The sequence below is a fragment of the Xanthomonas sp. LF07-6 genome (genome assembly GCF_034105445.1).
In the GTDB taxonomy this organism is placed as follows: domain Bacteria; phylum Pseudomonadota; class Gammaproteobacteria; order Xanthomonadales; family Xanthomonadaceae; genus Xanthomonas_A; species Xanthomonas_A sontii.
In genome coordinates this window covers 967,150-1,021,650 of sequence record NZ_JAXGGI010000001.1, presented here as the reverse complement: position 1 = coordinate 1,021,650, position 54,501 = coordinate 967,150, and the positions used below count along the sequence as shown (strand labels likewise).

Sequence of the window (54,501 nt, the reverse complement as noted above, 5' to 3'; positions counted from 1 at the left end):
ATGATGGTCGGCAGCACCTGGAAGGCGAAGATGAAGCCGTAGGTCTTGGTGTCGAGTAGGCTGCCGAAGATGAAGCTGGAGCCTTCGTTGACGAAGCTCAGCACCTTGACGAACACCTGGCCGAGCCAGTCGAACACCTCACGGCCGCCCGGGACCAGCAGCACCAGCGAGGCGAACCCGATCTGCAGGACCAGGCCGGTCGCGACCAGCTTCCAGTCCACTGCCCGGCGGTTGTTGGAGAACAGCCAGGTGATCCCGATCAACACCGCCAAACCGAACAGGCCGAAGCCGATCCTTCCCAATCCCTCGACCATCTGCGTCCCCGGTCCCCGACCAAAGACGGGAAGCCTAGTGCAGGGGGTGACGGCCGGCAAGGCGAGCGGTGTTCAGTCGGGGATTCGGGAGTGGGGATTGGGGATTCGTAAGAGCAGGCGCCCCGCTGCCGCAGGTGCGGCGATGCCGACGGTGCCTCGCGGCAGCGCCGCTACACTGTGCGGCCGCCCGCCGGCCGTGCCGCGGGTTCGCTCAGCAGGAGGAGTTGCCATGCAATACCGTCGCCTCGGTGCCACCGGGCTGCAACTGTCGGCGCTGTCGTTCGGCGCCTGGATCAACTTCGGCGGGCAGACCGGCCGCGACGAAGCGCGCAACCTGATCGCCGCCGCCTGGGACCACGGCATCAACTTCTTCGACAACGCCGAGGTCTATGCGCACGGCCGCGCCGAGCAGGTGATGGGCGACGTGATCGCCGACCTGCGGCTGCCGCGCGACGGCTTCTGCGTGTCCAGCAAGGTCTACTTCGGCGCCGTCGAGTCGCCGCGCCCCACCCAGCGCGGGCTGTCGCGCAAGCACGTCACCGACGCCTGCCATGCCGCGCTCAAGCGCTTGCGGGTGGACTATCTGGATCTGTACTACTGCCACCGCCCCGATCCGGACACGCCGGTGGAGGAAACCGTGCGCGCGATGGACGCGCTGATCCGCCAGGGCAAGGTGCTGTACTGGGGCACCTCCGAGTGGCCGGCCGAGCGCATCCGCGAGGCGGCGCAGGTGGCGCGCGCGCTGGGCCTGCACGGGCCGTCGATGGAACAGCCGCAATACAACCTGCTGCACCGCGCGCGCGTGGAGCAGGAATACGCGCCGCTGTACGCCGAGCTCGGCCTGGGTACCACCATTTGGTCGCCGCTGGCCTCGGGTCTGCTGACCGGCAAGTACAACGACGGCATCGATCCGGCCTCGCGGCTGGGCCAGGAGCGTAATGCTTGGCTGCAGCAGGAGGTGATCGGGCCGCCGGCGCAGCGCCGCATCGAGCGCGCGCGCGCCTTCACCGCGCTGGCCGCGGCCGAGGGCGTGGCGCCGGCGTCGCTGGCGATCGCCTGGTGCCTGCGCAACCCGCACGTGTCCACGGTGATCCTCGGCGCCAGTCGGGTGTCGCAGCTGCTGGAGAACCTGGCCGCGCTGGAGCTGGCGGCGCGCGACGACGCGGCGTGGTGGGAACGGGTCGACGCCGCGGTGCGCTGACGACGGCATACGCTTGCGCCGCTGCAGTGCAGCGGTGGCGCGGCGGCGAAGGCGTCGATGTGTGGCGATCTTTAGAATCTTTCGTGGTCGGAGTTTCGATCGGGATTGCGAATCGAATCGGGCGAGAATGGGTCTTGATTAATTATTGAGAATCATTATCATCTCGATGCACCCCGTGGATGGAGTTCGATCATGACCGCTCAACCCGTGCTGTTGCGTCACCCCGAGACCCTGAGCCTGCGCGAGCGCACCGTGCCGCGCGCCGTGCCGGCCGAAGAAACCATCAGCAGCCAGGCGCTGCTCAAGGGCCGCCGCGAAGTGCTGATCCAGCACGGCGACCGCGTCTATCGTCTGCGCCACACCAGCAACGACAAGCTGATCCTGACCAAGTGATGCCCTCCGGCCACCGCGCGCGGCCGGTCTCCCCGCCCGATCTGCCGCCACCTGGCCCACGCCCTTGCGCGTCGGCCGCGGCCGCCTCGCAGTCGCGATCCTTCTCTCCCCCTCGGCCAGGCGCGGACCCCGCGCCGTGCCGGTCGAGGGTCTTCCGCGACCACCGATGCTCCCCATGTTCCGTACCGCCCCGCTCACCGGCGCGCTGTGGCTGGCCCTGGCCGCCGGCGCGCATGCCGCTCCTGTATCCGCCTCTGCCTCTGCCTCCGACGCTGACGACGCCGCCAGTGCGGCGGCGGCCATCCGCGATTTCGATCGCCTGCAGGTCACCGCCACGCGCACCCAGCGCGCCATCGTCGACGTACCCGGCAGCGTCGACGTGATCGACCGCGAACAGATGGACCGCGCACTGGTCCACGACCTGAAGGATCTGCTGCGCTATACGCCCGGCGTGTCCGCCACCGGCAACAGCGGCCGCTTCAGCGGCATCTCCGGCATCCGCATCCGCGGCCTGGACGGCAACCGCGTGCTGATCCAGACCGACGGCATCCCGGTCTCGGACACCTTCAGCTTCGGCAGCTACCTCAACGCCAACCGCAACTTCGTCGACATGGACACGCTCAAGCGCGTGGAGATCGTGCGCGGTCCGGCCAGCGCGCTGTACGGTTCGGATGCGCTGGGCGGGGTGGTCGCCTACGTCACCAAGGATCCGGCCGACTACCTGGCGCCGGGCAAGGACAGTTACGTCGGCCTGAAGTTCGGCTACGAGAGCGAGTGGAAGGGGTTGTTCGCCGGCGCGCTGGTCGCCTTCGGCGGCGACCGCTGGAGCGGCATGGCCGCGGTCAGCCATCGCCAGGGCCAGGAAAGCGAGACCCAGGGCGACAACCGCAGCATCGGCGCCGCCCGCACCGCGCCCAATCCGCTCAGCAGCGACGGCCGCAGCCTGCTCAGCAAGCTGGTCTACGCGCCCAGCGCCAATCAGCGCTTCAAGCTGACCGTCGAAGGCAACGAGGACTACTCGCGCATCGATGCGCTGAGCAACGTCACCGCCAGCATCCTCTCGCAGCGCGGCCGCGACCATCAGACCCGCGCCCGCGTGTCGCTGGCACACGAGGTGGACCAGCTCGACACGCTGCTCGCCGACGACCTGCAGTGGCAGCTGTACCGCCAGGATAGCCAGAGCCTGCAGCGCACCGACGAACGCCGCAGCAACGGCACGCTGCGGCACATGGAGCACGACTTCGACCAGCGCCTGTACGGACTGCAGGCGAATCTGCACAAGCGGGTCGATCAGGGGCGCATCGTGCACGACATCAGCTACGGCATCGACCTGTCGCACACCGACACCCACGAAAAACGCGACGGCCGCACGCTGAACCTGCGCACCGGCACGATCAGCAAGACCGTGGGCATGGAAACCTTCCCGGTCCGCGACTTCCCGATCACCGAGACGCGCAAGGCCGGCGCCTACCTGCAGGACGAGATCGCGCTGGCCGAGGGCCGCTTCAGCCTGACGCCTGCGCTGCGTGCCGACTATTACCGGCTGTCGCCGCAGGTCGATGCGATCTTCGCTACCGACAATCCCGGCGTGGCGGCGAAGAAGATCAGCGATCGCAACGTCTCGCCCAAGCTCGGCGCGATCTGGCGCCTGGACGACGCCTGGTCGTTGTACGCCAACTACGCGCACGGCTTCCGCGCGCCGCCCTACAACGACGTCAATATCGGCTTCACCAACCTGCTCATCGGCTACACCGCGATCGCCAATCCCGACCTGAAGCCGGAGACCAGTCGCGGCGCGGAGTTGGGCGTGCGCTACGCCGGTCCGGCGGTCTACGCCGGCCTGAGCGCCTACCGCAACGCCTATCGCGACTTCATCGAGTCCTACCGCTTCGTCGGCTTCAACGCCGACGGCTTGATGCTGTATCAATCGCGCAACGTCGACCGGGTGACCATCCGTGGCGTGGAGGCCAAGGCCGGTGTCGACGTCGGCGCACTCGATGCGCGCTGGGCTGGCTGGTCGCTGCAGGCCAGCGCGGCCTATGCGCGTGGCGACAACCGCACCGACGGCACGCCGCTCAATTCGGTGGATCCGCTGCGCGGCGTGCTCGGCCTGGGCTACGACCGCAACACCTGGGGCGCGCAACTGGTCGCCACCGCGGTGGCGAAGAAGCGCCGGCCGGAACTGCCGAGCTACTACACGCCGGCCGGCTACGCGACGCTGGACCTGCTCGCACACTGGCACTTCACCGAAGGCGCGCGGCTCGACGTCGGCGTGTTCAACCTGGCCGACCGCCGCTACATCGACTGGAACATGCTGCCCGGCGCGACCCTGGCCCGCAGCAGCGTGCTCGACCGCTACACCGGCGCCGGGCGCAACGTCTCGGTCAGCCTGGCGCTGGACTGGTAGCGGCGGATGCGCACGGCCGCGCCAGCGCGTACCGGCCCGGAGCGGATCGCCGCGCCGCTGCCGCGCCCGGCGCAGCTGGCCGCACTGGGCACGGTGTTGTGCCTGTACCGCGCCCACACCGGCGCCGAACTGATCGGCTGGCGCCACGCCTGCAGCGTGGCCGCGCACCTGGACGTGGACAGCGATGGCGTGCTGGAGAGCCTGCGCTTCTACGACCGCCAACACCAATGCTGCTGGCGCCTGTACCTGCTGCCCGACAGCGATTTCGTCGCATGGGACATGCTGCTGTCGGCGCTGCCCGCGGCGCAGGACGCCGCCGATGGCGGCGTCGCCGAGCGACTGTGGCGGCGCGTCGCCGGCCGCCTGCGCGGCGATGGCTGGCATGCGCGGGCGCTGCGCCTGCACGCGGCCGATGGCGTGCTGGCGGCCAGCGTCGCCGGCGTGTCGCCGCTCGGTGCCAGCATCGCCCGCCGCATCGCGCGCCTGGAGGCGGCCGAGGGCGACGTGCTGGTCGACGACTGCTGTTGCGCCCGCGCCGGACGCCCTGCGCCGCGCCCCGATCCCGACCGGCCGTGGCCGCTGCTGCGGTTGTGAGCGTTCGCTGGTGTTTCCTCGTTTCCCGTCACTACCCACACACCTCTCGATGATGAAAGCCACGCCTCTGTTCTTCGCCCTGCTGCTTGCCGGCAACCTTCCCGTTCATGCCGAAACCGCCGACCCGGCGCGCGACCGTGCCAGCATCCTGGCGATGCAGGGCGAGTACACGGTGGCGTTCGCCTTCGACGAGACCGTGCTGCTGCAGCCTGGCTACACGCGCGCCGCGCCAATGCGCAGCGGTGGCGACGAGGTGGTGATCGTGGTCGAGGACAGCCCGCGCAAGGTGGTGCTGCAGCACCTGCTGGTGGAGCCCAAGAGCGGTCACGTGACCAAGCACTGGCGCCAGGACTGGATCTACGAGGCGCCGCAACGCTTCGAGTTCAGCGCCGACCAGACCTGGCAGGTGCGCCCGCTCGACGCCGCGACCACCCGCGGCGCCTGGACCCAGTGCGTGTACGAGGTCAGCGACGCGCCGCGCTACTGCGGCACCGGGCGCTGGGACTACGCCGATGGCCATCCGACCTGGACCAGCGACCTGAGCTGGCGTCCGTTGCCGCGCCGCGAGTACACCAAGCGCAGCGACTACAACGCGCTGGCGGTGATCAACCGGCACACGCTGACCCCGGCCGGCTGGACCCACGAGCAGTTCAACACCAAGGTGCTGCGCAAGCCCGATGGCAGCCAGCAGGCCATCGCCCGCGAATTCGGCTTCAACGACTACGTCAAGACCACGACCGTGGATTTCGCACCGGCCTACGCCTACTGGAAGGCCACCCAGGGCTACTGGGCCAGGGTGCGCGCGCGCTGGGACGGCCTGCTCGGCAAGCCGCCGGGCGTGCAGCTGAAGACCAAAGTCGACGGCATGGCGATCATCGTGCCGCTGTTCGGCCAGGCCGAGGCGGTGCAGCAGGGCAAGCCGGTCAGCGATGCGCAACTCGATGCGGTGTTCGCGCAATGGACCGCGCCGGCACCGGCCGCGCGCTGAGGCCAGCGCCGGCAACACAGCCAGGGTGGGGAAGGCGGCCGGGATGGCGCGTTCCCCTTTTTCTTGCGTGTGTCGCGTCGCCGAAGATGGTGCTTGGTGCTGGCAGGCGCGTAGATCGCGGCTCACGCTCTGAGCCGCAGGTGCGCCAACGGAGGCAAGGCGACGCAAGGCCGGCGCCAGCACGGCGCCGCGCGGGATTCTCAGCGTCCCGCGTCGTGCGCGCGTGTGGTCGTCGCCGGTGCGGGCGGCGGCGTTGGCGATGACGCGTCACCCGTGGAGGCGGACATCACCTGCTCGATCCACGGCAGATAGCGCGACACGCGCACGGCGTGCACGATCTGGCCGTAAAGACCCTGCACGAAGGGACGATCCGCGGTCCAGGTCGCCCAGAACGGATGGTCCGGCGGATAGTTGCCCCACGACGCCAGTCCGATCAGTTGCCGCGCGTCGCCGGTGCCAATCAGCAAGGGGCCGCCGCTGTCGCCGCTGCCGGTGATGCCTTCCAACGGCAGGGCGGCCGGGGGCGCGTCGAAGCGATACGAGAGGTAGCGTGGGTCGGCGCCGACGATCGTGTTGAACGCATGGCGCAGCACGCCGCGATGGGCGCCGTGGGGATCCTGGCCGGCGTTGCCGTCGCCGGTGGCGCCCTTACCGATCAGTTCGGCGGTCATCCCCACCTCGCCGCCGCCGCGGTACAGCGCGGCCGGCGCCACGCCCGTTACCGGCGTGGCCAGCTCGATCAGCGCAATATCGTCGGAGGCGGCCAGAAACGCGTAGAACTTGGCGAAGTCGCGCGAGGCCAGCGCCTCCTGCACCAGCGCATCGGGCGGCTTGCGGTAGCCGGGATGGAGGACGACGCGCCTGATCCTGTACGCCACGCCGCCGATGGACACCTCCTGGTCCATACCGGGCATTTGCATCGGCGTCGCGTGCGCGGCGGTGACGACCCACTGCGGCGCGATCAGCACGCCGTGTCCTTCGCCGGGCAGGTCGGCCAGTGCAGGGAATGCCGCCGCCGGGATCCGATAGCGCGCTTCCTCCAGGTCCGCCCTGACCACCACGGCGCCGGCCGTGTTGGCGATGGCCAGCAGGCAACAGGCGACAATCCATTTCATGTGGTTCTCCTTTCGATGCAGCGTGATCTTACCCATGGCGCGGCACGCATCGCTCCCGTCGTCGCGGCAGACCGCCGCCGAGGGCCGGTGGCGACCGCATCGCGTCCGCGCAGCCCGCGGCGCTCTTCCAAATCCCCAGTCCCGGCTCCACTCAGTTCTCGCGCAGCGCCAGCGCCGGCGGCGTGCGCAGGATGCGGCGGGTGCCGGACCAGCCGGCGAGCAGGCTCAGCGCCACGCCACCGAGGCCGCCGAGCAGCAGCGCCGGCCACGGCGGCGACAGCGCGAGGTCGAAGGCCTGCTTGGCCACCACCACGCCGATGATCGCCGCCGCGCCCACCGCGAGCAGCGCGGCGAGCAGGCCGAGCGCGCCGAACTCCACCAGCACCGCGCCGCGCAATTGCCCACGCCGCGCGCCCAGGGTGCGCAGCACTGCGCTGTCGTAACGACGCTCGCCGGCAGTGGCCTGCAGGGCGGCCAACAGCACCAGCGCGCCGGCCAGCAGGCTGAAGCCCATCACCAGTTGCACCGCCTGGGCGACGCGGTCGATGACCTCGCGCACGCGCTGCAGGATCGCGTCGATGTCCAGCAGCGACACGTTCGGATAGGCGCGGCTGAGTCCGCTCAGTTGCGCGGCCGAGGCGCGCGGCAGGTGGAAGGCGGAGATCAGGTTGTACGGGGCATCCTGCACCGCACCGGCGTTGAGCAGCAGGAAGAAGTTGACCCGGAACGAATCCCAGTCGGCCTTGCGCACATTGGTGACGGTGAAACTGCGCTGCTGGTCGCCGAGCAGCAGGGTGATGCGGTCGCCGAGCTTGAGCCCGTAGCGCTGCGCCCAGCCTTCCTCCACCGAGGCCTCGGCGGCGGTGCTGTCGGCGGCCCAGAAGCGTCCGGACAGCAGCCGGTTGGCGGCGGGGAACTCGTGCCGCCAGGAGAAGTTGATCGGCCGGTCGCTGCCGTCGCCATCGTCCTCCGGACCCTGCTCGCGGCGTTGCGGCGGCTTGCCGTTGATCGCCACCAGCTTGCCGGTGCTGAACGGCTCGACCGCCGCATCGGCGACGCCGAGCCTGCGCAAGGTGCCGAGCACCTGCTCGGCCTGGTCGGGCTGGATGTTCATCAGGAAGTAGTTCGGCGTGTCCGCCGGCAGCCGGTCGCGCCACTGCCCGAGCAGGCCGGGGCCGATCACCGCCAGCAACAGCAAGGCGCACAGCGACAGCGACAGGCCTACCAGTTGCACCACGCTCAGTGCGCGGCGCCGGGTCAGCGCCGCCAGGCCCAGCTTCCATGGCCCGCGCAGCTGTCCCTGCAGTCGCCGCAGTACCGCCAGCAGCACGCCGCCGACCGCCGCGGCCAGCGCCGCCAGCAGGGTCAGGCCGCCCAGCACCCAGGCCGCCAGCACGCCGTCGCCGGTGGCGTAGACCGCCAGCACCACGGTGGCGACCAGGGCCGCGGCGTAGACCAGCAGTGAGGTTGGCGGCAGCGCGGCGAAGCTGCGGTTGAGCACGCGCATCGGCGGCACGTCGCGCAGGCGCAGCAGCGGCGGCAGGCCGAAGCCGAGCAGCAGCAGCAGGCCGATGCCGGCGCCGGCCAGCGCCGGGGTCGCCTGCGGCAAGGGCAGGCGGTCGGGAATCAGGCTGCCCAGCGCTTCGACCAAGCCGACCTGCGCCAGCATGCCCAGGCCCACGCCGAGCGCGCAGGCGGGGATCGCCAGCAGCAGCAACTGCACCGCCAGCGCACCGAGGATGTCGCGCTGGCGCGCGCCCAGGCAGCGCAAGACCGCGACCTGATCGATGCGACGCAGGGCGAAGCGGTTGGCGGCCAGCGCGGTGGCGACGCCGGCCAGCAGCACCGCCAGCAACGCGGCCAGGGCCAGGAAGCGCCCGGCGCGGTCGAAGGCGCCACGTACGCCGCGCTGGGTGTCCTCGATGCCGACCAGGCGGTAGGCCTTGGCGCGTGGCGCCAGCCATTCGCGCAGGGCGGCGATCTCGCCAGGCGCACCGGCGAACATCAGTCGATAGGAAGCGCGGCTGCCAGGGCCGAGCAGGCCGGCGGCATCGACGTCGGCGCGGTTCACCAGCAGCGGCGGCGACAACTGCATCAGTTCGCCGGAGGCATCCGGTTCGGCGCGCAGCACCCGGGTCACGCGCAGCGTGCCGGCGCCGAACTCCAGCGCATCGCCGAGCTTCAGCCCCAGCGCTTCGAGCAGGCGCGGATCGGCATAGGCTTCTCCGCGCGGCGGCGGACCGGCGCGTTCACTGCCGGCGCCGACGGTGTCGCGCGCGACCAGCAACTCGCCGCGCAGCGGATAGCCCGTGCCCACCGCCTTGATGTTGGCCATCTGGCTGGCGTCGCCATGGAACAGCACGCTGGGGAAACTGACCATGCGCGTGCTGCGCAGGCCGCGCCGCTGCGCCTCCTCGGCGAAGGCGGCAGGAATGTCCTGGCGCCCGCTGACGCCGAGGTCGCCGCCGATCACCTCGGCGGCGCTGCCGGTCAGCGCCAGGGTCACCCGGTCGACCAGGGTGCCGACCGCGGTCATCACCGCCACGCCCAGCACCAGCGCGGCGAACACGGTCAGCAGATCGCCGGCGAACAGCTCGCGGCGCAGTGCGCGCGCGGCGTGGCGCAGCACGTTCATGCGGCATCCGCCGCGTCGGCGGCGCGCAGGCGGCCGCCGTCGAGCCGGTAGCGGTGTTCGCAGCGTTGCGCCAGGCGCATGTCGTGGGTGACCAGCACCAGGGTGGTGTCGCTGCCTTCGTTGAGCGCGAACAGCAGGTCGCTGATCTGTTGTCCGGTGGCCTGGTCGAGGCTGCCGGTGGGCTCGTCGGCGAACAGGATCCGCGGCCGCGCCACGAACGCGCGCGCCAGCGCCACGCGCTGCTGCTCGCCGCCGGACAGTTGCCGCGGGTAGTGCCGCGCCCGCGCGCTCAGCCCGACCGCCTCCAGCACCTCGCGCACCCGCGCCGGATCCTCGCGTCCGGCCAGTTCCAGCGGCAGGGCGATGTTCTCGGCCGCGGTCAGCGACGGCAGCAGGTGAAAGCTCTGGAAGACGAAGCCGACCTCGCGCGCGCGCAGCGCGGCGCGCGCTTCCTCGTCCAGTGCATTGAGCGACTGCCCGGCCAGCACGATCTCCCCGCGCGTGGGCAGGTCGAGGCCGGCCAGCAAGCCGAGCAGGGTGGTCTTGCCGGAGCCGGAGGCGCCGACGATGGCCACGCTGTCGCCTTCACCGATGGTCAATCCAACCTTGTCGAGAATGTGGACCGTACCCTCCGGTCCGCTGACGGATTTGCCGACATCGCGTACGTCGATGGCGATGCTGGCGCGAAGCGTGGGGGCCTGACTGTCGATGAGGGAATCTCCAATGCGTGGCGACGAGACGAGAAGCAAGCGGGCCTGGATGCGCCGCGCCTGGCTGCTGCTGGCATGGTGGGTGCTGCTGCCCGCCATCGCCTGTGCCAAAGGTGCGACGGGGCCGGTGCTGGTGCTCGGCGACAGCCTCAGCGCGGCGCACAACATCCCGGTGCAGTCCGGCTGGGTGGCCTTGCTGGACAAGCGCCTGCAACAACAGATGCGGGCGCCACCGGCGGTGGTCAATGCCAGCATCAGCGGCGAGACCTCGTCCGGCGCGCTGACCCGCCTGCCGGCGCTGCTGCAGAAGCATCGGCCGTCGGTGGTGGTCATCGAACTGGGCGGCAACGACGCATTGCGCGGGCTGAGCCCGGCCGAACTGCGTGGCAACCTGGAGAAGATGATCGTGCTGAGCCGTGACGCCGGTGCGAAGGTGCTGTTGCTGGGCATCGATGTGCCGCCGAACTACGGACCGGGCTACCGGCAGCGCCTGCGCGCGGTCTATGCGGACCTGGCCAGGCAGTACCGGACGGGCCTGCTGCCGTTCCTGCTGGAGGGCGTGGCGATGAACCCGTCGCTGATGCAGGGCGATGGCCTGCACCCCACCGCGGCGGCCCAGCCCAAGGTGCTGGATAATGTCTGGCCTCAGCTCAAGCCATTGATTACGCAGTAATTTTTTTGTCGCTCAGGCAGATGAAGCGGTCTTCACGCCGCCACCACCGCACATCCGGCATGTTTCACAAAGCTGAAGACTGAGGAAGCGTTATGCGTCAGACCAAGGAAACATCCGGGCTCGTGCTGGTCGTGGAGGACAACCGCAATATTTCCGAGATGATCGGCGAGTACCTGGAAGGCCGCGGGTTCGAAGTGGATTACGCCTGCGACGGCCTGGACGGCTACCGCCTGGCGGCGGAGAACAGCTACGACGTGGTGGTGCTGGACCTGATGCTGCCGCGTCTGGACGGCATCGAAGTGTGCCGCCGCCTGCGCAACGACGCGCGCAAGTCGACCCCGGTGCTGATGCTGACCGCGCGCGACACGCTCGACGACAAGCTCACCGGCCTGGGTTTCGGTGCCGACGACTACCTGACCAAGCCGTTCGCGATCCAGGAACTGGAGGCGCGCCTGCGTGCGTTGATCCGCCGCGAGCGCCGCCAGGTCGGCTCGGAAGTGCTGAAGGTGGCTGATCTGGTGCTGGATCCGGTGAGCATGCGTGCCACCCGCGCCGGCACCGAGCTGCAGCTCTCGCCGATCGGCCTGCGCCTGCTGACCATCCTGATGCGCGAATCGCCGCGCGTGGTCACCCGCCAGGAAATCGAGCGCGAGATCTGGGGCAACGGCCTGCCGGACTCGGACACCCTGCGCAGCCATCTGTACAACCTGCGCAAGATCATCGACAAGCCGTTCGACCGCCCGCTGCTGCACACCGTGCAGAGCGCCGGTTACCGCATCGCCGACATCGCCCAGCCGATGAGCTGAGGCGGCGCCCGATCGTGGATGCAACGCGGCCCCGCTGAACGGGGCCGCTTGCACGAAAGGCTCACGATCGGCCTTCCTATAATCGCGGCAACGATCACGGATGCCGTATGCCGCACGGGTTGCCGCGCAAACTTCGCCTCGCCCTGATCGCCCGCATCGTGTTTGCGGGCTGCGTCGTCACGCTTGCCAGTTATCTGGTGGTCGCGATCGTGCAGCACTCGCTGGTCGGCTCGATCCTGAAGCAGGAGGCGCGCTACTACTGGCGCCTGCGCGCGCAGTTGCCGCAGCAACCACCGCCCAACAGCCACAGCCTGCGCGGTTATCTGTTGCCGGCCGGGCAATCCGATGCGGCGGTGCCTGCCGACCTGCGCGGGTTGGCGCCAGGCCTGCACGAGGATCGCCCCGGCGGCGAGATGGTGCTGGTCGACCAGACCGAGAGCGGGCGCCTGTACCTGGTGTTTTTGCGCGCACCGGCGCAGCGGCTGGCGTTCTGGTTCGGCGTGGTGCCGACGTTGCTCACCCTGATCGCGGTGCTGGTGGTGGCCTGGCTGACCTGGCGGGTGTCGCGGCGCTTGCTGTCGCCGATGAACTGGCTGGCGCGGCGGGTCTCGCGTTGGGATCCGCGGCATCCAGCCGCCGCCGAACTGGCCCCGGAAAACCTGCCGACCGACGTACAGGGCGAGGCGCGGCAACTGGCCGCCGCCCTGCATGCGCTGGCCCTGCGCGTCACCGACCACGTCGCCCGCGAACGCAACTTCACCCGCGATGCCAGCCACGAGCTGCGCACCCCGCTGACGGTGATCCGCGTCGCCACCGACATCGCCATGACCGAGCAGGAACTGCCGCCGCGCCTGCACCGCAGCCTGCAGCGCATCCAGCGCGCCGGCCGCGACATGGAGGCGGTGATCGACGCCTTCCTCATCCTGGCGCGGGAAGCGGACGTGGTGCCGCAGAGCGAACTCTTCGAGATCGCCGACGTGGTCGAGTACGAGGCCGAGAACGCGCGCGAACTGCTGATCGGCAAGCCGGTGACCCTGAGCGTGCGCGTGCTGGCCTCGGCGACATTGCATGCGCCGCCGCGCGTGCTGCACGTGGTGGTCAGCAACCTGCTGCGCAACGCCTGCAGCTACACCGACGCCGGGCGCATCGAGGTCGAGGTCGAGGCCGACCGCATCCGCATCCGCGACACCGGCATCGGCATGTCCGAGGACGCTTTGCGGCACGCCTTCGAGCCGTTCTTCCGTGCCGAGCCGGAGCGCCCGCAAGGCACCGGGCTGGGCCTGTCGATCGTGCGCCGGCTGTGCGACCGTTTCGGTTGGCAGGTGGCCCTGGAAAGCGCCGAGGGCGGCGGCATTCTTGCGACCGTGCGGTTCCCGCCGGTCACGTGAGCGCCCGCGCACGGCGGCGCGGGCGCGTCACGGTTCAATCCTTCAGGTACGGACGCACGGTGTCGCGCCACAGCGCGTAGCCGGCCGCGTTCATGTGCAACTTGTCCGGTCCGAACAGCTCGGCGCGCGGCTGCCCGTCGGCGCCCAGCATCGGCGTGTACACGTCGACGAACTGCACCTGCTTCAGGCCGGCTGCGGCCTTGCGGATCAGCGCGTTGGCCTCGGCCATCTTCGGCATCAGCGCCGCGCGCGAGGGGCTGGGCTTGATCGACAGATAGACGATGCGGGTCTTGGGCAGGTCGCGGTGCACGCGGGTCGCGAAGGCCACGAAGTCATCGCGCACCTGCTGCGGGCTGCGGCCGCTGTTGAGGTCGTTGTCGCCGGCGTAGAACACGATCAGGCGTGGCTTGTACGGCACCACGATGCGGTCGGCATACCAGGTGCTGTCGCGGATCTCCGAGCCGCCGAAGCCGCGGTTGAGCGTCTGCACGCCCGGAAAATCCGTGGCCAGCGAGGTCCAGAAGCGGATCGAGGAACTGCCGACGAACAGCACGCCACCGGGTTTGACCGGATGCGCGGCATCGTCCTTGGCGAAACGCGCCATGTCCTCTTCCCAGGCGGCATTGGAGACCTGGTCGGGCACGCTGGGCGGCGGGGGTGGGGTGAGCGCCAGTGCCGGCGACAGGCCCAGCAGGGACAGACTGAACAGACTCAGGGCGAGCAGCGGTGCGCGCAGCGGCGAACGGGGCATGACGCCTCCTCGAAGCAAGGGGATCGGCGATGGTGCCGCAGGCACGACATGCAGGCAAATCCGCGGCGATGCCGGCGGTGCTGCGGGGCTTGTGGCAAAATTGCCGCCTATCCCGCTGCGCCTTGCCCATGACCGATTCCTTCCGGCCGTCGTCGTCGCGTCCCCGTTCCCTGGGGCGGGGCTGAGCCGTGGCCGACCAGTTCGGGCATCTGCCGCGCGGGCCGCGCCGCATGCTGATGGCGGCGCGTTGGTCCTGGCAGGGCTTGCGCGCGGCTTGGCTGCACGAATCCTCCTTCCGCCTGGAGGTGTGTCTGTTCCTGATCCTGGCACCGCTGGCGCTGTGGCTGGGGCAGGGGCCCGTGCAGCAGGTGCTGATGATCGGCTCGCTGCTGCTGGTGCTGGCGGTGGAACTGCTCAATTCGGCGATCGAAGCGGTGATCGAGCGCTACGGCCCCGAGCATCACGAACTGGCCGGGCGCGCCAAGGACATGGGCTCGGCCGCGGTCTTCGTGATGCTGGCCAACGTGGTGCTGTGCTGGGGCCTGATCCTGCTGCCGCGCCTGCTGTGATCGCCGCCCGTTTCTTCTTCCGTTAAAGGATCCGACGCCATGGCCCTCGAGTTTCTTGCCGACCCCAACACCTGGCTGACGCTGTTGACGCTGAGTGCGTTGGAGATCGTGCTGGGCATCGACAACCTGGTGTTCATCTCCATCGCGGTGGGTAAACTGCCGGAAGCGCAGCGCCCGGCCGCGCGCAAGTTCGGCATCGCGGTGGCGTGCCTGACCCGCATCGCGCTGCTGGTGTCGCTGGCGTTTCTGGCGCGCATGCAGGGCGAGCTGTTCAGCGTCGCCGGCATGGGCATCTCGATCCGCGACCTGGTGTTGATCGTCGGCGGCCTGTTCCTGCTGGTGAAGGGCACGATGGAGATCCGCGAGCTGATCACCGGCGGCGAAGACGAAGACCCCACCACCAGCAAGGCCTCGGGCGTGTTCTGGATGGTGATCGCGCAGATCGCGGTGATCGACATCGTGTTCTCGCTGGATTCGGTGATCACCGCGGTGGGCATGGCCCAGCACATCCCGGTGATGATCGCCGCGGTGCTGCTGGCGGTGGCGGTGATGCTGCTGGCGGCCAATCCGCTGGGCCGCTTCATCGACGCCAACCCGACGGTGAAGATGCTGGCGCTGGCCTTCATCCTGATGATCGGCGTGGTGCTGATCCTGGACGGCCTGGACGTGCACGTGCCCAAGCCGTACATCTACGCGGCGATGGGCTTCTCGGTGCTGGTGGAGTGGCTGAACCTGCTGATGCGCCGGCGCGCCGCCGCGCATCAGGTGCCCGGCGCGGGGAAGTGGTGAGCCACCGCTGAGGTCGGCTGCGTTTTCACCGGCGGCGTGGCAAGCTGCGCGCAGTCATTCGCCGGAGTCCTCGCATGCGCCTGTTGTCCCGCTCCCTGTTTCTGGCCGCGCTGGCGGTGTTGCTGTCCGGCTGCGGCTACAACGCGATCCAGCAGAAGGACCAGGCGGTCAAGGCCGGCTGGTCGGAAGTGCTGAACCAGTACAAGCGCCGCGCCGACCTGGTGCCGAACCTGGTCAACACGGTCAAGGGCTATGCCGACCAGGAGCGGCAGGTGCTGACCGACGTGACCAACGCCCGTGCCCGCGTCGGCCAGGTGCAGGTCAACGCCGACGATGCCGCCTCGCTGCAGCAGTTCCAGCAGGCGCAGGGCCAGTTGTCCAGCGCGCTGTCGCGGTTGCTGGTGGTCAGCGAGAACTACCCGAACCTGAAATCCGACCAGGCCTTCCGCGACCTGCAGGCGCAGCTGGAAGGCACCGAGAACCGCATCACCGTGGCGCGCGGCCGCTACATCCAGGCGGTGCAGGACTACAACACCTACATCCTGTCCTTCCCGCAGGTGCTCACCGCCAAGATGTTCGGCTACAAGGAGAAGCCCAACTTCTCGGTGGAGAACGAAGCGCAGATTTCCGAGGCGCCGGCGGTGAACTTCGGTGGCCAGCCCGCGTCCGCTCCACAGCAGCCGCAGCAGCCGGCACCGGCGCACTAAGCGCCGCCGCGGGCCGGCGTGACCGTGCGTTTCACCTCCGAGGCTGAGCGCGCCGCCGCAGCGACGGCGTCGAGCGGTGGCACCCGCGCTGCGGCCGGCCGTCGACACGTCTGCGTCTGGCTATTGCTGCTGCTGGCGTTGCTGCCCTGGCTGGCCTGGGCGCAGGCCGAGGCGCCGATCCCGCCGCTGGACGCGCCGGTGGTCGACACCACCGGCACGCTGACGCCGAACCAGCGCCTGGAGCTGGACCGGCAGGCGGTGCAGTTGCAGCAGCGCAAGGGTAGCCAGCTGCAGGTGCTGGTGGTGCCCAGCACCGCGCCCGAGAGCATCGAGCAATACACCCAGCGCGTGTTCGACCAGTGGAAGCTCGGCCGCAAGGGCGTGGACGACGGCGTCCTGCTGGTGGTGGCCAAGGACGACCGGCGCGTGCGCATCCAGCCCGGCTATGGCCTGGAAGGCGCGATTCCCGACGCCACCGCCAACCGCATCATCCAGGAGTACCTGGTGCCGCGCTTCCGCGCAGGCGACTACAGTGGCGGGATTTCCGAAGCGACCGCGATGCTGGTCAAGCTGATCGACGGCGAAGCGTTGCCGGCGCCGGTCAGCGCGCACGCCTCGGCCTCGCGCGGCGGCGGCCTGGGATTCGGTTTCTTCGCCGGCCTGTTCGCGGCGCTGGTCGCGCAGGTGCTGTTCGCGCGGCTGTCGCGCCCGGTGCGCGGCGTGCTGAGCGGCGTGGTCGGCGGCGGCGTCGGCCTGCTGCTGAGTCTGTCGCTGTTCGTCGGTGCGCTGACCGGCGCGATCGGCCTGCTGCTGGGCCTGTTTGTGGGAATCGCACCGGGCCGTTCGGCCGGCGGCGGCGGTTGGGGCGGCTGGGGTGGCGGCGGCTTCGGCGGTGGCTGGGGCGGCGGTGGCGGTAGTTGGGGTGGCGGCGGAGGCGGCTTCGGCGGCGGCGGCTGGGGCGGTGGTGGCGGCAGTTCCGGAGGCGGCGGCGCCTCGGGGAGCTGGTGATGCGCTTGGTCCGGCACCTGTTCGCGCCGTCGGCACAGCGCCTGTTCCCGGCGGCCAGCCTGGAGCGCATCGGCGCGGCGATCGCCGAGGGCGAGCGCCTGCACAACGGGCAGGTGATGTTCGCGGTGGAATCGGGGCTGGCACCGGCGCAGGTGCTGCGCGGCATGGCGCCGCGGCTGCGCGCCGAGCACGCGTTCGCACAGTTGCGCACCTGGGATACCGAGGCCAACAACGGCGTGCTGATCTATCTGCTGCTGGCCGATCACCACATCGAGATCGTCGCCGACCGTGGACTGCACGAGCGGGTGGACGCCGCACAATGGCGCCAGGTCTGCGCGCTGATCGAGCGCGAGATGCGTGCGGGCCAACCCGAACAGGCGGTGATCGCTGGTGTTGGCGCGGTGTCCGCGTTGCTGGCCGCGCACTTCCCGGCACAGCCGGGCCAGCCGGGCGAGAACGAACTGCCGAACCTGCCGCAGGTGCTGGATTGAGTGTGCTGCTGTGGTGGTTTGCGCTGCCAGCAGAGGCGGCGGTGTTGTGGAAGGGACTTCGGTCCCTAGGCGAGAGTGCCGGGCTGGGGCCTGATGGCTCTGCTCGTCGCGGCTGAAGCCGCTCCCACATCAGGGCGATGCCGCGCCTGCATGGGTGCGACGGGTGGTGTTGTGGGAGGGACTTCAGTCCCGACGCGATAGCGCCGGAGTGAACCCGATGGCTCTGCTCGTTGCCGCTGATGGCCTGGAGGCCACATGGGCCGCTCCCACAAGCAACCAGGGGCACGTGGCGTCTGGGCTGAGCATATTGCCTTGGAGTCGGTCGGCGGCAGGTTCGTGCGCCTGCCAGCAGATGAAGCGCCACCCCGCTGCGCCGTCCGCAGGCGCGGCAAGCAGCGGAGTCAATGGCAGACGCGTGCGCCTGCCAGCAGATGAAGCGCTACCTCGCTGCGCCGTCCGTAGGCGCGGCAAGGAGCGGAGTCAGTGGCAGACGCGTGCGCCTGCCAGCAGATGAAGCGCTACCCCGCTGCGCCGTCCGTAGGCGCGGCAAGCAGCGGAGTCGGTGGCAGAATAGGCACTCTTTGCCCCCGGCCGACGTTTGCGCATGACCTATCTCCACCAGATCGATCCCATCGCCTTCTCGTTCGGGCCGGTGAAGGTGCATTGGTACGGGCTGATGTATCTGGCCGGCTTCATCTCGGCCTGGTGGCTTGGCCGCCGCCGCATCCGCGCCGGGCGCCTGCCCGGGGTGAACGAGGACGGCTTCTCCGATCTGCTGTTCTACGCGATGCTCGGCGTGGTGCTGGGCGGGCGCATCGGCTACATGCTGTTCTACGCACTGTCCGATTTCCTGGCCGACCCGCTGCTGATCTTCAAGGTGTGGGACGGCGGCATGAGCTTCCACGGCGGCCTGCTGGGCGTGCTGGCGGCCTGCCTGTGGTGGACGCGCAAGGCGCGCCTGCATTTCTTCGACACCGTCGATTTCATCGCGCCGCTGGTGCCGCTGGGCCTGGGCTTCGGCCGCATCGGCAATTTCGTCGGCGGCGAGTTGTGGGGCAAGTTGACCCATGCCGGCTGGGGCGTGATCTTCCCGCACGCGCCGATACAGGACGGCGTGGCCAATGCGCCGGCACTGGAGAGCCTGAAGAGTGCCGCGCAACTGCAGCAGCAATACGCCGCGGGCCTGCTCGATCGCTATGCCCGCCATCCGTCGCAGCTGTACGAAGCGGCGCTGGAAGGGCTGGTGATGTTCGTGGTGCTGTGGACGTTCTCGATGAAGCCGCGCGCGCGCTATGCGGTGTCCGGCTTGTTTGCGCTGCTGTACGGTGTGTTCCGCTTCGCCGTGGAATTCGTGCGGGTGCCGGATGCGCAACTCGGCTACCTGGCGTTCCATTGGCTGACCCGCGGCCAGCAGTTGAGCATCCCGCTGATCCTGCTCGGCCTGTTCCTGCTGTGGCGCTCGCGCAGCGCGCCGGTGCTGCAGCCGGTGCCGCCGCCGGAGGTGAGCAAGTGAAGCAGTACCTGGACCTGCTGCAGCACGTGCTGGAGCGCGGCGCGGAGAAATCCGACCGCACAGGCACCGGCACGCGCAGCGTGTTCGGCTGGCAGATGCGCTTCGATCTCAACGACGGCTTCCCGCTGGTCACCACCAAGAAGCTGCACCTGCGCTCGATCGTGCACGAGTTGCTGTGGTTCCTGAAGGGCGAGACCAACATCGCCTATCTCAAGGACAACAAGGTCAGCATCTGGGACGAGTGGGCCGACGCGCAGGGCGAACTCGGCCCGGTGTACGGCAAGCAGTGGCGGCGCTGGACCGGTGCCGACGGCCGCGATATCGACCAGATGCAGTGGCTGGTGGACGAGATCAAGCGCAACCCGGATTCGCGCCGGCTGGTGATCAGCGCCTGGAACGTGGCCGAGCTGCCGCAGATGGCGCTGATGCCCTGCCACAGCCTGTTCCAGTTCTACGTGGTCGACGGCAAGCTCAGCTGCCAGCTGTACCAGCGCAGCGGCGACATTTTCCTGGGCGTGCCGTTCAACATCGCCAGCTATGCGCTGCTGACCCACATGGTGGCGCAGGCCACCGGCCTGGGCGTGGGCGATTTCGTGCATACGTTGGGCGATGCGCATCTGTATTCCAACCACTTCGAACAGGCGCGCGAACAACTGGCACGCACGCCGCGGCCGTTGCCGCAGCTGCGGCTGAATCCGGCGGTGACCGATCTGTTCGCCTTCACCTACGATGACATCGCCATCGAGGGCTACGACCCGCATCCGGCGATCAAGGCGCCGGTGGCGGTGTGAGTGGCGGGGAGTGGGGAATGGAGAATGGGGAATCGCAAAAGGCGGCAGTGGCGGCGGGGACGGATTTGGAGCGGTCTACGCGCCCCTCGCTGCAGTTGAGCTTGCTCGCGGCGCTGGATCGGGCCAATGCGATCGGTCGCGACAACGACTTGCCGTGGCGCCTGCCGGACGATCTGAAGCGGTTCAAGGCGCTGACCCTGGGCAAGCCGGTGTTGATGGGGCGCAAGACCGCGCAGTCGCTGGGGCGCGCGCTGCCCGGGCGCTTGAACCTGGTGATGACCCGTTCCGGGCAGGTGCCGTTCGCGGACATGCAGGCGGTGGCGTCGCTGCAGGCGGCGATCGACGCGGCGCGCGAGGCCGGCGCTGCGGAGCTGGCGGTGATCGGCGGTGGCGACATCTTCGCCCTGACCCTGCCGTTGGCCGACGTGTTGTACCTCACCCATGTCGATACCGTGGTCGACGGCGCCGATGCGCATTTTCCCGCGTTCGATCCGGCGCAATGGGAGGTAGTGGCGCGGCAAGCGCATCCGGCGGATGCGCGGCATGCGCTGGCCTTCGAATTCGTGGATTACCGGCGCCGGGCGGGCGCGGTGTAAGCAGCGGCTGGCGGATGCCGGCGCACATGCCGGGATTGTCGTAGGAGCGGCTAGCCGCGACGCGCATTCCGGGGAACGCCTGTCGCGGCTGAAGCCGCTCCTGCGAAACCGCAACGTCTCGCGTTAGACCTATTCCTGCTCGGGCGCAGCAGAGGCAGCCGGCGCCGGTTGTCCGCGGTGCGGCGCGCTGCGCCGCCGCGGGGTGCCGCTGCGCGCCGCCGGCGGCGGTCCCTGCGCCGGACGGCCCGGGACCTGTACGATCTGCAGGTCCTCGCTGTCCAGGCGCAACGCGGTGAGCTTGCCGCCCCAGACCGCGCCGGTGTCGATCGCGTGCACGCCCTGGGTGATGGTCAGGCCCAGCGTCGACCAGTGCCCGCAGACGATCTTCAGGTCGCGCTCGACCCGACCCGGCACCTCGAACCACGGGTACAGGCCCTGCGCCTGGGTGCCGGGCGTGCCCTTTTCCTCGATCGCGATGCGCCCGCGCGGGGTGCAGTAACGGGCGCGGGTGAACAGGTTGATGATCGCGCGCGAGCGGTCGTAGCCGGTCAGGCCAGGCGACCAGGCGGGGCGGTCGCCGTACATGTTGCGGAACAGCTTGCGGTAGCCGTTGCCGTGCAGTTGCTGCTCGACCTCGCGTGCATGCTTCTCGGCCAGCGCGGTGGTCCACTTCGGTGCCAGGCCGGCGTGGATCATCATCCAGCCGAGCTGGCGGTCGGCGTGCAGCAGTTTCTGCATGCGCAGCCAGGTCAGCAGTTCGTCGCGGTCCTCGGCCAGCACGATGCGCTGCAGGTCGGGATTGACCTTGCGCTGTTCGTCCGGGCTGCGCTCGCCGATCGCCAGCAGCGACAGATCGTGGTTGCCCAGCACCACCACGCTGTGCTCGCGCAGCGAGTGCACCAGGCGCAGGGTCTCCAGCGATTGCCCGCCGCGGTTGACCAGGTCGCCGCAGAACCACAGCCGGTCCACCGCCGGATCGAAGCGGATCTTCTCCAGCAACTGCTGGGTGATGTCGTAGCAACCCTGCAGGTCGCCGATCGCCCAGACCGCCATCAGTGCAGGGTCCGCGGGACGGACAGCACGAACGGCGCGATCGCGGCGATGAAATGGGTGCCGTCGTCGGCTTCCATGTCGTAGTGGCCGCGCATCGTGCCGTGCTCGGTTTCCAGTACCAGCCCGGAGGTGTAGCGGAAATCCTCGCCCGGGCGCAGCCGCGGCTGTTCGCCGACCACGCCATCGCCGTCGACGCGTTCGATGCGGCCGTTGCCGTCGGTGATCTCCCAGTGGCGGGCGATCAGGCGCGCGGCGACGCGGCCGCGGTTGTGGATGCGGATCGTGTAGGCGAACGTGTAGCGTCCGTCCTCCGGCGCCGATTGGTCGTCGAGGAATCGGGGCGACACTTCGACCTCGATCCGATAGGGGGCGTCATCGTTCATCCCCACAGTTTAGAGCGTGTTTTGCCGTTTGAGGCGAGATGCGTCAGCGGTTGTCACTGTCAGGCGGCTGACGCGTGGCAGTGGCCCTGGCTGCCGCCTGCGCGAGCCGCCCGTGCGGGCCTGTTGTTGCCGCGGGCAGTGCGCAGGAGGGCTGTCGTTCGCGGTGGCAGTCTGTGTTGTGCGGCTTGCCAAGTTGCGGTTTCGAGGCGGTGCCGTCATCAGCATGTCTACGGCGCAGGTCGGCGACGCCTGCGCCGACATGCAAGGAGCGGAGCAACGCGTGCGCAGAGGTTCGCACCACGCATGCATGCGCGCGCCGCGCGGGACGTCCGCTCAGGCGTGCGCGATGTTGGCCAGGCGCACGAAGTCGGCGACCTCGAGCTGCTCGGCGCGCGCGTCCGGACGCACGCCCGCGGCCTCGAACTGCGCGGCATCGCAGACGCCGTTCAAGGCGTTGCGCAGGGTCTTGCGGCGCTGCCCGAACGCGGCGCGGACCACGTCGGCGAAGCGCTTGGGATCGGCGATGCCCACCGTCTGCGGCGGCCGCGGCACCAGCCGCACCACGGCCGAATCCACCTTCGGCGGCGGCCGGAACGCGCCCGGCGGCACCACGAACAGCGAGGTCACCTCGCAGTAGGCCTGCAGCATCACGCTGAGTCGGCCGTAGACCTTGCTGCCCGGGGCGGCGGCCATGCGGTCGACCACTTCCTTCTGCAGCATGAAGTGCATGTCGGCGATCGCTGCGGCGTGGTCCAGCGCATGGAACAGGATCGGCGAGGAGATGTTGTAGGGCAGGTTGCCGACCAGGCGGATGCGCGCGCCCTCGGCCAGGGCGGCGAAATCCACCGACAGCACGTCGCGGTTGAGGATGGTCAGTTCGCCGACGTCGGCCGCTGCCGCGGTCAACGGCGCGATCAGGTCGCGGTCGAATTCGATCACGGTCAGCTGGCCATGCCGGCGCAGCAGCGGGAAGGTGATCGCGCCCTGGCCCGGGCCGATCTCGACCAGCCGGTCGCCCGGCTTGGGATCGACCGCGCGGACGATGCTGTCGATGTAGTGGCGATCGCTGAGGAAGTGCTGGCCAAGGGATTTCTTGGCCGGGGCGCCGAAGCCGGAAGAGGAAGTCATGGCCGGCATTTTATCGGCATGCACGGGGCGGCGCGCGCTCGCAGCGACGCAGGAGCGGCATCGCCGGGCCCGCCCTGGTTGCGGCAGATCGCGAACGGCGCCCGGATATGCGCCTAGGACTGCGCGCGGCGCGCCGCCAGTTGCGCGCACAGCGCAGTGGCAGCGAACAGGCTGGACGGGTCGGCCACGCCGCGGCCGGCCAGCTCCAGCGCGGTGCCGTGGTCGACCGCCACGCGTGGGTAGGGCAGGCCCAGGGTCAGGTTCACCGCCTGCTCGAAGCCGCTGTACTTGAGTACCGGCAGGCCCTGGTCGTGGTACATCGCCAGCACCGCGTCCACGCTCGCCAGCTTCTGCGGCAGGAACGCGGTATCGGCCGGGAGCGGGCCGAGCAGGCGCATGCCCTCCGCGCGCAAGGCGTCCAGCACCGGCTGCATCACCTGGATTTCCTCCAGGCCCAGGTGACCATCCTCGCCGGCATGCGGGTTCAGCCCCAGCACCGCGATGGTCGGCGTGGCGATGCCGAACGCGTGGCGCAAGGCGGCCTCGGTGATGCGCAGGCTGCGTTCCAGCAGGGCCGGCGTGAGTGCATCGGCGACCGCGCGCAGCGGCAGGTGGGTGGTGACCAAGGCTACGCGCACGATGGCATTGGCCAGCATCATCACCACCTCGCGGCCGGCATGTTGGGCCAGCAGTTCGGTGGTGCCGGTGTAGGCGATGCCGCCGGCGTTGATCGCCGCTTTATGGACCGGGCCGGTCACCACGCCGTCCAGTTCCCCGCTCAGGCAGGCATCGGCCGCCTGGGTCAGTGCGGCGATCACCGCAGCCGCGTTGGCCGGTTCGGTCGCGCCAAAGCGGCTTGGCACGGCATTGGCGACCGTGCGCAGGCGCAGGTCGCCGGGGGCGACGGCAGGGCTGGATTCGGGCAGCAGCTGCAGCGGCAGCGACAGCGCCGCCGCGGCGGCGCGCAAGGTGTCGGGATCGGCGAAGGCCAGGAGCTGGCAGTCGTGACGCGGCTGTTGCGCCAGCCGCACGCACAGCTCCGGGCCGATCCCGCCCGGCTCGCCCGGCACCAGCGCGAGCGAGGGGCGCATGGATCAGGGCTTGGCGGCGGGCGCCGGCGCGGGCGTGGCCGCCGGCGCAGTGGCGGCGTCGGTGTTGCCCACGCGCAGGTCGACGTAGGCTTCGCCGCGCATTTCCTGCAGGAAGCGGTTGTATTCCTCTTCCAGCTTGCGGCGGCCGATGGTCTCGCGGACCTGGGCGCGCTGGGTATCGCTGGTCACGTCGGTCTGGCGCTCGCCGACGCGCTGCACGATGTGCCAGCCGGCCTCGGTGCGGAACGGCTGCGAAATCTGGCCGTCCTGGAGGCTGGCGACGTGCTGGCCGAAGTCCGGGCCGAACGCGTCGGCCGGGAACCAGCCCAGATCGCCGCCCTGGCTGCGGCTGTTGGTGTCTTCCGACGCTTCCTTGGCCACGGCCTGGAAGTCGGCGCCGCCGGCGATGCGGGCGCGCAGCGTTTCGATCTTGGCCTTGGCGGCCGCGTCGGGCTGCGCATCGTTGACCCGGATCAGGATGTGGCGGGCGTGGTACTCGGTGACCGTCTTCTTTTCCGGATTGGCCGAGGCGTCGCGCACTTCGACCAGCTTCAGCAACTGGAAGCCGCTGGGGCCGCGCAGCGGGCCGGCGACCTGGCCCGGCTTCATGTCGCGGATCAGCTGCGCGAACGCGTTGGGGATCTCGTCCAGGCTGCGCCAGCCCAGGTCGCCGCCTTCCAGCGCGTTGGGGCTGTCGGAATAGCGCACCGCCGCGGCGTTGAAATCGATCTCGCCCTTGTCGATCAGGTTCTTGACCCCGTCGATCTTGCCCTGAGCGGTCTTGATCTGCTCGGCGGTGGCGCCTTCCGGCAGGCCGACCAGGATGTGCGCCAAGTGGTACTGGGTGCCGGTGGTGGCTTGCTGCGCCAGCGCCGCGTCGACTTCGGCCTCGCTGACGTTGATGCGGCTCTGCGCAAAGCTCTGGCGCAGGCGCTGCACGGTGATTTCGTCGCGCACCGAGTTGCGGAAGTCGGTGTAGGACATGCCGTCGGCGGCCAGCTTCTTGCGCAGGCCGTCCACGTCGGTGCCGTTCTGCTGGGCGATGCTGGCGATGGCGCGGTTCAGTTCGTCGTCGCCGACGCGGATGCCGGTGCTGTTGGCACGCGCGACCTGCAGCTTGACCAGGACCAGACGCTCCAGCACCTGCCGCTGCAGCACGTTATCCGGCGGCAGCTGCGCCTCGCGGCCGGCATACTGCGCCTTCACATTGCGCACGGCACGATCCAGTTCGCTCTGCAGTACGACATCCTCGTCGACCACCGCGGCGATGCGGTCCAGCGGTTGGGTTTGTTGCGCGGCGGCCGGAGCGGACACGCCGGCGATCGCCACCAGGGCGGCGAGAAAAACAGAAAGGGTCTTGGTCATGGAATCTGGTTCGGATCGTAAGCGTCCGGATCGGTCGTGGTGTTGCTGGGCGGGACCAAGTACAGGTCGTCGCGGTTGTAGCCGAGAATAGCACGGCGCAGAACGCGGTCCGTGTCCTGGCCCAGGGACGACAGCCCCTTGAGCACGAACTCGATCTGGAAGGCGGTATCCAGCGCGCCGGTGCGGTTGCGCACGTAGCGCCGCGCCAGCGCCCGTACCGCCAGACAGCAGCTGTCCCACTGCACGCCGAGGATGCTTTCCAGCGGCTTCTTGTCCATCAGCGAGTAGTAATGCCGGCCAACGACGCTCCAGGTCGGATTGATCGGGTACAGGAACGACACGTCGGCCTGTTCCAGCAGATCGCGGCGGTAGCGGTAGGCGATATTGACGATGCCGTCGCCGGGCATCAGGTAGCGCGCGCGGAAGCTGGCCAGGTCCTTGCGCCGGTACTTGGGATCCCACTGGTAGGTGGCGCCCAGGTTCCAGCGATCGTTGATCATGTAGTTGGCATCGGCCACCCAGGCCGACTTGCCCTGCTCGATGGTGGTGTCGCTGTTGGGCAGGCTGACCCGCGAATCGCTGAAATACAGGATCTGGCCGAGGCTGACCGACAACTTTTCCTTGCCGTCGTCCTGGCGCAGCAGGCGCGAGCTCAGGGCCATGGTCAGCTGGTTGGCGTCGTTCTGGCGGTCGGCACCGGTGTAACGCGAATCGCGGAACAACTGGCCCCAGCTGAAGGTGAACTCGCGGGTGTCGAAGATCGGCAGATCGTTCTGGTCGCGGTACGGCGTGTACAGGTAGAACAGTCGCGGTTCCAGGGTCTGCAGATAGTTGGTGTTGCCCCACTTGGTATCGCGGTCGAAGTACACGCCCGCATCGACCGTGGCGATCGGCAGGCTGCGCGAGGGCGTGGTGTCGCCGCCGAGCGTGGCCGCCAGGTCCTTGTCCAGCTGATAGGCGGTGTAGCGCCAGGCCAGGGTCGGCTTGAGGAACCAGGCGGCGCCGGCCAGCGGCATCGAGATGTAGGGCTTCAGGTCCAGGCGGCTGCCGCCGGGGCGCGGGGTGACCACGCCGGTGCGTTCGTAGGTGCCGTCGGTGGTTTTCTGATGGATATCGTCGTGCACGAAGCGCACCGCTTCGCTGTACAGCCCGGCTTCGAAATAGTTGCCGAACGACTGGTCCCAGTTGAAGAAGGCGCGCGGCTGGCGGTTGTACGGCAGCGCATCCTCGGTCAGGGTGTAGTCGGTCAGCTGCCAGCGGTCGGCCATCACGCCCGCGGTCCAGGTCTCGCCGGTGCCGTAGACGCCGATCGTGCTCTGGATGTTGGACACCGCATTGCCGAGCAGGCGGTTGGAGAAGTCTTCGGTGTAGCGCTCGTCGCTGACCCAGGCCAGCGAGGCGCGCGCCTGCCACTGCGAATTGATGTTGTGGTAGCCCTGGTAACTGAAGCGGCCGCGATCCTTGTCGCGCAACTTGTCGTCCGGCAGGTAGGCAGCTTGCAGCTCGCCCTTGCCGCCGTCGTAGAGATAGCGGAATTCGCTGCCCAGCATCAGGCCGCGGCGGGCCATGAAGCGCGGATACAGGGTGGCGTCGTAGTTCGGCGCGAGGTTCAGGTAGTACGGCTGGGTGTAGTCGAAGCCGTTGCGGCTGGACATGCCGATCGCCGGGAACAGGAAACCGCTGCTGCGGCGATCGTCGATCGGGAACTTGAACCAGGGCGCGTACAGCACCGGAAAGTTGTAGATCTTCAGGATCGCGTTGCGCGCGGTGCCGAAGCCTTCGTCGTTGTCGACGTCGATTTCCGGCGCGTGCAGCTCCCACACCCGCTGCGAGGGGTCGCAGGTGGTGTAGGTAGAGCGGTGCATCTGCCCCAGTGCACCCTGCAGGTCGACCGAGTCGGCCTTGCCGTTGCCGCGGCGGGCCAGCAGCTGGTAGCGGATGTTGGTGATCTTGTGGGTGTCGGTGTCCTGATTGCCCTCGGCGCGGTCGGCGATCATGCGGATCGACGAGTCCTGGTAGCGCACGTGACCCTCGGCAATGTAGTTGCCGGTCTCGGTATCCACCCGCAGGCTGTCCGTGCCCATGAACTGGTCGCCGCGCTTGAGCGCGACGTTGCCGGTGTAGTTGGGGATGGTGGTGGTGCCCGACAGCTGGTCGCCTTCGATATTGGTCGGCTGCTGCTCGCGGTTCTGCGCCAGCTTGGGATCCGGCTGCTGCGCGTCGTCGAACTTGGGCAGCACGTCCGGGGTCGGGCACAGGCCCCAGTTCGGCGGCTTTTCAGCCGCCAATGCCGGCAGGCACAGGGCGATACTGAACGGAAGAGGGAGCAGGCGAAGGGTTCGGCGCACGCGCGTCAGGTATCGGGCGAAAACGGTCGCTAGCTTGCCCCATCCCGTGCATAGGGGCAATGAAGGCGTCCCCGGGGCGGGGGACGGGGTTCATCGGCCTGGCGGGGCGGGGTTTCGATCCGGGCGTGCCGCGCCGCGGCCGCCGCCGCGCGGGCGCTGACCCTCAGCGCAGCGCGTCGACGTGGGCGACGCTGCCCTCGCGCAGGGCCTGCAGGTCGTAGCCGCCTTCCAGCAGGGACACCACCCGGCCGCGCGCGTGCCGCTGCGCGACTGCGCGCAGTTCGGCGGTGATCCAGCCGAAATCCTCGGTCTCCAGCATCAGGTCGGCCAGCGGGTCGCGCATGTGCGCGTCGAAGCCTGCCGAGATCAGCAACAGCTGTGGCTTGAACGCGTCCAGCAGCGGCAGCATCTGGTCGGCCCAGGTGTTGCGGAAGCGGAAACCGCCGCTGCCCGGTGGCAGCAATGCGTTGTGCAGGTTGCCGACGCCGCGGTCGTGGACCCCGCCGGTGTGCGGGAACAGCCCGGACTGGTGGGTGCTGAGGTACTGCACCCTCGGCTCGCGCTCGAAGATCGCCTGGGTGCCGTTGCCGTGGTGCACGTCGAAATCGACGATGGCGATCCGCTCCAGCCCATGCGCGTCGCGGGCGTGGGCGGCGGCCACGGCCACGTTGTTGAACAGGCAGAAGCCCATCGCGGTGTCGGCGGTGGCGTGATGGCCGGGCGGGCGCACCGCGCAGAATGCGGTGTCGGTGACACCGTGCATCACCGCGTCCACGGCGGCGACGCCGGCGCCGGCGGCGCGCAGCGCGGCGGCGCGCGAGCCGGGCGAGAGTACCGTGTCCACGTCGAGCATCTGCGGGCCGTCGAGGTCGGCCAGAACACGATCGATCAGGTCGCGCTCATGGACCCGGGCCAGGTCGCCGAGCTTGGCCAGCGGCGCCTCGCGCCATTCCAGCGCGGGAAAGGCCTCGCGCAGTGCCGTTCTCACCGCGTCCAGGCGCTCCGGCCGTTCCGGGTGTTCCGGTCCCGGCGCGTGGCCCAGGCAGGCAGGATGGGTGTAGATCAGCATGCGTGGCCGCGGCCCGGGCGTGGCTCAGGCCTGGCGCCGGTCGTGGCGCCACAGCACTTCGCCGTGGCCGTCGGCCCGCGCCAGCACCCGCGCCAGCACGAACAGCAGGTCGGAGAGGCGGTTGAGGTAGCGCACCGCTTCCGGGCGCACCGCGTCCTGGCGCGACAGCGCCACCGTCTCGCGCTCGGCGCGGCGCACGATGGTGCGGACCAGGTGGCAGCGTGCCGCGGCCTCGCCGCCGGCGGGCAGGATGAAGTCCTGCAGCGGCGGCAGGGTGTCGTTGTAGCGGTCCAGATGCCGTTCCAGCGCGTCGATGTCGGCGGCATGGATCGCGGCGTGGCCGGGGATGCACAGCTCGCCGCCGAGATCGAACAACTGGTGCTGGATCGCGGTCAGCAGGTGCCGCACGTCCTCGGCCAGCGGGCAGGCCAGGACCACGCCGATCGCCGAGTTGGCTTCGTCCACGGTGCCGTAGGCGGCGACCCGTGCCGAGTCCTTGCCGACCCGGTTGCCGTCGCCCAGGCCGGTGCTGCCGTCGTCGCCGGTGCGGGTGTAGATCTTGGAGAGGCGGTTGCCCATCCTGGTCAGTGACCGACCGGCTGGCCGCGCTGGCCCAGCCGCGCTAGCTGCTCGACGCCGACCTGGATCGCCGCGGCCAGCGCCACATACAGGCTGGCGCTGCCCAGGTAGGGCAGCAGCCAGTCGCTGTAGTTCTGCCACCAGCCGGCCAGGGTCGGGTTCGGCACGCTGCGGCTGACCCAGTAGAAGCTGCCTTGCGCCAGCAGGTGGCACAGCGCCACCGCCACCAGCAGGCTGCCGGCGGCCAGGCCCAGGGCGCGCCAGTCGGCGCCGCGGTAGCGCCGCGCCAGCCAGGCGCCGCCGGCCCACAGCACGAAATAGGCCGGGATCAGGCACCAGTAGGCCGGCGACACGCAGTAGTGCTGCCAGAAATCCAGGCCCTGGCTGCGGATGACCAGGTAGTCGACCAGCACCGCCAGCGCCATCAGCAGCGGGAACGCCCAGCGGGTCCAGCTGCGCAGGTAGAAACCGCCGACGAAGAACACCGCCCACGACGCGTCCGGGATCGCCCCGAAGTGGTTGATGCGGGTCGCGGCCAGCAGCGCGGTCAACAGCAGCAGGGCGGGGAGGCGGTGGGTGGAAGGCGTCATGACGGCGGGCACCGGGGCACGTAAGACCCCGGATTCTACTGGAAGCGCGGCGTGCGCGAGCGCCGTGCGCCGCTGCCGCCACGGCACGCAAGCTGGGCGGTGGCGCTCACCGGGCAGACGGGTGCCGGTCGTATCATGGCCGGATGAGCAAACGACATGACGTAGTGATCGTCGGCGGCGGCCTGGTCGGCGCCAGCCTGGCCATCGCCCTGGACCGGCTGGGGGTGGACGTGGGCCTGGTCGAGGCTGCGCCGCCGGGCGCGTTGCCGCCGGTGTTCGACCAGCGCAACCTCAGCTTCGCCGCCGCCACGGTCAACGCGCTGAGCGCGCTTGGGGTGATGCAGCGGTTGCGCGCGGCGACCGGGCCGATCCGCCGCATCCACGTCAGCCGCGCCGGCGATTTCGGCCGGGTGCGGCTGGAAGCCGCCGACTACGGGCGCGAGGCTTTCGGCCAGGTGGTCGTCGCGCGCGACTTCGGCGAGGCGCTGGAGGCCAGCTTGGCGGCGACGCGGCAACTGACCCGCTACCGCCCGGCGCAGTTCGTGGCGCTGGAGCCCGACGCCGAGCATGGAGAGCGCCGGGTGCGCATCGCCCGCGACGGCAGCGAGCAGGTCCTGCACACGCGCCTGCTGGTCGGTGCCGACGGCAGCGCCAGCGCGGTGCGCGAGGCCTTGGGCATCGCCGCAACGCGCCACGATTTCCAGCAGACCCTGTTCGTGGCGCGGGTACGCGGCAGCCGCCAACCCGACGGCACCGCCTACGAGCGCTTCCGCGACGACGGCCCGACGGCCTTGTTGCCGCGCGGCGACCGCCATTACGGCGCGATCCACGCGGTGGCCGCCGAGGACGCCGACGCGGTGGCCGCGCTGGACGAGGGCGCCTGGCTGCAGCGGCTGCAGGACGCGCTGGGCTGGCGCGTCGGCCGCCTGCTCGGCAGTGGCGAACGCAGCGCCTACCCGATCGTGCAGGTGCTGGCCGAGCGGCTGACCGATGCGCGCGCGGTGCTGCTGGGCAATGCCGCGCAGACCTTGCACCCGCTGGGCGCGCAGGGCTTCAACCTGGGCCTGCGCGATGCGCTGACCCTGGCCGAACTGATCGAGCGCGACGGCACCGACCCGGGCACGCCGGCGCTGCTGCAGCAGTACGCGCAGCGCCGCGAGCAGGATCGCCAGCGCACGGTGACGTTCTCCGGTGGGCTGGCGCGGCTGACCGCCAACCCGGCCACGCTGCTGCGCCCACTGCGCAGCCTGGGCCTGCTGGCGGCGGCGCAGGCCGCGCCGCTGCAGTCGTTCCTGGTCGGAGGCGCGATGGGCTTCCGCGGCGATGTGCCGCAGCTGTGCCGGGAGACGCGCGCATGAGCCGGCGCGGTGCGCTGGATGTGGTGGTGGTGGGCGGCGGCGTGGTCGGCGCGGCCTGTGCGCTGGCCCTGGCCGGCGAAGGCCTGGCGGTGGCGCTGGTCGAGGGCCGCGAGCCGCCGCGCTGGTCGGCCGACACGCCGGACCTGCGCGTCTACGCCTTCGCCCCGGACAACGCGGCGCTGCTGCAGGGCCTGGGCGTGTGGCCGCAGGTCGTCGCCAGCCGCGCCAGCGCGTACCGGCGCATGCGCGTGTGGGATGCCGGCGGCGGCGGCGAACTGGCCTTCGACGCCGACACTCTGGGCCGCGACCAACTCGGCTGGATCGTCGAACACAATCTATTGGTCGAACAGCTGTGGGCGGCGCTGCCCGCGGCCGGCGTGCAGGTGCATTGCCCGGCACGGGTGGAGGCGCTGGAGCCGTCGGCCGAGCGTGCGCGCCTGCGCCTGGACGACGGCAGCCGCCTGGACGCGCGTCTGGCGATCGCCGCCGACGGCGCCGAGTCCACGGTGCGCGGCCTGGCCGGGCTGGACGCGCCGGCGCACGACTACGGCCAGCGCGGCGTGGTCGCCTTCGTGCAGACCGAACAGCCGCACCAGGACACGGCCTGGCAGCGTTTCCTGCCGGGCGGCCCGCTGGCGTTCCTGCCGTTCGCCGACGGCCGCAGCTCGATCGTGTGGACCTTGCCCGAGGCCGAGGCGGCGCGGGTGCTGGCGCTGGACGGTGCGGCGTTCGGCGCCGAACTGACCCAGGCCTTCGGCGCCCGCCTGGGGGCGGTGCGCGCGCTGTCGCCGCGGCTGGGCTTCCCGCTGCGCCGGCAACTGGTGGAGGCCTACCAGCGCGGCCGCCTGCTGGTGCTGGGCGATGCCGCGCACGTGGTGCATCCGCTGGCCGGGCAAGGCGTCAACCTGGGCCTGCGCGACGTCGCCGCGCTGGCGACACTGGTGCGGCAGGCGCAGGCGCAGCGGGTCGACTGGGCGGCGCCGCAGCGGTTGGCGCGCTGGGCGCGTGGTCGCCGCAGCGACAACACCGTGGCCGCCTACGGCTTCGATGCGATCAACCGGCTGTTCTCCAACGACGAGCTGCACCTGACCCTGCTGCGCGGCCCGCTGCTGGGCCTGGCGGGCAAGCTGCCGCTGTTGATGCACGGTTTCTGGAAGCGCGCTTCCGGCGTGTGACTGCGCGCTCCGGCCCGGCGCGGCGGCCGCAGATTCGACCACGCGCGCCGAGCGGCGCCCGTACCCTCATCCGCCCCCTCGGGGGCACCTTCTCCTGGAGGGAGAAGGAAGAGCCAGCTTCGGCTGGTTTGCTTGAGCCCCTCTCCCCTCGGGAGATGGGTTGGGGTGAGGGTAGGGCGCGAAGCGCAGCACGCAGGCCGCGTTCCTGCCATGGAGAACGACGATGCAAGACGCGACCCGGACGCAGACCGTGGATCTGCTGATTTCCCATAGCCAGGTGCAGTTGCGTGCCCGCGCCTTCGACGAGGCCGCCTGCAGCTGGGGGCCGCGCAATCTGGAGCAGGGCGCGGTCCTGCATCGCGACTACGTGGTGTTCGATCCGTTGCCCGAGGACGCGTTCGGCGCGCAGGTGCACCTGGTGCTGGCCACGGCGTTCGCGCCCGATCCGCGTGCGCAGCGGCGCATGCAGGTGCCGTTCCGGGTGAATCCGGATGCGCGGGTGCAGGTGGCGTCTGCCGCCGAGGCCTTCGATGTGACACTGGCGCTGCAGCCTGGCGACTACGCGCTGTACTACGAAGTCTGCGAAGGCGACGACGAGGTGGATTACCGGCTCACCCTGGTGCCGGCGGCGCAGCCGGTCGCGGCGCGCTATCTGCTGGACGATCCCTGGGGCGGGGTGCGGGATGCGCTGCTGCAGGAGGGACTGCTGTAGCTGTCGTCAGCGCGGTGAGCGAGGCCGAGCGGCGGGGTGGCGTGGTGGAAGACACGCGCTGCGAGGAGATCGGGTCGATGCAGCGGCGATGGCGGCGTCAGTGTGGGTGATGCGGTTGCGCGATGCTGTGGCGCTTGCGTTGCCGGTGTCTGCGGTGTTGTCGCTTCAGAAAACAATCGCGCCGCATGCGGCGGGAAGGCCGCAGGCGGCGCGCGTGGTGGAGAGGGTGCGGGTCAGTCTACGCGTGAGTCGCGTCACGTCGACATCCAGCCTTCCAGGTCGGCCTTGCTCAGGCGGCCGTGGTGATGCACGTCGACGGCATCGAACTCGGCGTACAGCGTCGGGTCGGCCTTGGCTTCGGCGCGGCTGATGTAGCCGTCATGGTTGCGGTCGAGCTTGGCGAAATCGATGTGGTAGTCGCCGACGATCGAGTTGGGTTCGACCGAGGTGACATTGATGATCTGGCCGTTCTGGTGCAGGGTCACTTCGTCCGGCGCCGACTGCGCCATGGCCAGCGCCGGCGCGGCAAGCAGCGCGAACGCGAACGGGACGAGACGAGGAACGATGCGGTTCATGGCACGACTCCTGTTGCTGGGAAGGAGTCAAGAACATAGGCCTGGCCGAATTAATCGACACTAAAAAAATTGGGCGTTCGCATCTGCACGTCGGCGCTGTTTAGCAAGCGTTTCCAATATGCCTTGGGCCGCGACCGACGGCGTCCCGGCGTCCTTCATGGCGGCGCCGGGACGCATGTCGCTGCGGCTACAGCCAGCCGGCGAGCTGCGCGCGGCTGAGGCGACCGCTGCGGGTGGTGTCCAGCGCGTCGAACTCGTCGGCCAGCGACGGATTGGCCTGCGCTTCGCTGCGGCTGATATAGCCGTCGTGGTCGGTGTCCAGCGCCTCGAAGTCGATGCGGTAGCTGCCGGCCACACGGTCCGGCTGGATGCTGCGCACGGTCACCTGCGCTTCGCCGGGCGTGGCCGGCAACTGCACCTGGTGAGTGACCACGCCATTGCTGAGCGGCTGCGCGCGCACGTTGACCGGCACGTCGCGCAGCGGCTCGGTGGTGGCGCTGGAGGCAGTGTTGAGATTCTGCGCCGCGGCCGGCGCGACGCAGGCGCACAGGCAGCAGAGCAGGGCGAGGGAACGGCAGGACATGGACACAACGGACTCCAGTATGGCGATGGATGGCGGCCCCGGCTCAGCCGGGGATGAACGGAAACGCGAGCTTCAACAGGCCCTTCAGCCCGCCCTCGGCGGTGCTGGCGACGGCCTTGGCGCCGAGGCTGTTGAGCGCGCGGCGCACGTCCTCCCAGCGTAGCTTGCTCACGTCCTTCTTCAATAGATCGGCGACCTCCTCGGCGGTGGGCGCCAGCTTCTGCAGTTCGTGCGTCACCTTATCCGGCTCCGGCTGCAGATAGCCCCAGCGCTCGGCGATCTTCAGCAGCGTGTCGAAGCGCACCGCCATCACGTCGCGGTTGCGCTCGTACACGGGCATGGCGCCGACGTCGACGATGGCCTGTTCGAAGCGTTGCTGGTCGTCGGGATGCTCGATGCGGATCGCCAGGAAGCCGTCCTTCTTGCTGCGCTCGCTGACATGCTTTGCCCCGGCGCGCAGGTTGTCCTCGGTGAGCACGGTGGCGACGATGCGCTGCAGCGCCACCTCGTTGTCCTCCGGCACCAGCGCACGCCAGCGCGCATAGCCGTCGCGGCGCAGGCCCTTGACCTTGGCCGGGGTCACCCGCAGGCGCATCGCCACTGCGTTGTTGGAATCGCTGCGCGAGATCGCGCCGTCGCGTTCCAGCAACACGAAGATCAGCAGTTCCAGGTCGCGCTTGGTCAGCGACTGGAAGCCCTGCAGCAGGGTCAGGCGCAGGAATTCGTCGGCGAAGCCGGCCGGGTTGTTCAGTTCGATCGGCTGCATGTGCGCGGCCCTCCAGTCAGTGCAGCCAGGATGCCAGGGGACCATTGCGCGGGCTGAGACGCCGCTGCGATACGCATCCCATCAGCGTCCGTGCTCGCGGCCGGGGCGGTCGCTGCGGAAGGTTTCGATCGCGCCACGGTCTTGCAGGGTCACGTCGACATCGCGCCCGTCGGCGCCGCCGAAGGCCAGGTTGGTGGGCTTGCGGCCCTTGGTCGCGACCTCGTGCAGCAGCGTGCCGTCGGGCGCCAGCACGATCACCTTGCCGGCGTCGTAGCGGGCCACGTACAGGTTGCCGTCGATGTCGCAGCGCATGCCGTCCAGGCCGGCGTCGGTGAAGCTGGCGAACAGCCGCTTGTTGGAGACGGCGCCGTCGGCCGCACGGTCGTAGACCCAGATCCGACGCTGCACGCTCTCGTTGACGTACAGGCGCTTGCCGTCGGGGCTGACCTCGATGCCGTTGGTGGTGCCCATGCCGGTTTCGATCAGGTGCGCGCTGCGGTCGCGGTCGATGCGCCACAGCTGGCCGCCGTCGTGCTTCCAGTCCGGGTCGCTGGCGTACAGGGTGCCGTCCGGCGCCATCGCGATGTCGTTGGGCTGGAACGCGCCCGGCAGCGTGGCGTAGACCTCGATGCGCTTGCTGCGCAGGGCGATGCGCAGGATGCGGTGCTGGCCGTAGTCCGCAACGTACATGCGCCCGCGGCGGTCGAAGCGGATGCCGTTGCCGATGCTGCCGTCGGGAAGATCCACGAACAGCGTGGCCTGGCCGCGGCCGTCGGCGTCGCGCTGGACCCGGCCGATGCTGCCGTCGTGGGCGAAGTTGACCACGTATAGCGCACCATCGGGACCCGTCGCAGGCCCTTCGATCTTGTCGGTGAATACGCCATCGCCGACCAGGTCGCGGGCGTGGAACAGGGGTTCCTGCGCCCCGGCCGGGGCAGCCAGCAGCAGGGCGAGGGCGGCAAGCAGTGGGCGGCAGCGCATCGGGTGTCCGAACGGCGGGGGAGGCGGCAGTTTGCCAGAGGCCCCGGCGCATCGCGCGATAGCGCTCACAGTGCCGATGCCGCGCCAGCGGTTAGGGTGAAGCATCCTTCCGGTCGGAGTTGCGCATGGAGCCGTCCTCGCCGAATCGCCGCCGCCTGTTGCTGGCCGGCCTCTCCGCCACCGCCGCCGGCCTGCTCGGATCGTCTGCATGGGCGGCCGCGCCGGCACGACGCCGCAAGCCGCTGGGCGTGGCCCTGGTCGGTCTGGGCGAGTACGCCAGCAGTCGTCTGGCGCCGGGGCTCACCCTGACCAGGCACTGCCGCCTGGCCGGCATCGTCACCGGCTCGCCGCAGAAGATCCCGCAGTGGCAGGCGCGCTATCGCATCCCGGATCGCAACGTTTACAGCTACGACGAGTTGGAGCGCATCGCCGACAACCCGGACATCGACGTGGTCTACGTGGTCACGCCCACTCATCTGCATGCGCCGCTGAGCCTCCGCGCCGCGGCCGCCGGCAAGCACGTGTGGTGCGAGAAGCCGATGGCGCTGCACGCCGAGCAGGCGCAGGCGATGATCGAGGCCTGCGCGCGCAACAAGGTGCGGCTGAGCATCGGCTACCGCATGCAGCACGAGCCCAACACGCGGCGCCTCATCGCCCTGGCCGGCGAACGCCCGTTCGGGGCGATGCGCAGCGTGCGCGCCGAGGCGGGCTATGCCGGCTATGGCGACACCGACCCGGCGCAGCGGCCGTGGCGGCTGCGCGCGCAGTACGGCGGCGGTGCGATGTACGACATGGGCGTGTATCCGCTCAATGCGGCGCGCTACACGACCGGCGCCGAGCCGCTGGCGGTCAGCGCGCGGCGTTCCACCGATCGGCCGGCGCTGTTCGACGAGGTCGACGAGCACATGCACTTCACCCTGGAGTTCCCGCACGAGGTGACCGCCAACTGCGCGGCCAGCTTCGGCCGCACCATGAACCTGCTGCGCGCCGAGTGCGCGAAGGGTTGGTACGAACTGGCGCCGTTCCAGGCCTACGACGGCGTGCGCGGCCGGGCCAGCGATGGCCGCCTGTTCGACGCGCGGGTGCGCCACCAGCAGGCGCTGCAGATGGACGAGGACGCGCTGGCGATCCTGCAGGGCACGCCGCTGCGCGTGCCCGGCGAGGAAGGCTTGCGCGATATCCGCATCGTCGAGGCCATCCAGCGTTCGGCGCGGGAGGACGGGGCGCGGATCGTGCTGTAGCGGTGGCGGCGCCAATGCGCTCGTCACAGGAGCGGCTTCAGCCGCGATGGCTTTCCCGGGAAACCCATCGCGGCCGAGCCGCTGCTACGAAACACCGGATGTGGACGCGCGACCGCTCAGCCCGGGATCGCCAGCACCGTGATCTCTTCGCGGTCGTGGTAGAGCTGCTTGGCGCGCAACTGCAGCGGGCGCTCGGCGCGTTCGGCGAACAGGTCCAGGCACAGCCGGGTCTCGTCCCAGCGCTTCTTCATCGGCAACTTCAGGTTGAAGATCGCGTGCCGGCACCAGCCCTCGCGGAACCAGGTGGCCATGCGCTCGGCGACGCGGCGCGGCTGCTCGACCATGTCGCAGACCATCCAGTCCAGCGGCTGCGGTGGTTTCCAGTGGAAGCCGTCGGCGCGCAGGTGGTCGACCAGGCCGCTGTCGAGCACGTGCTGGCGCAGCGGGCCGTTGTCCACGCTGGTCACGTGCAGGTGCTGGCGGGTCAGCACCCAGGTCCAGCCGCCGGGGGCGGCGCCGAGGTCGGCCGCGCGCATGCCCGGGCGCAGCAGCGTCTCGCGCTCGTGCGGGGTCAGCAGCGCCAGCAGCGCTTCTTCCAGTTTCAGCGCCGAGCGCGAGGGCGCCTCCGGCAGCAGCTTGAGGCGCGGAATGCCCAGCGGCCACGGCGCGCTGTCGTCGCTATCGGCCACCGCCAGCAGGGCGTGGGTGCCGGTCACGAAGCACACGTGCAGGCGCGGCAGCCGCGGCTGCGGCTTGTCGCTGAGCAGGCCGGCCTTGCGCAGCGCCGGGCGCAGCGCGTTGCCGAAGCTGCGCGCCAGGCCCGACAGCGGCTTGCCGGCGTCCGAGTCCGGATGTTCGACCCACAGGTCGCCGAAGCGCGGTTGTCCGGCAAGCGCCTGCAGGATCGGCGCGATGCGGTCGTTGGCCGGCAGCTCGCGCAGGTCGGCCAGCAACTGCAGCTTCTGCCGGGCGAAGATCAGCCCGCGCCAGGGCAGCGCCTGCGCCGGCACCGCGGTGTCGCTGAGCAGCAGCGCGTAGCCGCTGTTGCGCTCGGTGCGCGCGTAGGCGGCCAGCCCGGCCTCGCCGGCGCGGGCGTTGAGCTCGGCCGCCAGTTCGGGTTCGAAGCCGGGCCGGCAGTAGCACAGCAGGCCATGGACCAGCGGGCCGTTCTCGAAGGACATGGGCAAGCCTTCCGGCGGGATCAGTAGCGGGGGCTGTCGAGTTCGCCGTAGCGGCGCAGCACCGCGCAGGCAGCGTCGCGGTGCAGGCCGCGCACCACCTCGATGCCGCGGCGTTGCAACTCGCCGACCCAGTCCGCCGGCAGCGGGCCTTCGTCGAACGGGGTCAGCGCCATCACGTCCTCGGCGCTGGCACCGATCAGCAGGCGGTCGATGCCGGCCCAGATGGTGGCGCCGTAGCACTGGCAGCACGGCTGCGAGGAGGTGGCCAGGGTCACCGGCGACAGCACCGCGTTCAGCCGCGGGGTCTGCAGGCGCTGCTGGGCCAGCATGTAGGCCATGTTCTCGGCATGCGCCAGCGAGGTGGTCTGCGGTACCACGCGATTCACGCCGACGGCGATGATGCGGTGGTCCGGGCCGAACACCGCCGCGCCGAACGGGCCGCCGCTGCCGGCGTCCACGTTCAGCCGCGACAGTTCCACCGCCAGCGCGACCTTGTCGGCGTCGCTGGCATAGACGGCCTGCGGATCGACCGCCTCGTGGATCCAGGCGGGCAGGGTGAGGTGGACTTGCGCGTAGAGCATCAGCGGACGGGTTCGGCAGGCTGGGGGGCGCGCAGTGTATCGGCTTGCGCGGCGCGCGCGCTGCATTGCCCGGCCACGCACGAGCAGCCGGCGATCGCGCGCGAGCCGCACACGCTCATGCGCCCGCTGGCCTGGCACTGCGCCATCACGCCCTGCGGATCGGTAGGGCTGTCGCGGTTGACGCAGGCCGGCATCGCGCCGCAGCAGTTGCCGACGTTCTTGACGGTGCAGTCGGCATCGGTGCGGCAACTGGTGTCGACCTTGATTGGCAGGCCCGGTGCGGATGCCGTGGGTGCCGGCGCCGGCTCCGACGGCTTGGCGGTCTCGCTGCGCGCGCAGGCGCTGGACAGCAGCATGCCGGCGATCAGGCACAGGGAACACAGCAACGACGCGAAATGACGGGGCATGGCGATCTTCCGTGCGGTGGAGTGCGGCCATGGTAGCAACCCACCGCGCCGCCGCCGGGTCAGCGGCGCACGACGGTCATCGCGTCGGCGCTTTCCTCCGAGATCCGCAGCGCTGTGCCGTCCAGCGCCTGGTGCAGCGCCTGGCGGATGCTGACCTGTCCCTTCACCGCGTTGACCGGCAGCGAGGCGAGGCCTGGATCGCGGTACACGACCATGCAGCCGGTGGCGTGGGCCAGTTGCTGCGACACCTCATCGAAGCGCCCGGCCGGCAGGTCGTAGGCGTGGTCGGGGACGGCGTCACACTTGCCGGTTGCCGCCGGTGCGCTGGCGTTGGCGGCCGGGTTCGGCGCCGCCCCGGATGGCGCGTTGGAGGCGTGGCAGCCAGCCAGTGCGGCGACTAGGACGAGAGCGGGACAGCAACGGCGCAGGACGGTGTGCATGGCGCGATTCCCGTTGGAGGACCTGCGCAAGTCTAGGCAGCGCCGCTTAACCGGGCTTGGCTTCGCGCACGGCGGGTTGCGGCCGCGCATGCACCAGGGTGCACCACAGCACGCCGCCGAGCAGGCAGGCGATCGCCAGCAGTTCCAGCGCGGTCGGCCAGCGCTGTTCCCACAGGAAGCCGTACAGCAGCGCGAATACGGTCTCGAACACGATCATCTGCCCGACCAGGGTCAGCGGCAGCAACCGGCTGGCGTGGTTCCAGCAGGCGTTGCCGATGACCGAGGCGAACAGCGCCAGCACCAGCGCCATGCCCCAGAAGCGCATCCAGTCGGCGCCGGCATGGGCCGTGCCTGACAGGGCGAACGCCGGCAGCGCCAGGGTCAGGGCCAGCGCGCCGGTGACCACGCCGGTCAGCAGCGACCAGTCGCGGCCGGACAGGTCCGGGCGCCGCCGCAGCCAGCGCGCGTTCTTGATCGAGTAGGCGGTCCAGCACGCCAGCGCGCCGACCGCACAGGCCAGTCCCGCCGCACGCAGGCCGAGGCTGGCGGGAATGTGCGGCCGCGCCACGGCCAGGGTCTGCACCGCGACCAGCGCCACCCCGAGCACGCACAGCGCGCAGGGCGCGGCGAGCCGGCGCAGGCGGACCGCGCCGGCCGCGCGCGAGCCGATCACCGTGACCGCCGCCGGCAACAGGCCGATGATCAGCGCGGTGGCGGCGCCGCCGGCCCACTGCACCGCACTGCCCAGCAGCACGTAGTAGACGATGTTGCCGAGCAGGCTCAGGCGCAGCAGCGCCCACCATTCGGGCGCGCCCAGCGGCGCGGTGGCGGTGCGCCAGCGCGGCAGCAGCACCACGGCAGCGATGGCGCCATAGGCCAGGTAGCGCGAGATGGCCAGTTGCAGCGGCGAAAAGGCGCTCAGCAGTTGCGGCGCCAGGAACACCAGGCCCCACAGCGCGCCCGCGACCATGCCGCTGCCGACCCCTGCCCATAGACGTTCGCGCATGCGGTTCGTTTCCGTATCGGCCGTGTCAGCCGTGACGGCTCAGCATGCCGGCGCCGGCAGCGGCCGGCTTGTCCCAGACTCCTGTCCTGGCGCCGGGCGATGACGGCGGCGGTAGGCGGCCGGGGTCTGCCCGGTGCTGCGCTTGAGCGCGCGGGTCAGCGCGCTCTGGTCGGCATAGCCGCTGTCCTGGGCCAGGTCGGCGATCGGCCGGGTGCCGTGCGTCAGTTGCCGGCGCACCCAGTCCAGCCGCCGTGCTGCCACCCAGTCCTGCGGCGTGCGCCCGAATGCGGCGCGGAACAGCGTGTGTAGGCGACTCGGACTCAGGTGCGCCAGCTGCGCCATGCGCCGCACCGGCCAGTCCTGGCCGGGCGCGGCCTCGATGCGCCGGCACAGCGCCTGCAGCCGCTGCCAGCCGCGCGGCGCGGTGTCCGCCTGCAGCCAGGCCAGCACGGCGGCGCCGGCTCGGGCATGGGCGGCAGCGAGGTCCGGATGCGGCGCCTGGGCGGCGAGCAGATCCTGCAGCGGCGGCGGCAGGTCGAGGAAGGGCTGTCGCCGCAGGCGCTCCAGCGCGTCGTCGCCGAAGGCATCGGTGCGGCAATCGACGATCAGGAAGCGGTTGGCGTCCAGCGCGGACTGCGCATGCCGCGTCTGCGGCGCGACCACCGCGGCGCGGAAACGGTCCAGATAGCCGCCGCGGCCGTCCACTTCCAGCTCCATCGAGCCGTGCAACGGCAGCACCAACTGCACGTGGTCGTGCTGATGGGCGGCGCCGTCGCGGCCGTAGCTGCGTAGGCTGAAGGACGAGGCGGGGGACATGCCCGTTACGCTAGCGCGCGGGCGGTGGCGGGGGAAGGGCGGGGATTGGGGATTGGGGGGGGCGGGACCCGGGACCCGCCAAATAATCCGATGAAAAAGTAGCTGCTTTTTTTGGGAGGGGCTTCAGCCCCGACGCGACTTACCGGTAAAGCCCGTCGGGGCTGAAGCCCCTCCCACAGTGCAATTACAACCGCCTAGCACTCGCGGAAGATTCCGGGTCCCGGGTCCCGGCTTCTTCGGCCTCCCTCGTCAGCCGCCGCCCTGGCCGCCGCTCCAGGTATCGCGCAGGGTCACGCTGCGGTTGAACACCGGCGCGTCGGCGCGGTGGTCGTAGCGGTCGGCGACGAAATAGCCGGTGCGCTCGAACTGGAACGCCTGCTCCGGCGCGGCCTGGGCGGCGGCGGGTTCGACGTAGCCGCGCACGCTGCGCTTGGAGTCGGGGTTGAGGTGGTCGCGGTAGGTCTTGCCGTCGGACTCGTCGTCAGGCTTTTCCACCGAGAACAGGCGGTCGTACAGGCGGATCTCGGCCTCCACCGCGTGCACGGCGCTGACCCAGTGGATGGTGCCCTTGACCTTGCGGTTGGCGCCTTCCATGCCCGGGCGCGATTCCGGGTCGAGCCAGCCGCGCAGTTCCACGATCTCGCCGGCGTCGTTCTTGATCACCTCGTCGACGCGGGCGATGCCGGCGCCGCGCAGGCGCACTTCGCCGCCCGGCACCAGCCGCTTCCAGCCCTTGGGCGGGACTTCGGCGAAGTCCTCGCGCTCGATCCACAGTTCGCGCGAGAACGGCACTTCGCGCGTGCCGAAGCTGTCGTTCTTGGGATGGTTGGAGAAGGTCAGCGTTTCGCTGTGGCCCTCGGGCAGGTTGCTCAGCACCAGCTTCAGCGGCTCGATCACCGCCATGCGCCGCGCGGCATGCGCGTCCAGGTCTTCGCGCAGGCAGCCCTCCAGCACCGAGAAATCGATCACCGAGTTCTGCTTGCTGATGCCGACGCGGTCGACCAGCAGGCGCAGTGCGGCCGGCGTGTAGCCGCGGCGGCGCAGGCCCTGCAGGGTGTACATGCGCGGGTCGTCCCAGCCGTCCACCAGGCCCTCGGCGACGAGTTGGGTCAGCTTGCGCTTGCTCATCACCGTGTAGTTGATGTTGAGCCGCGAGAACTCGATCTGCCGCGGCTTGGCCGCCTCGCGCGGCAGGCCCTTGTCCAGCAGCGGCTGCAGCAGTTCGGGGTGGCCGGCCAGATCGACCTTGTCCACGCACCAGTCGTACAGCGGGCGGTGGTCCTCGAACTCCAGCGTGCACAGCGAGTGGGTGATGCCTTCCACCGCATCGCCCAGCGAATGCGCGAAGTCGTACATCGGGTAGATCGGCCAGGCGTTGCCGGTGTTCTGGTGCTCGACGTGCTTGATCCGATACAGCGCCGGGTCGCGCAGGTTGATGTTGCCGCTGCTCATGTCGATCTTGGCGCGCAGGGTGCGCGCGCCGTCCGGGAACTCGCCGGCGCGCATGCGTCGGAACAGGTCCAGGTTCTCCTCGACGCTGCGGGTGCGGTAGGGCGAGTCGCGGCCCGGCTCGGTGAGGGTGCCGCGGTACTCGCGCACCTGCTCGGCGGAGAGGTCGCAGACGAAGGCGTGGCCGTCGCGGATCAGCTTCTCGGCGGCCAGGTAGTACACCTCGAAATAGTCCGAGGCGTGGCGCAGCTCGGCCCAGTCGAAGCCCAGCCAGCGCACGTCGTCCTGGATCGCGGCGACGAATTCGGGATCTTCCTTGGCCGGATTGGTGTCGTCGAAGCGCAGGTTGCAGCGCCCGCCGAACTCGGCGGCGATGCCGAAGTCCAGGCAGATCGCCTTGGCGTGGCCGATGTGCAGGTAGCCATTGGGCTCGGGCGGGAAGCGGGTGCGGATGGCCGTGTGCTTGCCGCTGGCCAGGTCCTCGCGGACGATCTGGCGGATGAAGTCTTTCTTCTCGGCCGGGGCGGAGGCGTCGGTGGCGGGGGTGTCGGACATGCGCGTCAGCGAGTAAGTAAAGCGCAAGTTTAGCCGAGCTGGCCGGCGGCCGCCCCGGCGCGTAGGCTGCGGCTTGGCCCAGCTGCGAGATCCCGCCATGTCCTTGTCCTGCTTCGTCGTCGGCGATCTGCTCCAGCCCACGTGGCCGCAGCGCGCCTGCAGCGCCCACCCCGCCGACGGCGGCGCCCGCGGCTGAGGGGCCGACCATGCAGATCGCCTACCGCGCCCAGCACCTGATCGATGCGCACCTGGCCAAGCACGCGCTGGAGGACGCCGGCATCACCGCCTTCGTGTTCGGCGAGGCCCTGCTCGGCGGCGCCGGCGAACTGCCGTTCGGCGTGGTCCATGTCTGCGTGGCCGACGAACTGCTGGAAAAGGCCCAGGAAGTGCTGATGACGCTGGGCCTGGGCGGGCAGGTGACGCGGGCGATGTAGGAGAGGCCGGGACCCGGGACCCGGGACCGGGGGGCTGAGGCGAGTGCGAGCGTGGCGAGTTGCGGCAGGAGGACTGCCGGTGAGGACGTTCTTTGCCGTTTTTACCGCAGATCGCGATTTACGCTTTTCCGGGTCCCGGGTCCCGGGTCCCGGGTCCCGTCACTCCGCCCGCCACCCCGGCGGCACGGCATCCGCCACGGCCAGCGCACGCAGGCGCTTGAACAGCACCACGGTCTCGGCCACGTTCCAGACCCGCAGGGCGACTTCGAAGGTGTCCAGCGGCTTGGTCAGGAAATCCTTGGCGCCCAGGCCGAGGGCGCGGTGGCGGGCGCTGCGGCTGGGGTCGGCGGTGAGCACGATCACCGGCAGGAAACTGGACGGGCCGGCCAGGCGCGCCAGTTGTTCCAGGATCGCGTAGCCGTCCAGCTCCGGCATCATCAGGTCGAGCAGGATCAGGTCCGGCGCGAACGCCGCGACCAGGCCCAGCACCCGTTGCGGGTCGGTGGTCGCCACCACCTGGCGGAAGCCTTCGCGCTGCAGCAGTTCTTCCAGCAGGCGCACGTTGGCCGGTTCGTCGTCGACGATCAGGATGCGGGCGGCGAGGACATCGTTGCGGGTCATGCGAGGTGTCGGTCCAGAACGGAGAAGAAGTCGGCCACGTCCAGCGGCTTGGTCAGGTAGGCACGCACGGGCTCGCCCTGCACGCGCGCCAGCGTGGTCGCGGTGGCATCGGCGCTGATCACCACCACCGGGATCGCCGCGGTGTGCGGCTGCGCGCGCAGCGCCTGCAGCAGGTCCTCGCCGTTGCCGTCGCTCAGGTGCAGGTCGAGCAGGATCAGGTCGGGCGTGGCCTGCTGCAGATGCGCGCGCGCCTGCGCCAGGCTGGCTGCCTCGTGCAGGCGCCAGTGCGGGCGGCGTTCGACCAGGGTGCGGATCAGCGCCTGGTTGGACGGGTTGTCCTCTACGCTCAGCAACTGGCGCTGGATCCCGCTCGCCGTCGTCGCCATCACGGCGGGGTCAGGCAGTGCCGCTGCCTGTGGGCGGTCCAGCGGCAGGGCGATGGTGAAGCGCGATCCGTCCGCGCCGCTGTCCACGGCGATGCGCCCGCCCATCGCCTCGGTCAGGCGCTTGCTCAGCGCCAGACCCAGACCGGTGCCCTCGATCGCCGAGCGCTCGGCGCCGAGCCGCTCGAACGGCGTGAACAATCGTTCCACCTGCGCCGGCGTCAGGCCGTGGCCCTGGTCGTGCACGCTCAGCGCCAGGGACTGGCCTTCGGGCACCGCGCTCACCCACACCGCGCCACCCGGGCGGTTGAACTTGATCGCGTTGGACAGCAGGTTGATCAGCACCTGGCGCAGCCGCTGCGGGTCGGCGCGCACGGTCCACTCCGGCGGCAACTGCGGCGGCCGCAGCACGATGCCGCGCGCCTGCGCCTCCGGTGCGACCAGGCCCAGCGCCTCTTCCAGTGCGGCATGCACCGGCACCGGGCGCGGGCTCAGGTCGAGCTGGTCGGCCTCGATGCGGGCGATGTCCAGCAGTTCGGTGATCAGTCCCAGCAGGTGTCGGCCGGCGCCGAGGATGTGCTGCAGGTGGTCGCGCTGCGCCGCGCCCGGCAGGTCCATCTCCAGCACCTGCGCGTAACCGAGGATGGCGTTGAGCGGCGTACGCAGTTCGTGGCTGCTGCGCGAGAGGAATTCGGTCTTGGCGCGGTTGGCGCTCTCGGCCTCGCGGCGCGCCGACTGCGCTTCCTCGGCGCGCGCGGCGAGCAGGGTGCTGGCCTGCTGCAGGCGTTGCGCGACCTGGCCCAGTTCGTCGCCGGCCGGTGGCTGTGGCGCCAGCGGCCGGCCGTCGCCGAGGCGGTCGGCATTGGCCGAGAGCTGGCGCAGGCGTCGCGACAGCGACGAGGCGAACCAGGCCACCGCGAGCACCGCACCGAGTCCGCCCAGCATCGCCGCGCACAGGGTGATCAGCAGGTTGCGCTGGCGCAGCGCCTGCGCCTTGGCGGTGCGCACCTGCAACTGCGCGGTCTCGTAGTTGCGCAGCTCGCGCAGTTCCGCGCGCAGGATGTCGAGAGTGACCTTGCCCTCGCGCAGCTGGCGGATCTCTTCCTCGCGGCTCAGGTCCGGCGCGAGCAGCCGCCGCCAGCCCTGCATCTTCTCCTCGAACAGCGGCTGGATGCGGGCGAAGCGCTGCGCCTGGCGCGGGTCGGTGATGCGTTGCGACAGGCGCTGCACCACGGTCTTCAGCCGCGGCTCGGCGTCGCGGTACGGGGTCAGGAACGCGTCCTGGCGCACCAGCCGGTAGCCGCGCACGCCGGCGGCGGTCTCGGCCAGCAGCGCATGCGCCTCGTGCAAATCGCTGAGCAACTGCAGGGTGCGGCGCACGTCGTTCTCGGCGGCGATGTTCTGCCGCTCGACGCTGTAGATCGCCACCAGCGCCGCCACCAGCAGCAACAGCGGCAGCGCCACCAGCGCCAGGCTCTTGCGGGTCAGCGGCCAGTCGTTCCAGCGCCGCGCCAGCGCCCTCACAGCGCCACCCCCGCCTGCACCGCGACCACCGCGGCCTGGGTGCGGTCGGCCACCTGCAGCTTGTGCAGGATGCGCTCGACGTGGACCTTGGCGGTGCCGGCGCTGATGCCCAGTTCGGCGCCGAGCGCGGCATTGGTCAGCCCGCGCGACAGTAGCGCCAGCACCTGCCGCTCGCGCGCGCTGAGCACGGCCAGGCGGTCGGCCTGCGCCGGTTTGCGCCGCCGCGGCGCACGCGGCGGTTCGGCCGCCAGCGGCGCCAGCAGCGCGGCGATCGCGGACAGGGCTTGCACGTCCTCCGGTGCCGGGACGGTGCGGGCGTCCCAGCCCAGGCACAGCATGCCCAGCGGCACGCCCAGCGTGGCGATCGGCAGGCACAGTTCGCCGGCCTCGTTGGCGGCATCGCCGCGCAGGCGCCACGCATGCGCTGGCGCCTCGACGGCGACGCTGGCGCCCGGCGGCAACGCATCGCCCTGGCTGGCCAGCACCAGGCAGCGGGCGCCCCGCACCGCCAACACCGCGGCGTGCGGGGCCGCGACCAGGCCGCTGGCAGATACCAGGACGTGCGCGGAGGCCTGCGCGGCATCGCCGGCCTCGCGCAGCGCCGCCGCGGCGGCGGCCACCGCCTGCCAGCGCGCCGCGTCGGCGGCGTCGCGGCGCAGTGCCTCACGCCACTGGCCTGCATTGGAAGGAGGGTGCACGGGCGCGTCTCCGTATGCCGAACGGCATATTCGAGGATATGCCGCCCAGCGGATGTTGCGCAAGCCGCCGCTGCCGATACTCGCTTCGCCCCGAGACGGCATCCCCTCAGCACACGGAGACTTCCCATGCGTCGCATCCTGTTCGCCCTGGCACTGGGCCTGACCACCACCTCCACCGCGCTGGCCGCGCCGGCGATGCACTACGACGGCGAGCCGGCGACACCGGCCAGCAGCGCCGAACGCGAGATCGCCGGCCTGTTCGACCGCTGGAACGCGGCGCTGGCCACCGGCAATCCGCAGCGCGTGGCCGACCTGTACGCCCGCGACGGCGTGCTGCTGCCGACCGTGTCCAACCAGGTCCGCGCCAGCCGCGCCGAGATCGAGGACTACTTCAGCCACTTCCTCGCCGCCAAGCCGCGCGGCGCCATCAACTACCGCCAGGTGCGGCTGCTCGACGACGACAGCGCGGTCGACGCCGGCGTCTACACCTTCACCCTGAACAATCCCGACGGCAGCACCCGCCAGGTGCAGGCGCGCTACACCTTCGTCTACGAAAAGCGCGACGGGCGCTGGCTGATCATCAACCACCACAGCTCGGCGATGCCGGAACCGGTCGCCGCCGCCACGGCCAGCGCCGCAACGAAGTGAACGTCGCGCCTGTCACCGCCGCCGCGGTGGTCGGGCGCACTTGAAAGCGGGCTCCGGCAGCGCCATCCACCTGACATCGCCGTCGCTGCCAGGAGTCTGTGCCATGTTGGGAATCGGTGCCTTCAAGCAGCGCCTGCCGCACCCGGGCGAGAGCCTGCCGGGACGCGCGCAGCCGCTGCCGCTGCACAACCGCCACTTCGTCAACGGCCACCCCTTGCGCGATGCCTTCGCCGGCCTGGAGCAGGTGCAGTTCGGCCTGGGCTGCTTCTGGGGCGCCGAACGCAAGTTCTGGTCGCTGCCCGGCGTGTTCAGCACGGCGGTCGGCTATGCCGGCGGCGAGACGCCCAATGCCACCTATCGCGAAGTGTGCTCCGGTCAGACCGGTCACACCGAGGCGGTGCTGGTGGCGTTCGACCCGCAGACCGTGCGCTTCGAGCAGTTGCTGCAGACCTTCTGGGAAAGCCACGACCCGACCCAGGGCATGCGCCAGGGCAACGACACCGGCACCCAGTACCGCTCGGCGATCTACTGCACCACCCAGGCGCAGTACGAGGCCGCGCTGGCCAGCCGCGATGCCTACCAGCAGCGCCTGGACGCCGCCGGCTACGGTTCCATCACCACCGAGATCCGCTTCCCGGCGCCGCCGTTCTACTACGCCGAGGACGAGCACCAGCAGTATCTGGCCAAGAACCCCGGCGGCTACTGCGGCCTGGGCGGGACCGGGGTGAGTTGCCCGATCGGGCTGGAGGCCTGAGCCAGCGCATCTGCGCGTGGTGCGCGCAGGATGCTGTCGCCATCCAGGGTCACCCCGACCGCGGGTGACGTCTCGACGCGAGCCCGTTACTTCGCGGCACGCGAATCGCGCGTGCTCGCGGCGGCCTGCCGCAGCCGCGCCGCATAGCCGGACAGTTGCAGCGCCTTGCGCGGTGATAGCTCGGCCTTGAGCCGTTCGATCGCCGCGTCGCCGTCACGGCTGCGGCCGAGCGCGTAGTCGGTGCGTGCCAGTTCCAGCGTCGCGCGCTGGCGGACCGTCAGATTGCCGAAGGGATCGAAGAACGAATCCACGCGGGTGCGGTCCTGCACGCCGGTCCAGCCGAATGCCAGCTCGGCTGGAGTTTCCTCGGCGAGCCGTGCGTAGCGCCGCCGTGCTTCGGCCGGTGCGAGCTGGCCGCTCAGCAGGGCCAGGCGGATCCGCAACAGCGCCGTTTCGGCGGCCGGCGCGTCGGCGGCGTAGGCAGCCAGGACGCGGCTCATCCATGCCCAGTCGACGTTGCCGGTCTCGGCCTGGGTGCCGAGCAGGTTGAAGGCGAGGATCGCGGCGCGCTGCGTCGCGGTGGTGGCGCGCGCGACCGCGTCCGCGGTGGGGCGCCCCAGCGTGGACGGCTGCACCAGCGCGATCGCCGGGTCGTGCGCAAGGATCGCCTCCAGGTCCGGTTTGTGGAAATAGCCCACCACGACCAGCACGGTCTTGCCCGGGTGCGCCAGTGCCGCGGCGCGGATGCGCTGGGCCTGCAGGAAGGTGCGGTACAGGTACAGGCGTCGCGGCAGGTCCTGGTCGGCCCGCGGCGCCGGCGTCTGCGCCCATTTCTGCACCGCGGCCACGTTCTCGGCCGCATCCGCCGCAAAGAAGTCGCGCTGCAGGGCGGCCTTGTCGGGGAACGACAGGAAGCCCTGGAACCCCTGCTCGCGGCGCAGTTCCAACGGCGTGTCCAGATCCATGCCGAAGCCGAGTCTGGCGTCCTCCACCGGCGGCATCCAGTCGATCGGACAGAGGGCGACGGGATGCGCCGCGGCGTACGGCAGGATCACGCCCTGCACCTCGTAGGTGTATTCGTAGTAATCGCCGCGCGCCGCCTGCTCCGGCGGGCGTTCGATACAGATCGCGTCCGGTGCGAGTTGCTCCAGGAACGCCGCGAGCACGCCCGGCTGGTCGCGTTCGGAAACCAGTTGCCCCGCGTGCTCAACGCCCAGGATCGCGACCCGGGTCGGTGCCGGTGTGGCGGCCATGCCGGTGGCGCTGGCGGCGGCCAGCGCCAGCGAAAACAAATAACGCGCCATCCATCCGCGCATGCGCCTTCTCCTGTCGACGTCGTGGAAGCACCCTGCTGGCGCGCTGGCATGCGTGACCGCCGTTGCGTCACGCCCGCCGCGGATCGACCGCGACGCCGCGGGCTGCCGCCGATGGTGGGTTGCAGGGTGTGGCGACAAGTGTAGTCATGGCGTGTCGCCGCCGTCTGCATGACAGGTGGCACTGGTCGCGTTACACGAACTCGGCCGCGAACATCTGCCGCATCTGCGCGATCTGCTCTTCGCGTTCGGGGTGCAGCAGCCGCAGGCATTCCTCGGCGAAGCTGACCGGGCTGGTGCCGGGAGCGGTGATCAGCCCGCCAGCGCTGACTACGCGGCGTTCCTGATAATGCGTGCTGCCGGCATAGACGCCGGCGTGCTCGCGCAGGAAGGCTTCGGAATTGCTGGTGTGCGGACGGGTATCGAGCAGGCCGGCGTAGGCCAGCGCCAGGGTCGCGCCGCAGATCGCCGCCACGCCGCGGCCCGCCTCCAGGCGCTGCTGCAGCAGTGCGCTCAGTCCTGGAATCTCGCCGGCCTGCCAGCGGTCGCTGCCGGGCAGCAGCCACAGGTCGGCGTCCAATGGCGCCAGGTCCGACAGCGCATAGGTGGGGTGCAGCTCCAGCCCGCCGATCGAGGTGATGGACTTGCCGTCGATGCTGGCGATCTGGATCGTGTCGCTGAACCAGGCCCGCGCCGCCGGCAGGATGGTGCCGATCTCCCAGTCCGCCACGCCGTCCACCATCACCACTGCGATCGTCGCCATTGCCTTGCCTCTGCACTCGGGCGCGCAGCATAGCCTGGGAAAAGTTGCGGCCGCGCCAACGCGGCGTCGAAAGCGTCATGGGTGATACGCGTTGTGGCTGCGCCTGTTTTGGCGTTCTTGGTTGGTGCGCATCGCGCAGCGCAAGCGCCTGTAGCGACGACATCTGATCGGGCGGGAAAACGGCGGCGAGAGGCGCACCCGCTTGGCCAATTCCCCATTCCCGTTTCCCTATTCCCGGCACCCCAAGCGCAGCATCACCGCGCTTGGGGTGCAGGCAACACTCAGCCGACCAGCTTGTGCCGGATCGTGTCGCGCAGGGTCTGCAGGTCCTTGGCGAAGGTGTCGATGCCGCCGGCCAGCTTTTCGGTAGCCATCGGATCGGCGGCCAGGTCGGCGGCGAAGCGCTTGGCGTCGATCGGCTCGATCTTGGCGCCGTCGGCTTGGCCGGGCGAGAGCTTGCGCGGCAGCGGGCCGTGGTCGGCGTCGAGCTTTTCCAGCAGGTCCGGCGAGATGGTCAGGCGGTCGCAGCCGGCCAGCGCCTCGATCTGCGCGGTGGAACGGAACGAGGCGCCCATCACCACGGTCGCCGAGCCGCGGCGCTTGAATTCGTCGTAGACGCCGCGCACGAACTGCACGCCCGGGTCCTCGTCGATGGTCGCCGGGGTCTGGCCCTTGGCCACGTACCAGTCGAGGATGCGGCCGACGAACGGCGAGATCAGGAACACGCCGGCCTCGGCGCAGGCCAGGGCCTGGGTGCGGTTGAAGATCAGGGTCAGGTTGCAGTCGATGCCGTCCTGCTGCAGCTGCCGCGCCGCCTCGATGCCTTCCCAGGTCGCGGCGACCTTGATCAGGATGCGGTCCTTGGGGATGCCGCGCTCGGCGTACATGGCGATGAACTTGTGCGCCTTGGCGATGGTGGCGGCGGTGTCGTGGGCCAGGTCGGCGTCCACCTCGGTGGACACGCGGCCGGGCACCAGCGCGCTGAGCTTGGCGCCGACGCCGATGGTCAGGCGGTCGGCGATCTCGTCGACCAAGGCGGCGTGGTCGCCGTCCTGGCCGCGCGCCCAGGCCAGCGCCTCGTCGATCAGATCGGCGTAGACCGGCAGGTCCAGCGCCTTCTTCACCAGGGTCGGATTGGTGGTGCAGTCCACCGGCTTGAGCCGCTTGATCGCGTCATAGTCGCCGGTATCGGCCACGACCACGGACAACTCGCGCAACTGGGCGAGCTTGGAGGGGGCGGAAGAGGTCATCGGTATCTCTCGGAAACGAGTTGGGACAAGGATAGGGCCGCGCACGTTAACGCGCTGCGCGCGCATTGTCGTCGTCGGCGCGCTGCACCGCGGTTACGCGCAGGCGCAGCGGGCGTCCGCCGGGCGCCTGCCAGTCGATCGACTGGCCCACGGCCAGGCCGAGCAGGGCGCTGCCGACCGGGGCCAGCACCGAGATGCGCGCATGCGCGGCATCGGCTTCGTGCGGATAGACCAGGGTCAGCTGATGGCGTTCGCCGTGCAGTTCGTCTTCGCACTCCACGCGGGAATGCATGGTGACGATGCCGGGGGGAATCTGGTCGGGCGCCATCACGGTGGCGCGGTCGAGTTCTGCGCCCAGCGCTTGCGCGGCCGGGTGCTGGTGCAAGGCAGGGGAGTCGAGCAGGGCTTCCAGGCGCGCGAGGTCGCGGCTGGAGACGATCAACGAGGGCGGCAGGCCGCTGTGGTGTTGCGAGGTCATGGACAGGCTCCGGTTGGATGGCACAACGAACGGAGGCGGCACCGCGCCGCCCCCGTTCCCATTGTGCAAGCAAGCCGGCGCCGATGCGACGTCGCGGCCGGTCGGCCTGTTCAGGCCACCTGGCGCGGCGCCTGGTCCGGCAGCGACGCCTGCGCCGGCAGCGTGAACAGCTCCTCGGGCAGTGCACCGAACAGGTGCGCCAGTTGCTGCAGGAACGCGCCCATCGCCGAACTGCGCCGCCACAGCATGGCGATGCGCCGGCTCGGCCCGCCGTCGGGCGCGAACGAGAGCAGGCGCAGGTTCGGCGGATTGGCCACCGGCGGCTGCACCGCCAGCAGCGGCAGCAGGGTCACACCGACGTTGGCGGCGACCATCTGCCGCAGCGTCTCCAGGCTGGTGGCCTGGAACTCGGCTTTCTCCAGCGCGCCGGACAGGTGGCACACGTCCAGCGCCTGGTCACGCAGACAGTGCCCGTCCTCGAGCAGCAGCAGGCGTTGCGCGTGCAGTTCGTCCATGGTCAGCGGGGTCGGCCGCCGCGCCAGCGGATGCTGCTCGGGCACCGCCAGCACGAACGGTTCCTCGAACAGGAATTCGGCATGCAATTGCTCGTCGTGCAACGGCAGCGCCAGCAGCGCCGCGTCCAGCCGGCCCTCGCGCAAGCGGGTCAGCAGCACGTCGCTCTTCTCTTCGATCAGCAGCAGTTCCAGCTGCGGGAAGCGCGCGCGGATGCGCGGGATCACATGCGGCAGCAGATACGGGCCGAGCGTCGGGAAAATGCCCAGGCGCACGGTGCCGGCTTCCGGATCCTGGCTGCGCCGCGCCGCCTCCTTCATCTGCTCGATCTCGGCGACGATGCCGCGCGCGCGGCTGGCGGCCTCGCGCCCGGCCGGGGTCAGCATGACCTTGCGTGGCGCGCGCTCCACCAGCGGTACGCCCAGTTCGTCCTCGAGCTTCTTGATCTGCGTGGACAGCGTCGGCTGGCTGACGAAGCAGGCCGCGGCGGCGCGCCCGAAATGCTTGTGATCGGCCAGCGCCACCAGGTATTTCAGATCACGCAGGTTCATCAGCGGGTTCCTCGGAACGCAGCGGCGGGAGGTGACGCAGGGTCACAGCATAGAGCGTGTGGCGCACATGGCGGCGAGACAGATGGACGCGCGCGGTGGAGACCGCACACCCTGGTCCCGCGCCGGCGGAGCGGCGCGGGATGGGTGCGGATCAGGCCGCTTCGGCCACGCTGCCGCTGGCGACCGGTGCGCTGTGCCGGATCAGGTGGTCGAACGCGCTCAGCGCCGCCTTGGAACCTTCGCCCATGGCGATGATGATCTGCTTGTACGGCACCGTGGTCGCGTCGCCGGCGGCGAACACGCCCGGCAGGGAAGTCTGGCCGCGGTCGTCGACCACGATCTCGCCGCGCGGCGACAGCGCCACCGTGCCCTGCAGCCATTCGGTGTTCGGCAGCAGGCCGATCTGCACGAAGATGCCTTCCAGCGCCACGCGATGCACATCGCCGCCGACGCGGTCCTTGTAGACCAGGCCGGTGACCTTCTGGCCGTCGCCGAGCACTTCGGTGCTCTGCGCGTTGACCAGGATGTCGACGTTGCCCAGGCTGCGCAGCTTGCGCTGCAGGACTTCGTCGGCGCGCAGCTTGCTGTCGAACTCGACCAGAGTGACGTGGCTGACGATGCCGGCCAGGTCGATCGCCGCTTCCACGCCGGAGTTGCCGCCGCCGATCACCGCCACGCGCTTGCCCTTGAACAGCGGGCC

At 70.3% G+C, this 54,501-nt stretch carries 57 protein-coding genes (2 of these 57 cut by a window edge); 23 read left to right on the top strand and 34 right to left on the bottom strand.

Translation table 11 applies throughout. From position 1 onward, the window contains the following. A protein-coding gene (locus SLW56_RS04455) for a nucleoside transporter C-terminal domain-containing protein (protein ID WP_267093521.1) crosses the window boundary here: on the bottom strand, positions 1-314 show its 5' portion. It extends 985 nt beyond the left edge of the window; only the first 314 of its 1,299 coding nucleotides appear in the window; the start codon lies at positions 312-314; the stop codon falls past the left edge of the window. 229 nt (positions 315-543) lie between these two features. Between SLW56_RS04455 and SLW56_RS04450 the strand changes: the two genes are divergently transcribed. The 5 genes from SLW56_RS04450 (at position 544) to SLW56_RS04430 (ending at position 5,897) form a co-directional block, all read left to right on the top strand. Beyond that, complete coding sequence (locus SLW56_RS04450; RefSeq protein ID WP_152238307.1) at positions 544-1,515, top strand: aldo/keto reductase; 972 nt, start codon at positions 544-546, stop codon at positions 1,513-1,515. 192 nt (positions 1,516-1,707) lie between these two features. Continuing rightward, a complete protein-coding gene (locus SLW56_RS04445) occupies positions 1,708-1,908 on the top strand; it encodes a hemin uptake protein HemP (RefSeq protein ID WP_017907561.1) in 201 nt (66 codons plus the stop codon). A gap of 175 nt (positions 1,909-2,083) precedes the next feature. After that, complete coding sequence (locus SLW56_RS04440; protein ID WP_320694383.1) at positions 2,084-4,315, top strand: TonB-dependent hemoglobin/transferrin/lactoferrin family receptor; 2,232 nt, start codon at positions 2,084-2,086, stop codon at positions 4,313-4,315. 6 nt (positions 4,316-4,321) lie between these two features. Continuing rightward, a complete protein-coding gene (locus SLW56_RS04435; RefSeq protein WP_267093524.1) occupies positions 4,322-4,909 on the top strand; it encodes a Hemin transport protein in 588 nt (195 codons plus the stop codon). A gap of 49 nt (positions 4,910-4,958) precedes the next feature. Further along, the gene (locus SLW56_RS04430) at positions 4,959-5,897 is read left to right on the top strand and encodes a DUF6607 family protein (RefSeq protein ID WP_295907925.1); all 939 of its coding nucleotides are present in this window, start codon (positions 4,959-4,961) and stop codon (positions 5,895-5,897) included. 200 nt (positions 5,898-6,097) lie between these two features. On the opposite strand, the gene SLW56_RS04425 is transcribed toward SLW56_RS04430, so the two are convergent. The 3 genes from SLW56_RS04425 to SLW56_RS04415 all read right to left on the bottom strand — a co-directional run bounded on the left by SLW56_RS04425 (position 6,098) and on the right by SLW56_RS04415 (position 10,246). Continuing rightward, positions 6,098-7,012 (bottom strand): trypsin-like serine protease, encoded by a 915-nt coding sequence (locus SLW56_RS04425; RefSeq protein ID WP_295907950.1) that lies wholly within the window; start codon positions 7,010-7,012, stop codon positions 6,098-6,100. Positions 7,013-7,163: 151 nt separating this feature from the next. Then, entirely contained in the window at positions 7,164-9,647 is a 2,484-nt protein-coding gene (locus tag SLW56_RS04420; RefSeq protein WP_295907927.1) for an FtsX-like permease family protein, read from the bottom strand. Further along, the gene (locus SLW56_RS04415) at positions 9,644-10,246 is read right to left on the bottom strand and encodes an ATP-binding cassette domain-containing protein (protein WP_152180359.1); all 603 of its coding nucleotides are present in this window, start codon (positions 10,244-10,246) and stop codon (positions 9,644-9,646) included. Before SLW56_RS04415 ends, SLW56_RS04420 begins: the two co-directional genes overlap by 4 nt. Positions 10,247-10,406: 160 nt before the next feature. Here SLW56_RS04415 and SLW56_RS04410 point away from each other — a divergent pair, with 160 nt between their 5' ends. The 3 genes from SLW56_RS04410 (at position 10,407) to SLW56_RS04400 (ending at position 13,224) form a co-directional block, all read left to right on the top strand. Continuing rightward, entirely contained in the window at positions 10,407-11,030 is a 624-nt protein-coding gene (locus SLW56_RS04410) for an arylesterase (RefSeq protein WP_267100005.1), read from the top strand. Positions 11,031-11,122: 92 nt separating this feature from the next. Then, positions 11,123-11,836, top strand: coding sequence for a response regulator transcription factor (locus tag SLW56_RS04405; protein WP_003481607.1), 714 nt, complete (start codon positions 11,123-11,125; stop codon positions 11,834-11,836). 107 nt (positions 11,837-11,943) lie between these two features. Further along, positions 11,944-13,224, top strand: coding sequence for a HAMP domain-containing sensor histidine kinase (locus SLW56_RS04400; protein ID WP_295907934.1), 1,281 nt, complete (start codon positions 11,944-11,946; stop codon positions 13,222-13,224). A gap of 34 nt (positions 13,225-13,258) precedes the next feature. Here SLW56_RS04400 and SLW56_RS04395 read toward each other — a convergent pair whose 3' ends face one another. Next, positions 13,259-13,975: an SGNH/GDSL hydrolase family protein gene (locus SLW56_RS04395; RefSeq protein WP_152236703.1), complete on the bottom strand. Its 717-nt coding sequence runs from the start codon at positions 13,973-13,975 to the stop codon at positions 13,259-13,261. 188 nt (positions 13,976-14,163) lie between these two features. Here SLW56_RS04395 and SLW56_RS04390 point away from each other — a divergent pair, with 188 nt between their 5' ends. The 8 genes from SLW56_RS04390 (at position 14,164) to SLW56_RS04355 (ending at position 20,439) form a co-directional block, all read left to right on the top strand. Continuing rightward, positions 14,164-14,544: a diacylglycerol kinase gene (locus tag SLW56_RS04390; RefSeq protein WP_010342212.1), complete on the top strand. Its 381-nt coding sequence runs from the start codon at positions 14,164-14,166 to the stop codon at positions 14,542-14,544. Positions 14,545-14,583: 39 nt separating this feature from the next. After that, entirely contained in the window at positions 14,584-15,333 is a 750-nt protein-coding gene (locus SLW56_RS04385) for a TerC family protein (protein WP_010342213.1), read from the top strand. A gap of 74 nt (positions 15,334-15,407) precedes the next feature. Then, positions 15,408-16,040, top strand: coding sequence for a LemA family protein (locus SLW56_RS04380; RefSeq protein ID WP_043093112.1), 633 nt, complete (start codon positions 15,408-15,410; stop codon positions 16,038-16,040). A 123-nt stretch (positions 16,041-16,163) separates the two neighbouring features. Then, positions 16,164-17,048, top strand: a complete 885-nt coding sequence (locus SLW56_RS04375; RefSeq protein ID WP_267096071.1) for a TPM domain-containing protein — start codon at positions 16,164-16,166, stop codon at positions 17,046-17,048. Further along, positions 17,048-17,539 carry a TPM domain-containing protein gene (locus SLW56_RS04370; RefSeq protein ID WP_267104015.1) on the top strand — a complete coding sequence of 164 codons (492 nt, stop codon included), beginning with the start codon at positions 17,048-17,050 and terminating at the stop codon, positions 17,537-17,539. The genes SLW56_RS04375 and SLW56_RS04370 overlap by 1 nt, the downstream gene beginning before the upstream one ends. A gap of 604 nt (positions 17,540-18,143) precedes the next feature. Further along, on the top strand, positions 18,144-19,052 hold the full coding sequence (lgt, locus tag SLW56_RS04365) for a prolipoprotein diacylglyceryl transferase (protein ID WP_017916439.1): 909 nt from the start codon (positions 18,144-18,146) through the stop codon (positions 19,050-19,052). Then, positions 19,049-19,843, top strand: a complete 795-nt coding sequence (locus SLW56_RS04360; RefSeq protein WP_267093529.1) for a thymidylate synthase — start codon at positions 19,049-19,051, stop codon at positions 19,841-19,843. The genes lgt and SLW56_RS04360 overlap by 4 nt, the downstream gene beginning before the upstream one ends. An 89-nt stretch (positions 19,844-19,932) precedes the next feature. Next, on the top strand, positions 19,933-20,439 hold the full coding sequence (locus tag SLW56_RS04355) for a dihydrofolate reductase (RefSeq protein WP_295907956.1): 507 nt from the start codon (positions 19,933-19,935) through the stop codon (positions 20,437-20,439). 129 nt (positions 20,440-20,568) lie between these two features. On the opposite strand, the gene SLW56_RS04350 is transcribed toward SLW56_RS04355, so the two are convergent. From SLW56_RS04350 to SLW56_RS04310, 9 genes are all read right to left on the bottom strand, one after another. Beyond that, complete coding sequence (locus SLW56_RS04350) at positions 20,569-21,492, bottom strand: symmetrical bis(5'-nucleosyl)-tetraphosphatase (RefSeq protein ID WP_295907639.1); 924 nt, start codon at positions 21,490-21,492, stop codon at positions 20,569-20,571. Then, complete coding sequence (apaG, locus tag SLW56_RS04345) at positions 21,492-21,875, bottom strand: Co2+/Mg2+ efflux protein ApaG (RefSeq protein WP_010340000.1); 384 nt, start codon at positions 21,873-21,875, stop codon at positions 21,492-21,494. Before apaG ends, SLW56_RS04350 begins: the two co-directional genes overlap by 1 nt. Before the next feature lie 333 nt (positions 21,876-22,208). Further along, positions 22,209-23,003, bottom strand: a complete 795-nt coding sequence (gene rsmA / locus SLW56_RS04340) for a 16S rRNA (adenine(1518)-N(6)/adenine(1519)-N(6))-dimethyltransferase RsmA (protein ID WP_295907642.1) — start codon at positions 23,001-23,003, stop codon at positions 22,209-22,211. A 113-nt stretch (positions 23,004-23,116) separates the two neighbouring features. Then, positions 23,117-24,094 carry a 4-hydroxythreonine-4-phosphate dehydrogenase PdxA gene (gene pdxA, locus SLW56_RS04335; RefSeq protein ID WP_152240034.1) on the bottom strand — a complete coding sequence of 326 codons (978 nt, stop codon included), beginning with the start codon at positions 24,092-24,094 and terminating at the stop codon, positions 23,117-23,119. A 3-nt stretch (positions 24,095-24,097) separates the two neighbouring features. Then, positions 24,098-25,459 carry a peptidylprolyl isomerase gene (locus SLW56_RS04330; RefSeq protein ID WP_150410673.1) on the bottom strand — a complete coding sequence of 454 codons (1,362 nt, stop codon included), beginning with the start codon at positions 25,457-25,459 and terminating at the stop codon, positions 24,098-24,100. After that, positions 25,456-27,807 carry an LPS-assembly protein LptD gene (gene lptD / locus SLW56_RS04325; protein WP_081616528.1) on the bottom strand — a complete coding sequence of 784 codons (2,352 nt, stop codon included), beginning with the start codon at positions 27,805-27,807 and terminating at the stop codon, positions 25,456-25,458. The genes SLW56_RS04330 and lptD overlap by 4 nt, the downstream gene beginning before the upstream one ends. 163 nt (positions 27,808-27,970) lie before the next feature. Beyond that, positions 27,971-28,876 (bottom strand): histone deacetylase family protein, encoded by a 906-nt coding sequence (locus SLW56_RS04320; protein WP_320694382.1) that lies wholly within the window; start codon positions 28,874-28,876, stop codon positions 27,971-27,973. 24 nt (positions 28,877-28,900) lie between these two features. After that, a complete protein-coding gene (locus SLW56_RS04315) occupies positions 28,901-29,455 on the bottom strand; it encodes a cob(I)yrinic acid a,c-diamide adenosyltransferase (protein WP_320694381.1) in 555 nt (184 codons plus the stop codon). Positions 29,456-29,460: 5 nt separating this feature from the next. Next, entirely contained in the window at positions 29,461-30,045 is a 585-nt protein-coding gene (locus tag SLW56_RS04310; RefSeq protein ID WP_320694380.1) for a hypothetical protein, read from the bottom strand. A gap of 143 nt (positions 30,046-30,188) precedes the next feature. Between SLW56_RS04310 and ubiH the strand changes: the two genes are divergently transcribed. The 3 genes from ubiH to comJ all read left to right on the top strand — a co-directional run bounded on the left by ubiH (position 30,189) and on the right by comJ (position 33,290). Further along, complete coding sequence (gene ubiH / locus SLW56_RS04305; RefSeq protein WP_267085603.1) at positions 30,189-31,403, top strand: 2-octaprenyl-6-methoxyphenyl hydroxylase; 1,215 nt, start codon at positions 30,189-30,191, stop codon at positions 31,401-31,403. Next, complete coding sequence (locus SLW56_RS04300) at positions 31,400-32,578, top strand: UbiH/UbiF family hydroxylase (RefSeq protein ID WP_267085604.1); 1,179 nt, start codon at positions 31,400-31,402, stop codon at positions 32,576-32,578. The genes ubiH and SLW56_RS04300 overlap by 4 nt, the downstream gene beginning before the upstream one ends. A 223-nt stretch (positions 32,579-32,801) precedes the next feature. Beyond that, positions 32,802-33,290: a competence protein ComJ gene (gene comJ / locus SLW56_RS04295; protein ID WP_267085605.1), complete on the top strand. Its 489-nt coding sequence runs from the start codon at positions 32,802-32,804 to the stop codon at positions 33,288-33,290. Between the two features lie 254 nt (positions 33,291-33,544). On the opposite strand, the gene SLW56_RS04290 is transcribed toward comJ, so the two are convergent. The 4 genes from SLW56_RS04290 to SLW56_RS04275 form a co-directional block, all read right to left on the bottom strand. After that, positions 33,545-33,865, bottom strand: a complete 321-nt coding sequence (locus SLW56_RS04290; RefSeq protein WP_010340011.1) for a hypothetical protein — start codon at positions 33,863-33,865, stop codon at positions 33,545-33,547. 187 nt (positions 33,866-34,052) lie between these two features. Beyond that, entirely contained in the window at positions 34,053-34,448 is a 396-nt protein-coding gene (locus SLW56_RS04285) for a hypothetical protein (RefSeq protein WP_017915448.1), read from the bottom strand. 43 nt (positions 34,449-34,491) lie between these two features. Continuing rightward, positions 34,492-35,214: a hypothetical protein gene (locus tag SLW56_RS04280; RefSeq protein ID WP_320694379.1), complete on the bottom strand. Its 723-nt coding sequence runs from the start codon at positions 35,212-35,214 to the stop codon at positions 34,492-34,494. A gap of 81 nt (positions 35,215-35,295) precedes the next feature. After that, positions 35,296-36,195, bottom strand: a complete 900-nt coding sequence (locus tag SLW56_RS04275; RefSeq protein ID WP_267085606.1) for an SMP-30/gluconolactonase/LRE family protein — start codon at positions 36,193-36,195, stop codon at positions 35,296-35,298. Positions 36,196-36,320: 125 nt separating this feature from the next. Between SLW56_RS04275 and SLW56_RS04270 the strand changes: the two genes are divergently transcribed. Beyond that, entirely contained in the window at positions 36,321-37,436 is a 1,116-nt protein-coding gene (locus SLW56_RS04270; RefSeq protein ID WP_320694378.1) for a Gfo/Idh/MocA family oxidoreductase, read from the top strand. A gap of 116 nt (positions 37,437-37,552) precedes the next feature. On the opposite strand, the gene rlmM is transcribed toward SLW56_RS04270, so the two are convergent. The 7 genes from rlmM to SLW56_RS04235 all read right to left on the bottom strand — a co-directional run bounded on the left by rlmM (position 37,553) and on the right by SLW56_RS04235 (position 43,871). Then, a complete protein-coding gene (rlmM, locus tag SLW56_RS04265) occupies positions 37,553-38,617 on the bottom strand; it encodes a 23S rRNA (cytidine(2498)-2'-O)-methyltransferase RlmM (protein ID WP_267085608.1) in 1,065 nt (354 codons plus the stop codon). Between the two features lie 20 nt (positions 38,618-38,637). After that, positions 38,638-39,198, bottom strand: coding sequence for a nucleoside deaminase (locus SLW56_RS04260; protein WP_017914178.1), 561 nt, complete (start codon positions 39,196-39,198; stop codon positions 38,638-38,640). Continuing rightward, entirely contained in the window at positions 39,198-39,605 is a 408-nt protein-coding gene (locus SLW56_RS04255) for a hypothetical protein (RefSeq protein ID WP_267093538.1), read from the bottom strand. The genes SLW56_RS04260 and SLW56_RS04255 overlap by 1 nt, the downstream gene beginning before the upstream one ends. Before the next feature lie 59 nt (positions 39,606-39,664). Then, positions 39,665-40,045: an STN domain-containing protein gene (locus SLW56_RS04250; RefSeq protein ID WP_267103539.1), complete on the bottom strand. Its 381-nt coding sequence runs from the start codon at positions 40,043-40,045 to the stop codon at positions 39,665-39,667. A gap of 46 nt (positions 40,046-40,091) precedes the next feature. After that, positions 40,092-41,051, bottom strand: a complete 960-nt coding sequence (locus SLW56_RS04245; RefSeq protein ID WP_152235588.1) for a DMT family transporter — start codon at positions 41,049-41,051, stop codon at positions 40,092-40,094. Between the two features lie 39 nt (positions 41,052-41,090). Further along, a complete protein-coding gene (locus SLW56_RS04240) occupies positions 41,091-41,867 on the bottom strand; it encodes an AraC family transcriptional regulator (protein WP_295907678.1) in 777 nt (258 codons plus the stop codon). A gap of 249 nt (positions 41,868-42,116) precedes the next feature. Next, on the bottom strand, positions 42,117-43,871 hold the full coding sequence (locus SLW56_RS04235; protein WP_320694377.1) for a glutamine--tRNA ligase/YqeY domain fusion protein: 1,755 nt from the start codon (positions 43,869-43,871) through the stop codon (positions 42,117-42,119). 206 nt (positions 43,872-44,077) lie between these two features. Here SLW56_RS04235 and SLW56_RS04230 point away from each other — a divergent pair, with 206 nt between their 5' ends. Beyond that, positions 44,078-44,305, top strand: a complete 228-nt coding sequence (locus SLW56_RS04230) for a DUF2007 domain-containing protein (RefSeq protein ID WP_295907683.1) — start codon at positions 44,078-44,080, stop codon at positions 44,303-44,305. Between the two features lie 159 nt (positions 44,306-44,464). Here the strand turns inward: SLW56_RS04230 and SLW56_RS04225 are convergent, their stop codons facing one another. The 3 genes from SLW56_RS04225 to SLW56_RS04215 are packed head-to-tail and all read right to left on the bottom strand — an operon-like array spanning position 44,465 to position 47,531. After that, a complete protein-coding gene (locus SLW56_RS04225) occupies positions 44,465-44,926 on the bottom strand; it encodes a response regulator (protein ID WP_267085613.1) in 462 nt (153 codons plus the stop codon). Then, complete coding sequence (locus tag SLW56_RS04220; RefSeq protein ID WP_320694376.1) at positions 44,923-46,833, bottom strand: ATP-binding protein; 1,911 nt, start codon at positions 46,831-46,833, stop codon at positions 44,923-44,925. Before SLW56_RS04220 ends, SLW56_RS04225 begins: the two co-directional genes overlap by 4 nt. Continuing rightward, positions 46,830-47,531, bottom strand: coding sequence for a helix-turn-helix transcriptional regulator (locus tag SLW56_RS04215; RefSeq protein ID WP_152237886.1), 702 nt, complete (start codon positions 47,529-47,531; stop codon positions 46,830-46,832). Before SLW56_RS04215 ends, SLW56_RS04220 begins: the two co-directional genes overlap by 4 nt. 126 nt (positions 47,532-47,657) lie before the next feature. On the opposite strand from SLW56_RS04215, the gene SLW56_RS04210 reads away from it, so the two are divergent. Further along, the gene (locus tag SLW56_RS04210; protein WP_267085615.1) at positions 47,658-48,179 is read left to right on the top strand and encodes an SgcJ/EcaC family oxidoreductase; all 522 of its coding nucleotides are present in this window, start codon (positions 47,658-47,660) and stop codon (positions 48,177-48,179) included. Between the two features lie 103 nt (positions 48,180-48,282). Beyond that, on the top strand, positions 48,283-48,933 hold the full coding sequence (msrA, locus tag SLW56_RS04205) for a peptide-methionine (S)-S-oxide reductase MsrA (RefSeq protein ID WP_267093546.1): 651 nt from the start codon (positions 48,283-48,285) through the stop codon (positions 48,931-48,933). An 86-nt stretch (positions 48,934-49,019) separates the two neighbouring features. Here the strand turns inward: msrA and SLW56_RS04200 are convergent, their stop codons facing one another. From SLW56_RS04200 to ahpF, 6 genes are all read right to left on the bottom strand, one after another. Next, positions 49,020-50,249: a hypothetical protein gene (locus tag SLW56_RS04200; protein ID WP_320694375.1), complete on the bottom strand. Its 1,230-nt coding sequence runs from the start codon at positions 50,247-50,249 to the stop codon at positions 49,020-49,022. 190 nt (positions 50,250-50,439) lie between these two features. Further along, positions 50,440-51,009 carry a type 1 glutamine amidotransferase family protein gene (locus SLW56_RS04195; RefSeq protein WP_320694374.1) on the bottom strand — a complete coding sequence of 190 codons (570 nt, stop codon included), beginning with the start codon at positions 51,007-51,009 and terminating at the stop codon, positions 50,440-50,442. Positions 51,010-51,290: 281 nt separating this feature from the next. After that, the gene (tal, locus tag SLW56_RS04190) at positions 51,291-52,259 is read right to left on the bottom strand and encodes a transaldolase (RefSeq protein WP_320694373.1); all 969 of its coding nucleotides are present in this window, start codon (positions 52,257-52,259) and stop codon (positions 51,291-51,293) included. A 46-nt stretch (positions 52,260-52,305) separates the two neighbouring features. Continuing rightward, a complete protein-coding gene (rnk, locus tag SLW56_RS04185; RefSeq protein WP_017915104.1) occupies positions 52,306-52,737 on the bottom strand; it encodes a nucleoside diphosphate kinase regulator in 432 nt (143 codons plus the stop codon). 110 nt (positions 52,738-52,847) lie between these two features. Beyond that, positions 52,848-53,801 (bottom strand): LysR substrate-binding domain-containing protein, encoded by a 954-nt coding sequence (locus tag SLW56_RS04180; RefSeq protein WP_152237892.1) that lies wholly within the window; start codon positions 53,799-53,801, stop codon positions 52,848-52,850. Positions 53,802-53,952: 151 nt separating this feature from the next. Continuing rightward, positions 53,953-54,501, bottom strand: the 3' end of a protein-coding gene (ahpF, locus tag SLW56_RS04175) for an alkyl hydroperoxide reductase subunit F (protein ID WP_320694372.1). The gene runs 1,044 nt beyond the window's last position; 549 of the gene's 1,593 nt are visible here — the last part of the coding sequence; its start codon lies off the right edge, out of view; its stop codon occupies positions 53,953-53,955.

Bases quoted from the DNA above. Each gene is read 5' to 3' on its own strand.
- SLW56_RS04450 (WP_152238307.1), top strand. From the start codon at position 544: ATGCAATACCGTCGCCTCGGTGCCACCGGGCTGCAACTGTCGGCGCTG.
- SLW56_RS04445 (WP_017907561.1), top strand. From the start codon at position 1,708: ATGACCGCTCAACCCGTGCTGTTGCGTCACCCCGAGACCCTGAGCCTG.
- SLW56_RS04440 (WP_320694383.1), top strand. From the start codon at position 2,084: ATGTTCCGTACCGCCCCGCTCACCGGCGCGCTGTGGCTGGCCCTGGCC.
- SLW56_RS04435 (WP_267093524.1), top strand. From the start codon at position 4,322: ATGCGCACGGCCGCGCCAGCGCGTACCGGCCCGGAGCGGATCGCCGCG.
- SLW56_RS04430 (WP_295907925.1), top strand. From the start codon at position 4,959: ATGATGAAAGCCACGCCTCTGTTCTTCGCCCTGCTGCTTGCCGGCAAC.
- SLW56_RS04425 (WP_295907950.1), bottom strand. From the start codon at position 7,012: ATGAAATGGATTGTCGCCTGTTGCCTGCTGGCCATCGCCAACACGGCC.
- SLW56_RS04420 (WP_295907927.1), bottom strand. From the start codon at position 9,647: ATGAACGTGCTGCGCCACGCCGCGCGCGCACTGCGCCGCGAGCTGTTC.
- SLW56_RS04410 (WP_267100005.1), top strand. From the start codon at position 10,407: ATGCGCCGCGCCTGGCTGCTGCTGGCATGGTGGGTGCTGCTGCCCGCC.
- SLW56_RS04405 (WP_003481607.1), top strand. From the start codon at position 11,123: ATGCGTCAGACCAAGGAAACATCCGGGCTCGTGCTGGTCGTGGAGGAC.
- SLW56_RS04400 (WP_295907934.1), top strand. From the start codon at position 11,944: ATGCCGCACGGGTTGCCGCGCAAACTTCGCCTCGCCCTGATCGCCCGC.
- SLW56_RS04395 (WP_152236703.1), bottom strand. From the start codon at position 13,975: ATGCCCCGTTCGCCGCTGCGCGCACCGCTGCTCGCCCTGAGTCTGTTC.
- SLW56_RS04385 (WP_010342213.1), top strand. From the start codon at position 14,584: ATGGCCCTCGAGTTTCTTGCCGACCCCAACACCTGGCTGACGCTGTTG.
- SLW56_RS04380 (WP_043093112.1), top strand. From the start codon at position 15,408: ATGCGCCTGTTGTCCCGCTCCCTGTTTCTGGCCGCGCTGGCGGTGTTG.
- SLW56_RS04370 (WP_267104015.1), top strand. From the start codon at position 17,048: ATGCGCTTGGTCCGGCACCTGTTCGCGCCGTCGGCACAGCGCCTGTTC.
- lgt (WP_017916439.1), top strand. From the start codon at position 18,144: ATGACCTATCTCCACCAGATCGATCCCATCGCCTTCTCGTTCGGGCCG.
- SLW56_RS04350 (WP_295907639.1), bottom strand. From the start codon at position 21,492: ATGGCGGTCTGGGCGATCGGCGACCTGCAGGGTTGCTACGACATCACC.
- apaG (WP_010340000.1), bottom strand. From the start codon at position 21,875: ATGAACGATGACGCCCCCTATCGGATCGAGGTCGAAGTGTCGCCCCGA.
- rsmA (WP_295907642.1), bottom strand. From the start codon at position 23,003: ATGACTTCCTCTTCCGGCTTCGGCGCCCCGGCCAAGAAATCCCTTGGC.
- pdxA (WP_152240034.1), bottom strand. From the start codon at position 24,094: ATGCGCCCCTCGCTCGCGCTGGTGCCGGGCGAGCCGGGCGGGATCGGC.
- SLW56_RS04330 (WP_150410673.1), bottom strand. From the start codon at position 25,459: ATGACCAAGACCCTTTCTGTTTTTCTCGCCGCCCTGGTGGCGATCGCC.
- SLW56_RS04320 (WP_320694382.1), bottom strand. From the start codon at position 28,876: ATGCTGATCTACACCCATCCTGCCTGCCTGGGCCACGCGCCGGGACCG.
- SLW56_RS04315 (WP_320694381.1), bottom strand. From the start codon at position 29,455: ATGGGCAACCGCCTCTCCAAGATCTACACCCGCACCGGCGACGACGGC.
- SLW56_RS04310 (WP_320694380.1), bottom strand. From the start codon at position 30,045: ATGACGCCTTCCACCCACCGCCTCCCCGCCCTGCTGCTGTTGACCGCG.
- ubiH (WP_267085603.1), top strand. From the start codon at position 30,189: ATGAGCAAACGACATGACGTAGTGATCGTCGGCGGCGGCCTGGTCGGC.
- SLW56_RS04300 (WP_267085604.1), top strand. From the start codon at position 31,400: ATGAGCCGGCGCGGTGCGCTGGATGTGGTGGTGGTGGGCGGCGGCGTG.
- comJ (WP_267085605.1), top strand. From the start codon at position 32,802: ATGCAAGACGCGACCCGGACGCAGACCGTGGATCTGCTGATTTCCCAT.
- SLW56_RS04290 (WP_010340011.1), bottom strand. From the start codon at position 33,865: ATGAACCGCATCGTTCCTCGTCTCGTCCCGTTCGCGTTCGCGCTGCTT.
- SLW56_RS04285 (WP_017915448.1), bottom strand. From the start codon at position 34,448: ATGTCCTGCCGTTCCCTCGCCCTGCTCTGCTGCCTGTGCGCCTGCGTC.
- SLW56_RS04280 (WP_320694379.1), bottom strand. From the start codon at position 35,214: ATGCAGCCGATCGAACTGAACAACCCGGCCGGCTTCGCCGACGAATTC.
- SLW56_RS04275 (WP_267085606.1), bottom strand. From the start codon at position 36,195: ATGCGCTGCCGCCCACTGCTTGCCGCCCTCGCCCTGCTGCTGGCTGCC.
- SLW56_RS04270 (WP_320694378.1), top strand. From the start codon at position 36,321: ATGGAGCCGTCCTCGCCGAATCGCCGCCGCCTGTTGCTGGCCGGCCTC.
- rlmM (WP_267085608.1), bottom strand. From the start codon at position 38,617: ATGTCCTTCGAGAACGGCCCGCTGGTCCATGGCCTGCTGTGCTACTGC.
- SLW56_RS04260 (WP_017914178.1), bottom strand. From the start codon at position 39,198: ATGCTCTACGCGCAAGTCCACCTCACCCTGCCCGCCTGGATCCACGAG.
- SLW56_RS04255 (WP_267093538.1), bottom strand. From the start codon at position 39,605: ATGCCCCGTCATTTCGCGTCGTTGCTGTGTTCCCTGTGCCTGATCGCC.
- SLW56_RS04250 (WP_267103539.1), bottom strand. From the start codon at position 40,045: ATGCACACCGTCCTGCGCCGTTGCTGTCCCGCTCTCGTCCTAGTCGCC.
- SLW56_RS04245 (WP_152235588.1), bottom strand. From the start codon at position 41,051: ATGCGCGAACGTCTATGGGCAGGGGTCGGCAGCGGCATGGTCGCGGGC.
- SLW56_RS04240 (WP_295907678.1), bottom strand. From the start codon at position 41,867: ATGTCCCCCGCCTCGTCCTTCAGCCTACGCAGCTACGGCCGCGACGGC.
- SLW56_RS04235 (WP_320694377.1), bottom strand. From the start codon at position 43,871: ATGTCCGACACCCCCGCCACCGACGCCTCCGCCCCGGCCGAGAAGAAA.
- SLW56_RS04230 (WP_295907683.1), top strand. From the start codon at position 44,078: ATGCAGATCGCCTACCGCGCCCAGCACCTGATCGATGCGCACCTGGCC.
- SLW56_RS04225 (WP_267085613.1), bottom strand. From the start codon at position 44,926: ATGACCCGCAACGATGTCCTCGCCGCCCGCATCCTGATCGTCGACGAC.
- SLW56_RS04210 (WP_267085615.1), top strand. From the start codon at position 47,658: ATGCGTCGCATCCTGTTCGCCCTGGCACTGGGCCTGACCACCACCTCC.
- msrA (WP_267093546.1), top strand. From the start codon at position 48,283: ATGTTGGGAATCGGTGCCTTCAAGCAGCGCCTGCCGCACCCGGGCGAG.
- SLW56_RS04200 (WP_320694375.1), bottom strand. From the start codon at position 50,249: ATGCGCGGATGGATGGCGCGTTATTTGTTTTCGCTGGCGCTGGCCGCC.
- SLW56_RS04195 (WP_320694374.1), bottom strand. From the start codon at position 51,009: ATGGCGACGATCGCAGTGGTGATGGTGGACGGCGTGGCGGACTGGGAG.
- tal (WP_320694373.1), bottom strand. From the start codon at position 52,259: ATGACCTCTTCCGCCCCCTCCAAGCTCGCCCAGTTGCGCGAGTTGTCC.
- rnk (WP_017915104.1), bottom strand. From the start codon at position 52,737: ATGACCTCGCAACACCACAGCGGCCTGCCGCCCTCGTTGATCGTCTCC.
- SLW56_RS04180 (WP_152237892.1), bottom strand. From the start codon at position 53,801: ATGAACCTGCGTGATCTGAAATACCTGGTGGCGCTGGCCGATCACAAG.